The sequence below is a fragment of the Burkholderia sp. IO2 genome (assembly GCF_029522185.1).
Classification (GTDB): domain Bacteria; phylum Pseudomonadota; class Gammaproteobacteria; order Burkholderiales; family Burkholderiaceae; genus Burkholderia; species Burkholderia cenocepacia.
Genome location: NZ_JAKWFH010000043.1, coordinates 1 through 57,671 on the forward strand (window position 1 = coordinate 1; position 57,671 = coordinate 57,671).

General features: G+C 68.5%; 48 protein-coding genes and 1 tRNA gene (1 of these 49 running past the window's edge). 25 read left to right on the top strand and 24 right to left on the bottom strand.

Annotation, left to right across the window (positions count from 1 at the left end):
• From MMB92_RS24810 to MMB92_RS24825, 4 genes are all read left to right on the top strand, one after another.
• Positions 1–245, top strand: a 245-nt coding sequence (locus tag MMB92_RS24810; RefSeq protein WP_277563006.1) for a hypothetical protein, incomplete at its 5' end; no start/stop codon positions are given.
• A 250-nt stretch (positions 246–495) separates the two neighbouring features.
• On the top strand, positions 496–2,046 hold the full coding sequence (locus tag MMB92_RS24815; RefSeq protein WP_059722665.1) for an NCS1 family nucleobase:cation symporter-1: 1,551 nt from the start codon (positions 496–498) through the stop codon (positions 2,044–2,046).
• Between the two features lie 23 nt (positions 2,047–2,069).
• On the top strand, positions 2,070–2,798 hold the full coding sequence (locus MMB92_RS24820) for an aspartate/glutamate racemase family protein (RefSeq protein WP_006488622.1): 729 nt from the start codon (positions 2,070–2,072) through the stop codon (positions 2,796–2,798).
• 61 nt (positions 2,799–2,859) lie between these two features.
• Positions 2,860–4,044, top strand: a complete 1,185-nt coding sequence (locus tag MMB92_RS24825; protein WP_058902938.1) for a LysR substrate-binding domain-containing protein — start codon at positions 2,860–2,862, stop codon at positions 4,042–4,044.
• 229 nt (positions 4,045–4,273) lie between these two features.
• Here the strand turns inward: MMB92_RS24825 and MMB92_RS24830 are convergent, their stop codons facing one another.
• Positions 4,274–5,848, bottom strand: coding sequence for an MFS transporter (locus tag MMB92_RS24830; RefSeq protein WP_058902937.1), 1,575 nt, complete (start codon positions 5,846–5,848; stop codon positions 4,274–4,276).
• A 100-nt stretch (positions 5,849–5,948) separates the two neighbouring features.
• On the opposite strand from MMB92_RS24830, the gene MMB92_RS24835 reads away from it, so the two are divergent.
• Positions 5,949–6,827 (top strand): LysR family transcriptional regulator, encoded by an 879-nt coding sequence (locus MMB92_RS24835; protein WP_006495905.1) that lies wholly within the window; start codon positions 5,949–5,951, stop codon positions 6,825–6,827.
• A 165-nt stretch (positions 6,828–6,992) separates the two neighbouring features.
• Positions 6,993–7,979, top strand: coding sequence for an ABC transporter substrate-binding protein (locus MMB92_RS24840; RefSeq protein WP_058902935.1), 987 nt, complete (start codon positions 6,993–6,995; stop codon positions 7,977–7,979).
• A gap of 22 nt (positions 7,980–8,001) precedes the next feature.
• Here the strand turns inward: MMB92_RS24840 and MMB92_RS24845 are convergent, their stop codons facing one another.
• Positions 8,002–8,376: a phage protein NinX family protein gene (locus MMB92_RS24845; RefSeq protein ID WP_277563007.1), complete on the bottom strand. Its 375-nt coding sequence runs from the start codon at positions 8,374–8,376 to the stop codon at positions 8,002–8,004.
• A 307-nt stretch (positions 8,377–8,683) separates the two neighbouring features.
• On the opposite strand from MMB92_RS24845, the gene MMB92_RS24850 reads away from it, so the two are divergent.
• The 8 genes from MMB92_RS24850 (at position 8,684) to MMB92_RS24885 (ending at position 16,999) form a co-directional block, all read left to right on the top strand.
• Positions 8,684–9,781, top strand: a complete 1,098-nt coding sequence (locus MMB92_RS24850; protein ID WP_043205128.1) for a glycosyltransferase family 2 protein — start codon at positions 8,684–8,686, stop codon at positions 9,779–9,781.
• 6 nt (positions 9,782–9,787) lie between these two features.
• Positions 9,788–11,035 (top strand): glycosyltransferase family 87 protein, encoded by a 1,248-nt coding sequence (locus MMB92_RS24855; protein WP_277563008.1) that lies wholly within the window; start codon positions 9,788–9,790, stop codon positions 11,033–11,035.
• A gap of 104 nt (positions 11,036–11,139) precedes the next feature.
• Entirely contained in the window at positions 11,140–12,207 is a 1,068-nt protein-coding gene (locus MMB92_RS24860; RefSeq protein WP_006486187.1) for an ABC transporter substrate-binding protein, read from the top strand.
• Positions 12,208–12,221: 14 nt separating this feature from the next.
• Positions 12,222–13,064, top strand: coding sequence for an ABC transporter permease (locus MMB92_RS24865; protein ID WP_277563009.1), 843 nt, complete (start codon positions 12,222–12,224; stop codon positions 13,062–13,064).
• 35 nt (positions 13,065–13,099) lie between these two features.
• Positions 13,100–13,915 carry an ABC transporter permease gene (locus MMB92_RS24870; RefSeq protein ID WP_277563010.1) on the top strand — a complete coding sequence of 272 codons (816 nt, stop codon included), beginning with the start codon at positions 13,100–13,102 and terminating at the stop codon, positions 13,913–13,915.
• A 39-nt stretch (positions 13,916–13,954) separates the two neighbouring features.
• Complete coding sequence (locus MMB92_RS24875; RefSeq protein WP_058902931.1) at positions 13,955–14,800, top strand: ABC transporter ATP-binding protein; 846 nt, start codon at positions 13,955–13,957, stop codon at positions 14,798–14,800.
• A 149-nt stretch (positions 14,801–14,949) separates the two neighbouring features.
• On the top strand, positions 14,950–15,903 hold the full coding sequence (locus MMB92_RS24880) for a TauD/TfdA family dioxygenase (RefSeq protein WP_277563011.1): 954 nt from the start codon (positions 14,950–14,952) through the stop codon (positions 15,901–15,903).
• Positions 15,904–16,051: 148 nt separating this feature from the next.
• Positions 16,052–16,999, top strand: coding sequence for a TauD/TfdA family dioxygenase (locus MMB92_RS24885; protein WP_277563012.1), 948 nt, complete (start codon positions 16,052–16,054; stop codon positions 16,997–16,999).
• Between the two features lie 45 nt (positions 17,000–17,044).
• Here MMB92_RS24885 and MMB92_RS24890 read toward each other — a convergent pair whose 3' ends face one another.
• The gene (locus MMB92_RS24890) at positions 17,045–18,706 is read right to left on the bottom strand and encodes an ABC transporter substrate-binding protein (RefSeq protein ID WP_277563013.1); all 1,662 of its coding nucleotides are present in this window, start codon (positions 18,704–18,706) and stop codon (positions 17,045–17,047) included.
• Positions 18,707–19,084: 378 nt separating this feature from the next.
• On the opposite strand from MMB92_RS24890, the gene MMB92_RS24895 reads away from it, so the two are divergent.
• The gene (locus MMB92_RS24895; RefSeq protein ID WP_006486183.1) at positions 19,085–19,492 is read left to right on the top strand and encodes a DUF427 domain-containing protein; all 408 of its coding nucleotides are present in this window, start codon (positions 19,085–19,087) and stop codon (positions 19,490–19,492) included.
• A 213-nt stretch (positions 19,493–19,705) separates the two neighbouring features.
• Positions 19,706–20,698, top strand: a complete 993-nt coding sequence (locus MMB92_RS24900; protein ID WP_006495915.1) for a sulfonate ABC transporter substrate-binding protein — start codon at positions 19,706–19,708, stop codon at positions 20,696–20,698.
• Positions 20,699–20,702: 4 nt separating this feature from the next.
• Here the strand turns inward: MMB92_RS24900 and MMB92_RS24905 are convergent, their stop codons facing one another.
• Positions 20,703–21,287, bottom strand: a complete 585-nt coding sequence (locus MMB92_RS24905; protein ID WP_264835717.1) for a putative glycolipid-binding domain-containing protein — start codon at positions 21,285–21,287, stop codon at positions 20,703–20,705.
• 198 nt (positions 21,288–21,485) lie between these two features.
• Here MMB92_RS24905 and MMB92_RS24910 point away from each other — a divergent pair, with 198 nt between their 5' ends.
• Positions 21,486–22,394, top strand: a complete 909-nt coding sequence (locus MMB92_RS24910; RefSeq protein WP_058902924.1) for a LysR family transcriptional regulator — start codon at positions 21,486–21,488, stop codon at positions 22,392–22,394.
• Between the two features lie 19 nt (positions 22,395–22,413).
• Here the strand turns inward: MMB92_RS24910 and potE are convergent, their stop codons facing one another.
• On the bottom strand, positions 22,414–23,799 hold the full coding sequence (gene potE, locus MMB92_RS24915) for a putrescine-ornithine antiporter (RefSeq protein WP_006488914.1): 1,386 nt from the start codon (positions 23,797–23,799) through the stop codon (positions 22,414–22,416).
• A gap of 61 nt (positions 23,800–23,860) precedes the next feature.
• The gene (locus MMB92_RS24920) at positions 23,861–26,161 is read right to left on the bottom strand and encodes an Orn/Lys/Arg decarboxylase N-terminal domain-containing protein (RefSeq protein ID WP_277563014.1); all 2,301 of its coding nucleotides are present in this window, start codon (positions 26,159–26,161) and stop codon (positions 23,861–23,863) included.
• Between the two features lie 505 nt (positions 26,162–26,666).
• Here MMB92_RS24920 and MMB92_RS24925 point away from each other — a divergent pair.
• Positions 26,667–28,847: an ornithine decarboxylase gene (locus tag MMB92_RS24925; protein ID WP_006488848.1), complete on the top strand. Its 2,181-nt coding sequence runs from the start codon at positions 26,667–26,669 to the stop codon at positions 28,845–28,847.
• Positions 28,848–29,068: 221 nt separating this feature from the next.
• Complete coding sequence (locus MMB92_RS24930; protein ID WP_062885437.1) at positions 29,069–30,232, top strand: MFS transporter; 1,164 nt, start codon at positions 29,069–29,071, stop codon at positions 30,230–30,232.
• Between the two features lie 35 nt (positions 30,233–30,267).
• Here the strand turns inward: MMB92_RS24930 and MMB92_RS24935 are convergent, their stop codons facing one another.
• The 8 genes from MMB92_RS24935 to MMB92_RS24970 all read right to left on the bottom strand — a co-directional run bounded on the left by MMB92_RS24935 (position 30,268) and on the right by MMB92_RS24970 (position 39,585).
• Complete coding sequence (locus tag MMB92_RS24935; RefSeq protein ID WP_277563015.1) at positions 30,268–31,425, bottom strand: iron-containing alcohol dehydrogenase; 1,158 nt, start codon at positions 31,423–31,425, stop codon at positions 30,268–30,270.
• Entirely contained in the window at positions 31,422–31,757 is a 336-nt protein-coding gene (locus tag MMB92_RS24940; RefSeq protein ID WP_034202541.1) for a putative quinol monooxygenase, read from the bottom strand. Before MMB92_RS24940 ends, MMB92_RS24935 begins: the two co-directional genes overlap by 4 nt.
• A gap of 28 nt (positions 31,758–31,785) precedes the next feature.
• Positions 31,786–32,361 carry a glycerol-3-phosphate responsive antiterminator gene (locus MMB92_RS24945; RefSeq protein ID WP_006488888.1) on the bottom strand — a complete coding sequence of 192 codons (576 nt, stop codon included), beginning with the start codon at positions 32,359–32,361 and terminating at the stop codon, positions 31,786–31,788.
• A 5-nt stretch (positions 32,362–32,366) separates the two neighbouring features.
• Positions 32,367–33,929, bottom strand: a complete 1,563-nt coding sequence (locus MMB92_RS24950) for an FAD-binding oxidoreductase (RefSeq protein ID WP_212092987.1) — start codon at positions 33,927–33,929, stop codon at positions 32,367–32,369.
• Positions 33,926–35,605, bottom strand: a complete 1,680-nt coding sequence (locus MMB92_RS24955) for a glycerol-3-phosphate dehydrogenase/oxidase (protein WP_006492899.1) — start codon at positions 35,603–35,605, stop codon at positions 33,926–33,928. Before MMB92_RS24955 ends, MMB92_RS24950 begins: the two co-directional genes overlap by 4 nt.
• Positions 35,606–35,623: 18 nt before the next feature.
• Entirely contained in the window at positions 35,624–37,165 is a 1,542-nt protein-coding gene (locus MMB92_RS24960) for an FGGY family carbohydrate kinase (RefSeq protein WP_034202543.1), read from the bottom strand.
• Positions 37,162–38,625: an MFS transporter gene (locus tag MMB92_RS24965; protein ID WP_034202544.1), complete on the bottom strand. Its 1,464-nt coding sequence runs from the start codon at positions 38,623–38,625 to the stop codon at positions 37,162–37,164. The genes MMB92_RS24960 and MMB92_RS24965 overlap by 4 nt, the downstream gene beginning before the upstream one ends.
• Before the next feature lie 240 nt (positions 38,626–38,865).
• Complete coding sequence (locus tag MMB92_RS24970) at positions 38,866–39,585, bottom strand: SDR family oxidoreductase (protein ID WP_059722640.1); 720 nt, start codon at positions 39,583–39,585, stop codon at positions 38,866–38,868.
• A 132-nt stretch (positions 39,586–39,717) separates the two neighbouring features.
• Between MMB92_RS24970 and MMB92_RS24975 the strand changes: the two genes are divergently transcribed.
• The 3 genes from MMB92_RS24975 to MMB92_RS24985 all read left to right on the top strand — a co-directional run bounded on the left by MMB92_RS24975 (position 39,718) and on the right by MMB92_RS24985 (position 42,755).
• Positions 39,718–40,695 (top strand): LysR substrate-binding domain-containing protein, encoded by a 978-nt coding sequence (locus tag MMB92_RS24975; RefSeq protein WP_277563016.1) that lies wholly within the window; start codon positions 39,718–39,720, stop codon positions 40,693–40,695.
• Between the two features lie 114 nt (positions 40,696–40,809).
• On the top strand, positions 40,810–42,198 hold the full coding sequence (locus MMB92_RS24980; RefSeq protein WP_034178302.1) for a nucleobase:cation symporter-2 family protein: 1,389 nt from the start codon (positions 40,810–40,812) through the stop codon (positions 42,196–42,198).
• 131 nt (positions 42,199–42,329) lie between these two features.
• The gene (locus tag MMB92_RS24985; protein WP_062885433.1) at positions 42,330–42,755 is read left to right on the top strand and encodes an NUDIX hydrolase; all 426 of its coding nucleotides are present in this window, start codon (positions 42,330–42,332) and stop codon (positions 42,753–42,755) included.
• Between the two features lie 77 nt (positions 42,756–42,832).
• On the opposite strand, the gene MMB92_RS24990 is transcribed toward MMB92_RS24985, so the two are convergent.
• The 8 genes from MMB92_RS24990 to fdnG form a co-directional block, all read right to left on the bottom strand.
• On the bottom strand, positions 42,833–43,045 hold the full coding sequence (locus MMB92_RS24990) for a hypothetical protein (RefSeq protein WP_006488812.1): 213 nt from the start codon (positions 43,043–43,045) through the stop codon (positions 42,833–42,835).
• A 207-nt stretch (positions 43,046–43,252) separates the two neighbouring features.
• Positions 43,253–43,348 (bottom strand) — tRNA-Sec (locus tag MMB92_RS24995).
• A gap of 41 nt (positions 43,349–43,389) precedes the next feature.
• On the bottom strand, positions 43,390–45,315 hold the full coding sequence (selB, locus tag MMB92_RS25000) for a selenocysteine-specific translation elongation factor (RefSeq protein ID WP_048986921.1): 1,926 nt from the start codon (positions 45,313–45,315) through the stop codon (positions 43,390–43,392).
• Positions 45,312–46,751, bottom strand: a complete 1,440-nt coding sequence (gene selA, locus MMB92_RS25005) for an L-seryl-tRNA(Sec) selenium transferase (protein ID WP_006495931.1) — start codon at positions 46,749–46,751, stop codon at positions 45,312–45,314. The genes selB and selA overlap by 4 nt, the downstream gene beginning before the upstream one ends.
• A gap of 73 nt (positions 46,752–46,824) precedes the next feature.
• Positions 46,825–47,760 carry a formate dehydrogenase accessory protein FdhE gene (gene fdhE / locus MMB92_RS25010; protein ID WP_006492897.1) on the bottom strand — a complete coding sequence of 312 codons (936 nt, stop codon included), beginning with the start codon at positions 47,758–47,760 and terminating at the stop codon, positions 46,825–46,827.
• A 109-nt stretch (positions 47,761–47,869) separates the two neighbouring features.
• Positions 47,870–48,496 carry a formate dehydrogenase subunit gamma gene (locus MMB92_RS25015; protein WP_027805740.1) on the bottom strand — a complete coding sequence of 209 codons (627 nt, stop codon included), beginning with the start codon at positions 48,494–48,496 and terminating at the stop codon, positions 47,870–47,872.
• Positions 48,493–49,407, bottom strand: coding sequence for a formate dehydrogenase subunit beta (gene fdxH / locus MMB92_RS25020; RefSeq protein WP_006488883.1), 915 nt, complete (start codon positions 49,405–49,407; stop codon positions 48,493–48,495). Before fdxH ends, MMB92_RS25015 begins: the two co-directional genes overlap by 4 nt.
• Before the next feature lie 10 nt (positions 49,408–49,417).
• Positions 49,418–52,489, bottom strand: a complete 3,072-nt coding sequence (fdnG, locus tag MMB92_RS25025; protein WP_077208670.1) for a formate dehydrogenase-N subunit alpha — start codon at positions 52,487–52,489, stop codon at positions 49,418–49,420.
• Positions 52,490–52,632: 143 nt separating this feature from the next.
• Between fdnG and MMB92_RS25030 the strand changes: the two genes are divergently transcribed.
• The 3 genes from MMB92_RS25030 to MMB92_RS25040 all read left to right on the top strand — a co-directional run bounded on the left by MMB92_RS25030 (position 52,633) and on the right by MMB92_RS25040 (position 56,025).
• Complete coding sequence (locus tag MMB92_RS25030) at positions 52,633–53,586, top strand: YihY/virulence factor BrkB family protein (RefSeq protein WP_058902914.1); 954 nt, start codon at positions 52,633–52,635, stop codon at positions 53,584–53,586.
• A gap of 416 nt (positions 53,587–54,002) precedes the next feature.
• Entirely contained in the window at positions 54,003–55,160 is a 1,158-nt protein-coding gene (locus MMB92_RS25035; RefSeq protein WP_060268261.1) for a porin, read from the top strand.
• Between the two features lie 391 nt (positions 55,161–55,551).
• Positions 55,552–56,025, top strand: a complete 474-nt coding sequence (locus MMB92_RS25040) for a VOC family protein (RefSeq protein ID WP_006488901.1) — start codon at positions 55,552–55,554, stop codon at positions 56,023–56,025.
• 148 nt (positions 56,026–56,173) lie between these two features.
• On the opposite strand, the gene MMB92_RS25045 is transcribed toward MMB92_RS25040, so the two are convergent.
• Positions 56,174–56,965 carry an AadA family aminoglycoside 3''-O-nucleotidyltransferase gene (locus tag MMB92_RS25045; protein WP_125332082.1) on the bottom strand — a complete coding sequence of 264 codons (792 nt, stop codon included), beginning with the start codon at positions 56,963–56,965 and terminating at the stop codon, positions 56,174–56,176.
• A gap of 268 nt (positions 56,966–57,233) precedes the next feature.
• On the bottom strand, positions 57,234–57,671 hold the 3' portion of the coding sequence (locus MMB92_RS25050; protein WP_006492882.1) for an HU family DNA-binding protein. The gene runs 12 nt beyond the window's last position; 438 of the gene's 450 nt are visible here — the last part of the coding sequence; the start codon falls outside the window, past its right edge; it ends in the stop codon at positions 57,234–57,236.

Genomic DNA, 57,671 nt, shown 5'->3' on the forward strand with positions numbered 1-57,671 from the left:
GTCAGCCGCCGCTCGCGCCGGCCGGCGCGGAGGCCGCGCCCGGCATGCTCGCGCCGGCGTCGCCGGGGGTGCCGGCCGCCCCGCTGCTCGGCGTGCCCAATGGCGCGGTGGACGGCGCGACCGACATGCCGCTGGCTGCGCCCGAGTCGGAACTGGTCGCGCCGTTGTCGCCCTTCTTCTGGCAGCCTGCGCCTGCCGCGAGGCCCGCGATCAGGATGCCGGCGAAGACGGCTCGCGATACGTGACGAAGTGAATATCGCTGCATGACACCTCCGCTGATGTCGATGTGGATGGAACCCGCTGACTCGCAATTTGCGTGCCGTTCCCCGCCGCCGCGGCCGCCCGCGTTCCATTCGTTTTCCAAATGACGCCCAGCCGAATATTTAATTTCCCATCGTCCGGCCCGCCGCCCATACTCGCGAACAAATCCGAGACATAACGTCCACGGCGGCCGACCGCGCTGCGTACCCACGCAGCCGGTGTCGCGCCCCGCACATGGAAGGAGACAACGGCGTGCAACTGGAAGCCATCCACCGCACGGGCCTCGGGCTCGGCGCGGACGACGCATCGCATCGAACCGACACGGCCGCGCGCGATCCCGCGCTGAGCCCGCGGCTGCACAACCCCGATCTCGCGCCGACCCGGGCCGAGGGCCGGACATGGGGCCGCTACAGCATCTTTGCGCTGTGGACCAACGACGTGCACAACATCGCGAACTACTCGTTCGCGATCGGGCTGTTCGCGCTCGGCCTGTCGGGCTGGCAGATGCTCGCGTCGCTCGCGATCGGCGCGGTGCTCGTGTACTGCTTCATGAACCTGACCGGCTACATGGGCCAGAAGACCGGCGTGCCGTTCCCGGTGATCAGCCGGATGAGCTTCGGCATCTACGGCGCGCTGCTGCCCGCGATGATCCGCGCGGTGATCGCGATCGCATGGTTCGGCATCCAGACCTATCTCGCATCCGTCGTGCTGCGCGTGCTGCTCACCGCGATCTGGCCGGGCCTCGCCGCGTTCGACCAGAATGCGATCTTCGGGCTGTCGACGCTCGGCTGGATCACGTTCGTCGCGATCTGGCTGGTGCAGATCGGTATCCTCACGTACGGGATGGAAATGGTCCGCAAGTACGAGGGGCTCGCCGGCCCGGTGATCCTCGTCACGACGCTGTCGCTCGCCGCGTGGATGTTCAGCCGCACCGGCGGCCAGCTCGCGATGTCGATCGGCAAGCCGATGACCGGCCTGAAAATGTGGACGGAAATCTTCGCGGGCGGCTCGCTGTGGCTCGCGATCTACGGCACGCTGGTGCTCAACTTCTGCGACTTCGCCCGTTCGTCGCCGAGCGCGAAGACGGTGCGCGTCGGCAACTTCTGGGGCCTGCCGGTCAACATCCTCGTGTTCGCGACGATCAGCTTCGTGCTCGCCGGCGCGCAGTTCAAGCTGAACGGCCACATCATCCACAGCCCGACGGAAATCATCGCGACGGTGCCGAACAAGCTGTTCCTCGTGCTCGGCTGCCTCGCCTTCCTGATCGTGACGGTGGCCGTGAACATCATGGCGAACTTCGTCGCGCCGGCCTTCGTGCTGACGAGCCTCGCGCCGCACCGCCTGTCGTTCCGCCGTGCGGGCCTGATCAGCGCGACGATCGCCGTGCTGATCCTGCCGTGGAACCTGTACAACAGCCCGATCGTGATCGTCTATTTCCTGTCCGGCCTCGGTGCGCTGCTCGGCCCGCTGTACGGAATCATCACGGTCGACTACTGGCTGGTGCGCAAGCAGCGCGTGAACGTGCCCGATCTCTACACCGAAGCGCCGACCGGCACCTACTTCTACACGCGCGGCGTGAACCGCAAGGCGCTCGCGGCGCTCGTACCGTCCGCGCTGATCTCGATCACGCTCGCCGTCGTACCGGCCTTCAGCGCGATGACGCCGTTCTCGTGGCTGCTCGGCGCCGCGATCGCGGGCAGCGTGTACTGGCTGCTGGCCGATCGCACACGGCACTACGAAGAACGTTCGGGCGAGCACATCGCGGTCGCCTGCGCGCAACACTGATACACACGCATACGGAGTCAGCAATGAGGATCCTGGTAGTCAACGTCAACACGACCGAGTCGATCACCGATGCGATCGCCGCGCAGGCGCAGGCCGCCGCGTCGCCCGGCACGGAGATCGTCGGGCTGACGCCGCGCTTCGGCGCGGAATCGATCGAAGGCAACTTCGAGAGCTACCTCGCGGCGATCGCCGTGATGGATCGCGTGTTGAGCTACGACGAGCCGTACGACGCGGTGATCCAGGCCGGCTACGGCGAGCACGGCCGCGAAGGGCTGCAGGAACTGCTGACGGTGCCCGTCGTCGACATCACCGAAGCGGCCGCGAGCGTCGCGATGCTGCTCGGCCATCGCTACTCGGTCGTCACGACGCTCGACCGCACGGTGCCGCTGATCGAGGATCGCCTGAAGCTCGCCGGGCTCGATGCGCGCTGCGCGTCGGTGCGCGCGAGCGGCCTCGCGGTGCTCGAACTCGAGGCGCACCCGGCTCGCGCGATCGAATCGATCGTCGGCCAGGCGCAACGCGCGGTGAAGGACGATCACGCGGAAGTGATCTGCCTCGGCTGCGGCGGGATGGCCGGCCTCGACCGGCAGATCGAGGAATGCACGGGCGTGCCGGTGGTCGATGGCGTGTCGGCCGCGGTCGCGCTCGCCGAGTCGCTGGTGCGCCTGAAGCTGAAGACGTCGAAGGTCCGCACGTATGCGCCGCCGCGCCCGAAGCGGATCGTCGGCTGGCCCGGAACCTTCGCAAAATGACGGGCCCCCGGCCGGTGGCCGCATCGTGCGGCCGCCTCGTATCGCCGGGAGGCGGATCGGCATGCCGGACCTGCTAGACCCCACCGCGCTGCGCCGCGGCGCATCCGACGCCACGGGCGCGCTCGACGTGCTCGATGCACGGCTGATGCGCATCCTGCTCGTGCTGCTGACCGAGCGCACCGTGTCGCGCGCGGCCGTGCGCCTGAACATGTCGCAGCCGGCGACGAGCGCCGCGCTCAAGCGCCTGCGCACGCTGCTCGGCGATCCGCTGCTGGTGCGCAGCCGCTACGGGATGGTGCCGACCGAGTTCGGCGCGCGCTTGATCGAGCCGCTGCGCAACGCGCTGCGCGTGATCGACTTCATCCGCATCCAGCAGCCGACGTTCGACGCGCGCACGTCGGTGCGCACCTACCGGATCGGCTGCCCCGACTACCTGAACGTGCTGTTCGTGCCGAAACTCGTCGCGCTGTTTCGCGAGCGCGCGCCGAACGCGCAACTGGTGTTTCATCCGCTCGGCGACGGGTTCGACGACGAACGCGCGCTGGCGGACGGCGAACTCGACGTCGTGATCGACAACCGGCCCGCACGCCAGTCGCGCTTCCGGCAGGACGACCTGTTCGACGACCGCGTCGTGTGCCTGATGCGCGCGACGCATCCGCTCGCGCGATGCGGCGCGATGACGGCCGCCGGATTCGCGGCGGCGCCGCAGCTGTGCCCGACGCCGTCGTGGCTCGAACCGTCGGGCGCGATCGACCGGCAGCTCGAACGCGTGGGCCTGCAGCGGCGCATCGTCGTCACGCTGCCGCACTTCGAACTGGCCGCGCACGCACTGGTGCGCGCCGACCTGATCCTCACCACCACGTACCGGCTCGCGCGGCACTACGCGAAGCTGCTGCCGCTCGCCGCGGTCGCGCTGCCGGCCGAGCCGCCGGATATCGTGTACCGGATGACGTGGAACGAATCGGGGCCGTGCGCGGAAGGCGTTCGCTGGCTGCGCGGGCTGATCGCCGAGGCGACGCGCGCATGGCTCGACGCCGAGGCGAGGCTGCCGGCGGTCGCGGCGGTCGCCGCCGTATCCGCTTCCGGGCCCGATGCGGACACCGCGAAAACCGCGCCGGCCGCCGCCGAGCCGCCCGAACCCACCCGGCGCACGCGCCGCAGACCGGCCCCGCATTGTCATGCGTCGCATCCGGCGCGCGTCGCGCACGCGGCACGCATCCACCGCACCGCGACGAAGTCGCACTGACCGGCACCGCACCCGGGCCGGCATGATCCGCTCGGCCGCCGCATGTCAGACCGGTCCTGTTCACCCGCGCCGTGCCGAATCGTCGGGATGACGCGTCGAACCCGTGTCGGTGGACGTCGCATCGCGAACGCCGGTGGCCACTCGATCGAATCACCGGCAGCGACACGATCGCCCCGAACGTCGACAAACAGCAGGATCGTGCGCGACGTTGCGCATGCTTCACATCGTTTCACATCACGCGCCTTCGCATCGGTTGCGTCAGCAACTTGTATGCAACGACGGCCGCAACCAGCGCCAGCACGCCGCTCACCGTGAGCGCATCGGCGAACCCGCTCGCGAACGCGACGGGCGCCGCCCGCGCGAAGGTGCCGGCAGCGGCCGGCGGCACGCGGCCGAGCGCCTGCGCCAGATCGCCGGCCAGCAGGCTCGACATGAACGGCTCATCGGCGAATACGCGCAGGCCAGGCGTCGCGGACAGCAGGCGGTCGAGCCGCGCATGCGTGCTCGCCGCCAGCACCACGCCGAGCACGCCGACGGCCGTGACGATCGCCGAGAAGCGCGTCGTCGTGCTGATGCCCGACGCCATGCCGGTGCGATGCGGCGGCACGCACGCCATGATCGCCTTCTGCGTGTCGCCGTTCATGATGCCCGCGCCGCACCCCGTCACGAACATGCCGAGCGCGACGAGCCGGTAGTCGCCACTGGCCGTCAGCGCCGCGGTCGCGAGGTTGCCGGCGCCGATCAGCGCGAGCCCGCCCGCCAGCACGCCGCCGGACGACACGCGCGCGGCCAGCGCCGCGCCGAGCGACGGACCGGCGATCATCGCGAACGCGAACGGCAGCATCCCGAGCCCCGCGTCGATCGCCGACATCCCGAACGCGTTTTGCAGGTACAGCGGCAGGAACGTCATCATCACCTGCGCGCACGCCGCGTAACCGAACATCGCGAGCACGGCGCCGACGAAGCGCGGCTGGCCAAACAGCGCGAGATCGATCATCGGCCGCGCTTGCCAGCGCTCCGCGCCGACGAACGCCGCCAGCAGCGCGGCCGCGAGCGCGAACCGGCCAAGCGTCGCGCCCGACAGCCAGCCGTGCGACGGCGCACCGATCAGCGCCGCGATCGCGCAGGCGAGCGCCGCGCCGAACAGCAGGCTGCCGGCCGCATCCACGCGCTTCGCATGCGGATCGTTCGATTCGTCGATCGCGACGCGCGCACCGGCCGCCAGCAGCAGGCAGACGGGCAGGTTCAGCAGGAACACCCAGCGCCACCCAATCCATTGCGTGATCGCGCCGCCGACGAGCGGCGCGATGGCCGTCGCGATTCCCATGCACATGCCCCAGATCGCCCACGCACGGGCCCGTTCGCGGCCGTCCGGGAAACGGTTCGCGATCACCGCGAGCGCCGCGGTCAGCAGCAGCGCGGCGCCGCCGCCCTTCACCGCACGCGCGGCGATCAGCCAGCCGGCCGACGGCGCGATGCCGCAGCCGAGCGACGCGACAAGGAACAGCGCGAGCCCCGTGAAGAGCATCCGCTTGCGTCCGAAGCGGTCGGCGAGCCCGCCGGCCGGCAGCAGACACGCGGCGAACGCGGTCATGTACGCGCTCACGACCCATTCGATATCGGCGAAGCTCGCATGAAAGCTGCGCGCGATGCTCGGCAGCGAGACGGCCACCACGTTGGTGTCGAGCACGATCAGCGAGCAGGTCGCGGATGCGACGGCGAGCGTCGCGGCGGCAGGCAGGCGGGTGCCCGTGCGCGGGACGGCAGCCGCGCTCGTGCGCGACGCCGGTGAAGACTGGGACATCCGGCACTCCGGAACAGGATGAGGGAGCCGTATGCTAGGCTTGTCCCGTATTGCCTGTCATTGACACTTCAATGCTGTTTTATTGACGAAAATTGCAACCATGGACCGGCTCGAATTCCGTCACGTGCGGGCGTTCCTGAGCGTCGCGCAACATCTGCATTTCGCGCGCGCGGCGGAGGCGCTCGACATGGCGCCGCCCGCGCTCACGCGGCAGATCCAGGAAGCCGAGCGGGTGCTCGGCGTGCGGCTGTTTCACCGGTCGCGCCGGGCGGTCACGCTGAGCGCCGCCGGCGAGGCCTATCTCGCGGAAGCGCGCGCCGCGGTCGAGCATCTGCAACGCGGCCGCGAACTCGCCGCGCTGGCCGAACGCGGCGAACTCGGCCGGATCGAGATCGGCTATGTGTCGTCGGCCGTGTATTCGGGCACGCTGCAGCGCACCGTCGGCGCATTTCGCACCGCTCACCCGCGCATCGAGCTGAACCTGCGCGAAGTGCCGATGGACGACGTCGCGAACCAGCTCGACGCCGGCCGGCTCGACCTCGCGTACGTGCGCCCGCCGCTCGCGCTGCCCGGCGGCCTGCGGATCGTCACGCTGCAGCGCGACGTGTTCGTCGCGGCCGTGCCCGCCGATTCGCGCTACGCGGCGATGGCCGCCGTGCGCGCGGCGGACCTCGCCGACGCGCGCTTCGCGGTGCCCGAACAAGAATTCGGCACGCTCGAAGTCGCGCGCCGCGGCCGCTTCGCGCCGGTGGTCGCCGCGCGGCCGGGCGGCCTGCTCGCGGTGCTCGCGTGCGTGTCGGTGAACGGCTGGGTCGCGGTGATTCCCGACGCGCTCGCCGGTTGCGTGTCGCTGCCGGGCGTCGTGTACCGGCCGATCGCCGGCAAGCCGATCATGTCGGAACTCGCGCTCGCGCACCGGCGGTTCGAAAAGGCGCCTGCGGTGCGGGCATTCCTGCGCACGATGCCGCCGGCCGCGTAAAGCGCCCGCGCAAGCGTCCCGGGCGTCCGGGTCGACGCCGGCCGCACCGGCGCCCGCCGCGCGAATATGCATTTCACGATTCGATGTTTGTCGGCCGGAAACCGATTCCGTAACCTGCCCGGCAGCCGCGCGGCCCGCGCGCGGATCACCGAGGACACACCGCCGATGCCCCACGCTTCCGCCCCAGCGCGCCGCCGCGCGCTGCAGCGCCTTGCCGCCCTCGCCGCCGCGCCGCTCGCGGGCGGCCTTGCCCTGCCCGCCCGTGCGGCCGGCGCCGATCTGTCGGGCGTCACGCTCGTCCTCGGCGACCAGGCCGGCGGCCTGCGCGCGCTCGCCGAAGCGGCGCGCGTGCTCGACGGCACGCCGTACCGGTTCCGCTGGGCCAACTTCCAGGGCGCCGCGCCGCTGTTCGAAGCGCAGCGCGCGGGCGCGATCGATCTCGCGCCGGCCGGCGACCTGCCGGTCCTGACGGCCGCGCTCGGCGATCCGTCGTTGCGGATCGTCGCGACGCGCGTCGGTTCGCCGGCGTCGCTCGGCATCGTCGTGCAGCCCGACTCGCCGGTTCGCGCCGTGGCCGACCTGAAAGGGCAAACCGTGGTCGTATCATCGGCGCGCGGCAGCATCTCGCAATACCAGCTGTACGGCGCGCTGCGCGAACACGGGCTCGCGCCGCGCGACGTCGACGTGCGCTTCGTGCTGCCGGTCGACGCGTTCGCCGCGTTCGAGGCGAAGCGGATCGGCATCTGGGCCACGTTCGATCCGTACTACGGGCATGCGGTGCGCCGCGGCGCGCGCATCGTCCGCGACGGCAGCGGCATCAATTCGGGGCTCGCGTTCCTGACGTCGCCGGTCGAGACACTCGACGATCGCGGCAAGCGCGCGGCGCTTGCGGACGTGCTCGCGCGGCTCGCCCGCGCGGGCCAATGGGCGCTCGCGCACCCGGCCGACTACGCGAGCGTCTATGCGTCGCTCACGCGCCTGCCGCCCGATGCGGCCACCGACATCGCGCGCCGGGCCGCGCTCGCGCAGCGCAGCCTCAGCGGCGCCGACATCGACGTGTTGCAGCGCGTCGCCGATCGCGCGGCGGCGGACGCGATCCTGCCGCGCCGTGTCGACGTTGCATCGATCGCCATCCGGCAGGTGTCCGCGTGAGCGATGCGGCGCGAGGATGCGCTCAGCGCGGCCGCGCCATATCGAGATCCGGCACGTCGTCGCCGAACGTCGACGCGACGAGCGTGCGCATTGCGGCGATCAGCAGCGTCGGCCCCGACTGGTTGAACGTGCAGCGCTCGCCCGCGGCCGGCACCGCGCGGTGCAGCATGGCACGCCACGCGCCTCGCCCGCCGTCGCGCTCGAACCCGGCAAACGGCAGCCGCTCGACGATCGGGCCGCCGTCCGCCCAGGACGATGACGGCGCGAACGGTGTCGGGACGCCGCCCGGTTCGCGGATCGACGTGCAGCCGGACGCGTCGGCACGCGGCGCCTCGTGGCCTTCCGCGGTCGCGACCCAGTAATCCAGCGCCGCACCTGTCAGATCCTGGACTTGCATGGCCCTCTCCGTCGCCGTCGTTCCAGTCGACATGCTAACCGTTGCGCACGCACGCGCGGTCCGGACGGCGCCTCGGCGCCCCCGGCGAGCCGCTGCATCGCGAAATCCCGCCCCCGAACAAACCCGCGCACGCTGTCACCTGTGTGACATTCCTGCGTAGAATGATCTGACGGCTTGCCGCCCGGCCCGCGGCACGCCATCGAGCCCATCACAAACACAAATGCGCGCCGATCCGGACCCGTTTCCGTACGTTCGGCGACAACAGGACCAGACAATGCGGCGCAGACCGGATCTCACGGGGGGACGTATGTCCAGGCACACCCTGAAGCCGTTGGTATCGCTCGTCGTGCCGTTTCACGACGAAGCAGAAGCGATCGATGCGTTCTTCGCGACCACCGTTCCGATACTGGAAGCGATCGGCACCGCGCGCTTCGAGATCGTTTGCGTGAACGACGGCAGCCGCGACGGCACGCTGGACAAGCTGATCGACATCGCGGTCGCCGATTCGCGCGTGCGCATCGTCGACCTCACGCGGCGCTTCGGCAAGGAGGCCGCGCTGACCGCCGGCATCGACGAAGCGGCCGGCGCCGCCGTGATCCTGATCGACGCCGACCTGCAGGACCCACCCGCGCTCATCCCCGCGATGCTCGAACGCTGGCACGCCGGCGCCGAGGTCGTCGCCGCGAAGCGCACCGACCGCAGGTGCGACCCGCTGATGCAGCGCGTGGCCGCCGCGCTCTATTACCGCGTGCATAACCAGCTGTCCGAAGTCGAGATGCCGGAGAACGTCGGCGATTTCCGGCTGATGGACCGTCAGGTCGTCGACGCGCTGCGCGCGCTGCCCGAGCGCCGACGCTTCATGAAAGGCCTGTTCGCGTGGGTCGGCTACCGGACCGAGATCATCGAATACACGCGCGCCGCACGCAGCGGCGGTCACTCGAAATTCTCCGGGTGGCGACGCTGGAACTTCGCGCTCGAGGGCATCACGAGCTTCAGCACCGTGCCGTTGCGCGTGTGGACCTACATCGGCCTCGCGTTCGCCGTGCTGTCGTTCGTCTACGGCGCGTACATCGTGATGCGCACGCTGCTGTTCGGCAATCCGGTGCACGGCTACGCGTCGCTGATCTCGGTCATGCTGTTCGTCGGCGGCATCCAGTTGATCGGCATCGGCGTGATCGGCGAATACCTGGGCCGCATCTATCACGAATCGAAGCAGCGCCCGGTCTACCTCGTCCGACGCCGCTACCGGGCCGATGCGCAGGCCGGCCTGCAGCCCGCACGGCACGCCGCGGCACCGGACGGCTCGAAGCTGCTGCAGTTTCCGGTCCGGCGCATCGCGACGGCCCGGCGCCGGCAGACGGTCGTGGCTGGCGCGCAGGCGCCGCGCAATCTGTCGGTCAAGTAGCGCCGCATGGATATTTCCGGCTCGTCGATACGGCGCGACGAACGCCCTGTCCGCGTCTGGCTCACCCCCGGACGCATCGTGCTTTACAGCGCGGTCATGCTGGTGATCGGCGTGCTGCTGGGGTCGATCCTGCTCTGGATCGGCTTTCATTCGACCGATTCGGACACGTTCCGCCCCGGCTCGGGGTATATGGTGTTCTGGTCCGCGTCCCATCTGATGCTCCACGGCTCGCCGTGGCAGGCGTACGACGTCCCCGCGTTCTCGCGCGCGCTCGCCGGACTGTTCCCGTCGGCGGGCCGCCATGCGTTCCTGCCATGGCTGTACCCGCCGTCGTATCTGCTCGCGGTAACACCGCTCGCGCTGCTGCCCTACGCGATCAGCTATCCGCTGTTCGTCGTGCTCGGCATCGTGCTGCTCGGCCTCGCGGTGTGGCGCGTGTCGGGGTTCGGCGCCGTACCCGGCGCGACGCGCATCGGCTGGCTCGCGCTGCTCGCCTGCCCGGGCGTGCTCGTCACCGCGATGTACGGGCAGAACGCGATGCTGACCGCGGCGTGTGCGGCGCTCGCCGTGTATTTCGTCGACCGGCGGCCGATGCTGGCCGGCCTCTGTATCGGACTCCTGTCGGTCAAGCCGCAACTGGCCATGCTGTTCCCGTTCGTGCTGATTGCCGCGCGCGCGTGGCGCGCGTTCGCGTGGGCCGCGGCCTGGGCGACCGCCATCACCGCGCTGGGGATCGCGGCGGGCGGCATCGAACCGCTCCGCCTGTTTCTGCAGAATGCCGGTGCGCTGCGTTCGCTGATCATCGAACATGGCGTGCCGTTCTGGTTTGCGTCGCCGACGCCGTTCGCGGCGTTTCGGCTCGCCGGCCTGCCGCCGGCCCTCGCGTTCGCGGGACAAGCCGCCATCGCGGCAATCGCGCTCGCGGCAGCGTGCTGCGTCTGGCGCCGCAGCCGGGACGCGCGGTTGCGCGGTGCGGTACTCGTCGTCGCGACGCTGGCCGCCAATCCGTATGTCTGGCACTACGAACTGTCGTGGCTGTGCGTCCCGATCGCGTGCATGATCGCCATCGGCTCGCAGTACGGCTGGCGGCGCGGCGAGCAATCCATCGTCGCCGTCATGTGGGCGCTGCCGCTGTACGAGTTTCTGAATCCGTGGATGAAGCTGCCGCAGATCGGGCCCGCCGTCATATCGATCGCGCTGCTCGTGCTGCTGCGGCGCGCAGGCTCCCTGCCGCGATCCCCCGCGCGGCGATAAGCATAGTTCAAATCGTTGCTTGTCCGGCCCCGGGGCGTCACCGAGAATGACCCGACGGGCTGCGGCCCGGCCTCGTTCCCCAACGTCCCGGATCCATCGATTCCATGCTTCCACTGCGCCTGCTGCGATCGCTGCTGATCGCGTCCCTCGTTGCATTGCCGGCCGCCGCCGCGCACGCCGACAAGCCCACCACCCTGCGTATCGGCGTTGCCCAGCAAGGCGCCGGCGATCCCCCCACCTTCGGCGGATCGAGCGCCGCCACCGTGCAGTTGCAACAGCTCGTCGAGAAGGAATTCGCCGCCGACGGCATCAAGGTGCAATGGCTGTTCTTCAAGGGCGCGGGCCCGGCCGTCAACGAGGCGATCGCCAACAAGGCGCTCGACTTCGCGTACCAGGGCGACCTGCCCGCCGTGCTCGCGCGCTCGAACGGGATCAAGACGCGCCTGCTGCTCGCCGCGAGCGTGCGCTCGGGCATCAAGATCGCGGTGCCGCCCGACTCGACGATCCGCTCGATCAAGGACCTGAAGGACCGCCGCGTGTCGATCTTCCGCGGCACCAACCTGCAGCTCGTCGCCGACAACGCGCTCGCGAAGAACGGCCTCGGCGAACGTGACCTGCGCGTGATCAACCTCGACGCCGCCAGTTCGCTCGCCGCGCTCGCGTCGAAAGGCATCGACGCGTCGGTGGGCGACTACGCGCTATACAAGCTGCGCGACGCGGGCCTCGCGAAGATCATCTACGAATCGCAGAACGACGGCCCGCAGCTGACGCGCCAGACCCACCTGCTCGTGCTCGACGATTTCGACCGCGCGCATCCGGACATCGTGCAGCGCGTCGTCACCGCGTTCGTGAAGGGTGCGCAATGGTCGTCCGACGAGGCGAACCGCGATGCGCTGTTCAAGCTGTGGGCAAAAAGCGGCGTGCCGTATTCGTCGTGGCAGGACGACTACGCGAACCAGCGCCTGAAGGACCGCCTGTCCCCGCTGATCGACCCGTTCGTCATCGCGCGCTACAAGGCCGTCGCGCAGGATGCGCTGAACCTGAAGCTGATCCGCCAGCCGGTCGACGTCGACGGCTGGTTCGAGCCGAAATATCTCGACAATGCCTTGCGCACGCTGAAGCTCGAACACTACTGGCAACGTTACGACGCGGCCGGCAAGCCCCTCTCCTGACCCGGACCGCCCCGATGAGCGACACCGCGTTTCCCGTCCCGTCGTCCGAATCGCCCGCGCTCGCCGTGCCGCCGCGCCGCGCGGCGGCGCTGCGACGACTCGCGTGGCAGCTCGCACCGTGGGCGCTGCCCGCGCTGCTGTTCGCGCTGTGGAGCGTCGGTAGCGCGCGCGGCTGGATCGCGCCGCAGATCCTGCCGCCGCCCGAACGCGTGGTCGACACGCTGGCCGACCTCGCATCGAGCGGCGATCTCGTGCGCCACACGCTGATCAGCCTGCAGCGCGTGCTCGTCGGCTTCGCGGCCGGCACGCTGCTCGGCGTGTCGCTCGGCGTCGCGCTCGGACTGTCGCGCACGCTGGAAGCCTATGTGCTGCCGAGCTTCAACGCGCTCGTGCAGATTCCGGTGCTCGGCTGGCTGCCGTTCCTGCTGCTGCTCGTCGGCGTCGGCGAACCGCTGAAATACCTGCTGATCGCGCATGCAGCGCTCGTCCCCGTCACGCTGAGCACGTTGCAGGGGTTTCGCCAGACGCCGCCCGCGCTCGACGAAGTCGCGCGCGGGTTCGGCTACACGCGCCGGCAACGCGTCCTCCACGTCGTGCTGCCGGCCGCGATTCCGACGCTCGCGACCGGCGTGCGGCTCGCGTTCACGAAATCGTGGCTCGCGCTCGTCGTGGTCGAACTCGTCGCGTCGTCCGAAGGGCTCGGCTACCTGATCGTGTACGGGCGGCAACTGTTCCAGCTCGATCTCGTGATGGCGGCCGTGGTCGTGGTCGGCGCGGTCGGCCTGCTGATCAACCGGGCGCTCGACGCACTCGAAGCGCGCCTGCGCCGCGGCGTGCCGTCCGCGTTTCGCGGTTGAACCGGTCCGCCCGACCAATCGAAGGAGAGTCGCCCGTGCCCCACGCCGCCACGCCGTCAACGACACCGCCCGCCACGCCCGCCCGCCGCCTGCATGCACCCGACTGGCGCGGCTTCGTCCTGCCGCTCGCCGCATTGGCGTGCTGGTGGGCCGTCGCTTCCGCCCATCTCGTGAAAAGCGGCCTGCTCGTCGGTCCCGCCGACGTGCTGCACACCGCGTGGGCGCAGGCCACGAGCGGCGCGCTCGGCCGTGCATTGTCGGCATCGCTCGCGCGTGAAGCATGCGGGTTCGCGATCGGCGCGACGGGCGGGCTGTTGCTCGGCGCCGTGCTCGGGCTGTCGCGCATCGCCGCGCGAATGGTCGGCCCGAGCTTCGACACGTTCAAGCAGATCTCGCTGTTCGCGTGGATTCCGCTGATTTCGGTGTGGTTCGGGCTCGGCGACGTCGCGAAGGTCGTGTTCCTGTCGCTCGCCGCGCTGCTGCCCGTCGCCGCCCATACCTGCGACGGCATTCACGCAGTGCCGCGCGCGTATGTCGATGTCGCTCGCGCACTGCGCTACTCGCGGCTCCAGCTGATCCGCCACGTGATCCTGCCGGCCGCGCTGCCGTCGATCTTCACCGGCCTGTATCTCGGCCTGATCTATTCGTGGCTCGCGACGCTCGGCGCCGAGTACCTGCTCGTCGCCGGCAGCGGGATCGGCAACACGCTGATCGACGGCAGCGAGCAGTTCCGGATGGATCTCGTGCTGTTCGGGATCATCGTCGTCGGCGTGACCGGCTGGGCGCTGAACGCGACCGCGCGCGCAATCGAACGCAAGGTGCTGGCCCGGCGCGGCGACCTGCCCCGTTGAGCGTCCTTTTTCTTCCTGTCGCCTCTTCCCCGGACCGCCATGACGACCCTCGCCTCCGATTCGCTCGACATCCTCCATGTCAGCAAGCACTACACGCAGCGCGGCACGACGCTCGCCGTGCTCGACGACGTGTCGCTGCACGTGCGTGCCGGCGAATTCGTCACGATCGTCGGCGCCAGCGGCTGCGGCAAGTCGACGCTGCTGCGGCTCGTCGCCGGACTCGATACCGATTACACGGGCGAAATCCGTGCCGGCGACGAACGCGTGCGCGACACGTCGCTGCAGCGCGGCATCGTGTTCCAGGATCACCGGCTGTTCCCGTGGCTGACCGTCGAACAGAACATCGGCGCCGCACTGCGCAACGCACCGCTGGACCCGGCCGCGAAACGGCGCGCGGTCGCGGAGCACATCGCGCTCGTCGGGCTGAACGGCTTCGAGCACGCGTTTCCGAACCAGTTGTCGGGCGGGATGGCGCAGCGCGTCGCGATCGCGCGCGGCCTCGTGAACCGGCCGCGCGTGCTGCTGCTCGACGAGCCGTTCGGCGCGCTCGACGCGCAGACGCGCGCGAAGATGCAGAACGAACTGCTGCGCATCTGGGAACAGGAACGCATCACGATGATGCTGGTCACGCACGACGTTGACGAAGCGGTCTATCTCGGCGACCGCGTCGTCACGATGGCGCCGCGTCCGGGCCGCATCGCGCGCATCGTCGACGTCGCGCTGCCGCGCCCGCGCCGGCGCGATTCATTGGAATTCGCGCGCTTGCGCGACACCGTGCTCGCCGATTTCGACGACGGCGAGCCGCCGGGCGACGACGCGTCGGGCGGCACCCGCATCGACGCGGCGCGCCCGCACCGGATCGGCGAATGGCGGCTCGCGTGGTAGCGACGCGACGCGCGCGCCTTGTTCAGCAGGACGACACATATCGTTCATCGCAGCGCGCACGCTAAGGTTGTGACGATTCATCGGTTCCGGTTCCGCGCGGTCCCTGCTTGAATGGAGATTCGACCGACCCCGACTCCAGGAGACTCCCGATGTCCGAAGTCCAGCACGCCGCTCCGTCGTTTTCGCCCGCTTCGCATGCCGCACCGCGCCCGGCCGCCGTCCCGCTCCAGCTTCGCCAGGTCGCCGGCCGGATCGGCGCCGAAATCGCCGACGTGCGGCTGTCGGCCACGCTCGACGATGCGACGTTCGACGCGATCCAGGCCGCGCTGCTGCGCCACAAGGTGCTGTTCTTCCGTGGCCAGCACCATCTCGACGACACCGCGCAGGAAGCATTCGCCCGCCGCTTCGGCGACACGGTCGCGCACCCGACCGTGCCGTCCGTCGACGGCAGCGCGGCCCTGCTCGAACTCGATTCCGCGCACGGCGCACGCGCCAATTCGTGGCACACCGACGTGACCTTCGTCGACGCGTACCCGAAGATCTCGATCCTGCGCGCGGTCGTGATTCCGCCATTCGGCGGCGATACCGTCTGGGCCAACACGGCCGCCGCGTACGCGCATCTGCCCGACCCGCTGCGTGCGCTCGCCGACACGCTGTGGGCGCTGCATACGAACGCGTACGACTATGCGTCGACGCACGTGCATGCCGACGATGCGCAACTGAAGCGCTACCGCGAAGTGTTCACGTCGACCGTCTACGAAACCGAGCACCCGATCGTGCGCGTGCATCCGGAAACCGGCGAGCGCACGCTCGTGCTCGGCCACTTCGTGCAGCGGCTCAAGGGGCTGTCGGCGCAGGATTCCGCGCATCTGCTGCAGGTGTTCCACGAGCACGTGACGCGCCTCGAAAACACCGTGCGCTGGAACTGGCGGGAAGGCGACGTCGCGATCTGGGACAACCGCGCAACCCAGCACTACGCGATCAACGACTACGGCGATGCGCGCCGCGTCGTGCGCCGCGCGACCGTTCACGGCGACGTGCCGGTCGGCATCGACGGCCGCCGGAGCGTCCTGCTGAAGGGGCCGGGCGCCACGCTGCAATAACGTCCACGTCCCGCGGCGGCGCCCTTTCCCGCGCCGCCGCGCCATTTCACTGGAGGACACCCGCGATGAACCGCACACCACCTGACCGACGCCTGCACCCGCAACGATGTCGTCCGTCTCTCCCGTTCACAACCGCCAGGAGCGTCGCATGAGCGCCCTACTCGAACCCGCCGCCCAGCCGGTCGACGTGATCCCGCTGTCCGCCCATATCGGCGCGGAAATCCGCGGCGTCGACCTCACGCAACCGTTGACCACGCCGCAGATCGCGGCGATCCGCACCGCGCTGCTGAAATGGCGCGTCGTCTTCTTCCGCGAACAATTCCTCACGCACGAGCAGCATGTCGCGTTCTCCGCGCAATTCGGCGAACCGACGGTCGGCCACCCGGTGTTCGGGCACGTCGACGGCCATCCGGCCGTCTATTCGATCGCGAAGCATCGCAAGGCGACGCGTTTCGAAGGCGAACCGGTGCGCCGGCCCTGGACCGGCTGGCACACCGACGTGACGGCCGCCGTGAACCCGCCGTGGGCGTCGATCCTGCGCGGCGTGACGATCCCGCCGTACGGCGGCGACACGCACTGGACCAACCTCGTGCGCGCGTACGAAACGCTGTCCGCGCCGCTGCGCGGCTTCGTCGATACCCTGCGCGGCATCCATCGCTTCACGCCGCCGCCCGGCGCGCGCGCGACCGGCGCATTCGACGACGCCGTCGAGCGCCGCCCGCTCGTGACCGAGCATCCGCTCGTGCGCGTGCATCCGGAAACCGGCGAACGCGCGCTGTACGTGAGCCCGAGCTTCCTGAAATCGATCGTCGGGCTGACGCCGCGCGAGAGCCAGGCGCTGCTCGAACTGCTGTGGGAACACGTGACGCGGCCGGAATTCACGATCCGCTTCAAATGGGAGCCGCGCGGCATCGCGTTCTGGGACAACCGTGCGACCGCCCATCTCGCGCCCGTCGACATCTTCGATCTCGACTTCGATCGCCAGCTGTATCGCACGACGCTCATCGGCGACGTGCCGGTCGGCCCCGACGGCCGGCCGTCGGTCGCACTCGAAGGCACGCCGGTCGAGGCCGCGGCCGCCGTCGCACTCAACTGACGCGGCGAACGCCGGCGCGCACGAACGCGCCGGCCCCCACTTCCGTCAATCGAGCCACACGCCGTCGAACCGGTGCCCGCCGAGCGGCGAGAACGTCAGTCCGTGTACGCGCTTGGAGATCGGCAGCGACACGATCGACGTCGCGATCGGCGTGAACGGCACCTGGTCCTTGAACACCACTTGCGCCTGCTCGTACAGCGCCGTGCGTTTCGCGACATCCGCGTTCGAACGCGCCGCCGTCACGAGCTGCTCGAAGTCCTTGTTGCACCACTTCGCGAGATTGCTGCCGTGCACCGCGTCGCAGCCGAGCAGCGTGCCGAGCCAGTTGTCGGGGTCGCCGTTGTCGCCCGACCAGCCGTACAGGATCGCGTCGTGCTGACCGTCGTGCTTCGCGCGGCGGTTGTACTCGCCCCATTCGTAGCTGACGATCTTCGCGCGCACGCCGATCTTCGCCCAGTCCTGCTGGATCAGTTGCGCCATCAGTTGCGCATTCGGGTTGTACGGGCGCTGCACGGGCATCGCCCACAGCGTCAGGTCGAAGCCGTTCGGAAAGCCGGCCTGCGCGAGCAGCGCCTTCGCGGCGGCCGGATCGCGCGGCGCATCCTTCAGGCGCGGGTTGTACGACCATTGCGCGGGTGGCATCGGGTTCGTCGCGACCGTCGCGTCGCCGTTGAACACGGTCTTGATGATCGCCGTCTTGTCGATCGCGATGTCGAGCGCGCGCCGCACGTCGACGCGATCGAGCGGCGGATGCTGCGTGTTGTACGCGACGAACCCGACGTTGAAGCCCGTCCCCGAAAACAGCGTCAGCCTCGGGTCGCGCCGCACCGTCTCGAGATCGGCCGGCCGCGGAAACACCGACACCTGGCATTCGCCGGCCACGAGCTTCTGCAAGCGCGCGGCCGGATCGGGCGTGATCGCGAACACGAGGCGCGCGAGCTTCACGTCGTCTGGTTTCCAGTAGTCGGGATTCGCGTCGTAGCGGATCAGCGCATCCTTCTGGTACGTGCGCAGCAGGAACGGCCCCGTGCCGACCGGGAACTGGTTGATGTCGGACTCGCGATGGCGCGCGGCGAGCTGCCCCGCATATTCGGCCGACAGCACCGACGCGAACGCCATCGCGAGATTGCGCACGAACACGACGTCGGGCGACTTCAGCACGAAGCGCACCGTATAGTCGTCGACCTTCTCGATGCGCTCGATGTTGCGGTCGAAGCCGAGATCGCTGAAATACGGGAAGCTGACCGGATAGGCCTTGCGGAACGGATCGTCCGGGTCGAGCATCCGGCGGAACGTGAACACGACGTCGTCGGCCTGGAACGGTCGCGTCGGCGTGAACCACGCGGTGGTCTGGAACTTCACGCCGCGCCGCAGATGAAACGTGATCGTGCGCTGGTCGGGCGACACGTCCCAGCTCGTCGCCAGCGACGGCACGAGATCGAGCGTGCCGCGCTTGAACTGCACGAGCCCGTTGTAGATCGTGTACGTGCTCGCATCGAAATCGGTGCTCGTCGTGTGCTGGCCGGGATCGAAGCCGGCCGGGCTGCCTTCGGAGCAGTACACGAGCGTCTTGCCGGCGGGTGCGGCGAGCGCCTGCGTCGCGGCGCCGGCCAGCAGCAACGACGCGGCGACGCCGCGAAGCACGGCGCCGGCATGCGGTACGCCGCGCGTACGGCGCGCGGCTGACGAAACGAAAGGATTCTTCATGATGGCGGTTGGAAGCAAGGGCTGTCATGCGAATGACGACCGCCGATCTTCGCGCGCCTCCCGCCGATCGCTTACCAATTAATTCCGCGTTGCTTATCGTCGCCGATGCATCCCGCTGCCGCTGCATCGAAAAGTCCATGCGAGCGGCGCATCCATGCCGAACACGGCCGCGGGCCGCCCGGGCACGCGCATCGAAACCGTCGAAACCGTCGCGACCATTCGCGCGCCACCGCATGGCCTTCCGGCCCCCTGCAGGTTCTCCGGAATGGGTGCATCGTATCGGTTGGCCGACGCCGACACCCGCGCGCGGGAATCCGCCCCGCGCGCACGTGCCGGCACGGCGCGTCCGTGCGCGCCGCCCTTTCTGGAGGAACCACGATGCCGCTCAGCCCCGATACGCCCTCTCGTCCGGTGAAATCGCCGGGCCCCGATCATCCGATCCTGATCGAACCGCACTCGTCCCGCGTGATCGTGAAGGTGGCCGACAAGGTCGTCGCCGATACGCGCCACGCGCTGGTGCTGCGCGAGGCCAGCTATCCGGCGGTGCTGTACATTCCGCGCGAGGATGCCGACATGTCGCTGCTGCAACGTACCGACCACGCGACGTACTGCCCGTACAAGGGCGATTGCGCGTACTACTCGATCCCCGCCGGCGGCGAACGCTCGATCAATGCCGTGTGGACGTACGAGCATCCGAATCCGGCCGTCGAATCGATTCGCGGGCACCTCGCGTTCTACCCGGATCGCGTCGATTCGATCGAGGAACGTCTGCTCGTCAGCGAGTGAAAACGGTCGCGCCCGGCTCCACCGCGGGCCGGTATCGTGCGCCCGCTGATTTGCATATCAGCATTCGTTGGTTGGCCGCGGGCCCGCGCGGCCGTATCGTCCTGAATCCGGCGCGGGCCGGCCCGTTGCGTGCGTCGCCCGCATCCGGCCCGGTCCTGCGCCGGCCGCGCCGCCCCCGCGCGCGGTCCGTGAACCCGCACGCAGGACATTCCGATGAACGACACCCCGCACGCAGACCTTGAAACGAACCCGGCGAACCCGCGCCGCCGCCAGTGGCTGCACGGCGCGGCCGCCGGGCTGGCCGGGCTCGCGCTCGGCCCGCTCGCGGCCGTGCCCGCGCGGGCCGAGGCCAACGGCACGCGGCTGCGCATCGGCTTCCAGAAATACGGCAACTTCGTCGTGCTCAAGGCACGCGGCACGCTCGAGAAGCGTCTCGCGAACCAGGGCGTCACCGTGCAATGGCTCGAATTCCCGGCCGGCCCGCAACTGCTCGAAGGGCTGAACGCCGGCGCGATCGACGTCGGCACGGTCGGCGAAACCCCGCCGATCTTCGCGCAGGCCGCCGGCGTCGATTTCGTCTACATCGGCAACGAGCCGCCCGCGCCGCAGGGCGAGGCGATCGTCGTGCTGCCCGATTCGCCGATCCGCACCGTCGCGCAACTGCGCGGCAAGAAGGTCGCGTTCAACAAGGGCTCGAACGTCCACTACCTGCTGGTGAAGGCGCTCGAGCATGCGGGCCTCGCGTACGCCGACATCCAGCCGATCTACCTGACGCCGGCCGACGCGCGCGCCGCGTTCGTGCAGCGCAGCGTCGATGCGTGGGTGATCTGGGATCCGTATCTGGCCGCCGCCGAACGGCAGCTCGGCGCGCGCGTGGTCGCGAACGGCGACGCTCTCGTGCGCAACACGCAGTACTACCTCGCGGCGCGCAAGTACGCGGCCGCGCATCCGCAGGTGCTGCGCGCGCTGCTAGACGAAGTCGACGCGGTCGATCGCTGGGCGCGCGATCACGTGCCCGAGGTGGCCGCGCAACTGTCGCCGCTCGTCGGCCTCGACGCACCGACGCTCGAAGTCGCGCTCAAGCGCGCCGGCTACGGCGTGCAGCCGATCACGGACGCGACGGTCGCGTACCAGCAGAACATCGCCGACGCGTTCAGCACGCTGAAGCTGATCCCGGGCAAGCTATCGGTGGCAAGCGCACGCTGACGCGTCACGATGCAGGCGTCGCGCCGATGCGCCGCCATTCGTCGTAGTCGGTGACGAGGCCCGCGTCGTCGGTTCCGATATCGGCCGCATACGTGCCGCTCTCGTAGCGATACACGTGCGGCGCCGTGCGCGCATAGCGCTGCTCGCCGCGTACGATGTCGAAACCGGGGAAACGCAGCCACGCGGTGCGAATCTCGGCCGACTCGCCGACGGCGAGCGCCAGCCGCCGGATCGGCAGCGTATTGGTCGACGGACTGAAGCCGAGATCGATGTCGGTTGCGCCCGCAAGCATCGGCGCCTCGACGCCGTCGATCGTCCACTGCCCGGCATCGCAAGCGATGTCCCATTGCCGTGGCGGCGCCGTGCCGGTCCACCGCGTCACGCGCGCCGAACGGGTGAGCCAGTCGGCGCCGCATGTGATCGCGTAGTCGATCCGGAACGGCGTGCCGTCGAGCGCGCCCGTCACCGCCCCCGACAGCGCGATGCCCGTTTGCGACTCGTCGAGCCGGCACCATTCGGCCGCCTGCCACGTCTGCACGATCTGCCATGCGACGCAGTGCGTGCGTCGGGCGTCATTCCGTTGCGTCATGTCGGGCCTCCTGTCGTGTCGCGCGGAAGAAGGCCGATTTTCGCTCACCGTGCGAATGAACGCACGCGGCTTCGGCGGTGCCACGGGCGCACCGGCCGATAGTCAGTATCGGCCCGACACACTCCGTCGCCCCTTCGCCGCTTTGGTACCATCCGTCGATCGGTAAAAATCGAACCGGAAGACACGAGGCGCGACTTCATGGATTTGTTGGCGACGATGCGCATCTACGTGAGGGTCGTGGAGCGCGGCACGATGTCCGGCGCGGCGCGGGATCTCGACATGGGCCAACCGGCCGTCAGCGAGCGCATCGAGAAGCTCGAAAAGCACCTCGGCACGCGACTGCTGATGCGCAGTGCCCGCACCCTCGCGTGCACGGAGGAAGGCCGAATTTTCTACGAACGCAGCAAGGCGCTGCTCGAAGCGGCCGAACTGGCCGTTGCGTCGGTATCGAAGACGGAGCATGCGCTCGACGGCACGATCCGGCTCGCGGCGCCGCAATGTTTCGGCGAGGTCGTGCTGCCGGGCGTGCTGATGCAGATCCGCACCGCGTACCCGAAGCTGCACATCGACCTCGTGCTGAACGACGATATCGTCGATCCGGTCACCGAGGGCGTCGACATTTCGATCCGGGTCGGCCAGCTCGGCGACGGCGGGTTCGTCGCGTACGCGCTCGGCGCGGTGGGCCGCGTGCTCGTCGCCGCGCCGTCGTATCTCCGCCAGCACGGCCCGATCGACACGAAGGCCGATCTCGCGAACCATCCGTTCATCCGCGTGAAAGGCGTGTTCGCGAACGAACAGGTACCGCTGCAGCGCGACGGCGGCGCAGTCGAATACGCGCGCATCCGCACCGTCATGACCGCCAGCCACTGGCGTCCGATGTTCGATACGATCACGGCGGGCGGCGGCATCGGCGTGGTCCAGCACCCGGCTTGCACCGATGCGCTCGAGCATGGCCGGCTCGTCCGCCTCCTGCCGTATTACGACGTTCCCGACTTCGCGCTCAATGTGCTGGTGCACGCGCAGCGCCCGCTGCCGCCACGCGTGCGCGCCGTCGTCGACCTGCTGAAGAAGGAAGTTCCGCTGCTGCTGACGAAGCATCGCCGGTAGTCGCCGCCCTGCGCCGCCATCACGCCTGCAGCGACTTCCCCGGCTCCTTCACGTGCGCATCGACTTCCATCTGGTAGAAACGCGCGCTGACGAAGCCGAACAGCGTCCAGCCGAGGAACACGCACAGGCCGCCGAGCATCAGCGCCTGCTCGCCCGAGCTGAACAGCGCATAGAAGCTGTACGCGGTCGCGACCATCGCGACCACGTTCGTCACGAGCGCCTTGCCCGGCGGTACCTTCGCGACCTTCTGGATCGTGATCAACGCGGCCATCGACATCACGTAAGGCACGAGGTTCGTGACGACCGCGAGATCGACGATCTTCTGGAACTGGCTGCTCAGCTCCGGGCTGATCGTCATCAGCGCGAGCGCGACCTGTGCGACCAGCAGGATCACCATGCCCACGATCGGCGTGCCCGTGCGCGTGGCACGTGCGAACACCGGCAGGAAGTAGCCGACGTCCGCCGAGCTCTTGAACACCTGCGCGACCGTAAACTGCCAGCCGAGCAGCGAGCCGATGCACGCGATCACCATCAGCGCGGTGACGATCGTGCCGACGGTCGGCGTGAACATCGTCGCGAATGCGATGCCGAACGGCGCGTTCGACTTCGCGAGGATCGCGTTGGGCACGATCCCCGCGATCACGTTGGTCGACACGATGTAGAAGATCGCCGACGCGATCGTGCCGCCGAGCACGGCGATCGGCACGTTGCGCTCCGGATTCTCCACGGCGTCCGAGTTCGCGCACGCCGATTCGAGCCCGAGGAACGCCCACAGCGTCACCGCGATCGAGCTGCCGACGGCCGCCCCGAACGGCATGTCGTGCGGATTCCACGCGGCGCCCCAGGTCGCGCCGCTGAACCAGAACCAACCGATCAGCGACACGACGACCACCGGAATGATCACGCCCCACACCGTCACCGCGCCGATCCGGCCGGTGATGCGCGAGCCGCCGAAATTCGCGACCGTCGTCAGCACGAGCAGGAAGATCGTCCACAGGCCCGTCTGCAGCGGCGACAGCGTCGCGTCGAACAGCACGGTGCCGTAGCCGACCGCCGTGACGCCGATCGCGACGTTGGCGATCACGAGCGACAGCCCGTACGTATAGTTCGCCATGTAGTTGCCGGCCTTGCCGAACGCGTACTCCGCGTAGCCGCCCATCCCGCCCGGCTTGCGGCTCAGCATCCCGCAGCGCGCGAACGCATAGGCCAGCGCGAGCGAGCCGCCGGCCGTGACGATCCACGACAGCAGCGAGATCGTGCCGACCTGCGCGAGCTTCGACGGCAGCAGGATGATGCCGGAGCCCATCATGTTGACCGCCGTGAGAATGGTGAGCTGCCAGACGTTCATCCGGTGTTTTTGCGCGGCCGCCGGGGCCGCGCCGGACACGCGTGCTGCATTTTCCATGGTGTCGATCCTTCGATGTGAGGCCGCCGCGCGGCCGGTCGCTCGTTCGCCCGGTCGGGCGTCAGGCCGTCAGGCAGTACACGCGGTACGTACCGTCCTCGACCTCCACGCCATGCGTGTCGTGCGCGAACCCCGGGAACCGCCGGTCGTACGCTTCGAGCGCCTTCAGGTAGCCGAGCACCGGACCGCCAGCCGGCCCCGCGTTCTCGCCCGGCATCAGGAGCGGAATGCCCGGCGGATACGGCACGACGCCGGTGGCCACGGTACGCCCGGCCAGCTCGTCGAGCGTCACCTGCTCGATGCGACCCTGCACGAGATGCTCGTACGCGCGCACCGGGCTCATCTCCGGCTTCGGCAGGATCGAGAACGCCTCCGACATCAGCCGCGTCGTGCCGAGCTGCTCCATCGCCGCGAACATCGTGTCGGCCAGGTCCTTCAGCCCCATGCCCGCATAGCGCGAGCCATGCTCCTTCGCGAGCGACGGAATCGCCAGGTCGAGCGGCAGGTTCGCGTCGTAGTCGCGCTTGAAATCGCACAGCGCGCTGACGAGCGAACCCCACTTGCCCTTCGTGATGCCGATCGAGAACAGGAACAGGATCGTGAAATCGGTCGTCTTCTCGACCACGATGCCGCGCGCATCGAGATACGCGGTGACGACGCTCGCCGGGATGCCGACCGGCATCAGGCCGCCGGCCGGCGCGACGCCCGGCGTGACGATCGACACCTTGATCGGGTCGAGCATGCAATAGCCGTCCTCGATGTTGCCGAAGCCATGCCATTGCGCGCCCGGGCGCAGCACCCAGCACGCCGGATCGCTCGCGAGCAGTTCGGGCGGCGCATCGTGGAACGGCAGCGTGCGGCCCGTGCGCGCCTCGAGCACGGTGTCGGGCTGCCAGCATTCGAAGAACCAGTCGCCCTTCGCGCCGAATTCGCCGTTCATCCGCGCGATCATCTGCCGGAACGCGACGGCCTCTTCGATCGACTCGCGCGTCAGTGCGGCGCCGCCGGGGCCGTCCATCATCGCGGCCGCGACGTCGTTCGACGCGATGATCGCGTAGTTCGGCGACGTCGACGCATGCATCATGAACGTTTCGTTGAACTGGCCATGCGGAATCGGGCTGCGGCCGTCGCGCACGTGGATGTAGGACGCCTGCGACAGCGCGGTCAGCAGCTTGTGCGTCGACTGCGTCGCGAACACCGTGGGCCGGTCCGCATGATGGTCGCGCGGGTCGCCGTGCATCGCATGGCGGTCGCGATAGATCGGATTGAAACGCGCGTAGCCGTACCACGCCTCGTCGAAGTGCAGCCGGTCGACGCTCGCGCCGAGCAGCTCCTCGACGCGCGTCACGTTGTAGCAGAGGCCGTCGTACGTCGAGTTCGTGACGATCGCGTGCTTCGGCTGGCGATCGGCCAGCCCGGCCGCGAGCGGGTTCGATGCGATCGCCTCGCGGATCGCCGTCTGCGTGAGGCGCTCCGAAGCGATCGGTCCGATGATCCCGTAGCGGTTGCGCGTCGGCACGAGGTACGTCGGGATCGCGCCCGACATCGTCATCGCGTGTTCGGCCGACTTGTGGCAATTGCGGTCGCACAGCGCGATCTGGTCGCGGCTCACGCTCGCCATCAGGATGATGCGGTTCGACGTCGACGAGCCGTTCGTCACGTGATACGTGCGATGCGCGCCGAATACGCGCGCCGCGTAGCGTTCGCTTTCGCCGATCGGGCCAGAGTGGTCGAGCAGCGAGCCGAGCTCGCCCACCGAGATCGACAGGTCCGAGCGGAACAGCGATTCGCCGAAATATTCGAAGAACGCGCGGCCGACCGGCGATTTCAGGAAGCCGGTGCCGCCCGTGTGGCCGGGCGTATGCCACGAGTATTCGTAGACGCGCGAGAACTTCGCGAGCGCGCCGAACATCGGCGGCAGGACGGTCGAGCGATAGCGTTCGATCGCAGCGTGAATGCGCCCGCCGATGAAGTCGGCCGTATCCTCGAGCAGCCACACGAAATCGTCGACCTTGCCCATCACCGCGGCCGGTACCGACGACGCGACGCTGCGGTCGGCCAGCAGGAAGATCGGCACGCTGCCGTTGCGATGCCGGATCGCGTCGACCACGGCCTCGGACGGCCCGGGGCCGTCCACGCCGAGATCCCAGTCGAGCAGCACGCACTGGATCGACGGATCGGAGCGGAGCAGCACGATGGCATCGTCGGCGGACGTCGCCGTCAGCACGTCGATACCGCGTTGCGCGAGCTCCGCGCTCAGCGTGCGGACCGCACGCCCGGTCGCGGTTTCCTGCGCGATCTCGTCGTCGACCAGTAGCGCACGCATGCCGAGACGGCGGATGCCGCCGACAGAAGTATTCATGATGTTGCCCTCGCTGTTGCGTTGCTTCGATTGGTATTGTTCGTCTCACGAGCACGCGGACAGCAGGCCACGGGCAGCGGCATGAGACGCTCGCCATTCCGGCTTGATTCGCCGTCCAATTCGGAGCCGACTATGCCATGGATGCCTTTCGATGAAAAGCTGACGATTCGGTGAAGCCATCGACGCGTTTCAAATCGGATTTCATCATTGGATCATTTTTATGTGCGCCGCAGCACGCCAATTTCCGATTATTTGATCATGCTCATGCCGCAATGGCATTTCGAGCCGGTCCGATTGAGTTCGTATGTTTTTGTTGCTACGATCGGCTGCGCCGGGCACGGCCCGATCGCGGCTGTGCCGCGCCGCACAAGGGCCCTGATGCAGTGCGCAATCGGCATTCGGCATTCGCGGGACCGTTTTCAATCGGCTGTAGCGCGTATCGGTTCGCGATTGCGTCCTGGCGCGAATACGGCTCCCGTTTCAGGTCATTTACCGGAGAGTTCGCGTGAGCCTGTTGAAAATCGCAGTCGAGCCGGCGCTGATCGGCGCCTTCCTCACCACGCACGAACAGGTCGACGTATTCCAGACCGATTTCACGAATATCGCGGCAATCGTCGTCGGAATCGATTCCGCGGAAAAGGTACTGAAAACCGTCGAAAGAACCGGTTTCGCGATTCCGTTCTTCGTCGCGGTCGAGCCCGACCAGGAAGTGCCGCCGTCGGTCCTGCCGAGCGCGAGCGGCGTGATCCAGCTTCGGCACGGCGGCCGCCATTACTACGGCCGGCAGATTTCCGCCGCCGCCGACATCTACAGCGAGAACCTGCTGCCGCCGTTCTTCAAGGTCATGCGCGAATACGTGCAGCGCGGCTACGTCGAATTCGACTGCCCGGGCCACCAGGGCGGCCAGTTCTTCTCGAATCATCCGCTCGGCCGGATGTTCTTCGATTTCTTCGGCGAAACGCTGTTTCGCGCGGACCTCTGCAACGCGGACGTGCGGCTCGGCGACCTGCTGATCCACGAAGGGCCCGCGCTGGAAGCGCAGCGCAACGCCGCGCGCATCTACAACGCGGACAAGACATACTTCGTGCTGAACGGCACGTCGACGTCGAACAAGGTCGTCACGAGCGCGCTGCTCGCGCCCGACGATCTCGTGCTGTTCGATCGCAACAACCACAAGTCGGTGCACCTCGGCGCGCTCGTGCTGTCCGGCGCGCGGCCGGTCTACCTCGAGACCGCGCGCAACGCGTGGGGCCTCATCGGCGGCGTCGACAGCGCGGCGCTCGGCGAGGCGCGCATTCGCGACGCGATCCGCGACGTCGCGCCCGAGCGCGCCGACCTGCCGCGCCCGTTCCGGCTCGCGGTGATCCAGCTCGGCACCTACGACGGCACGATCTACAACGCGCGCGAAATCGTCGATCGGATCGGCCATCTGTGCGACTACATCCTGTTCGATTCGGCGTGGGTCGGCTACGAACAGTTCATCCCGATGATGCAGGACTGCTCGCCGCTGATGCTGACGCTCGGCCCCGACGATCCCGGCATCTTCGTCACGCAATCGGTGCACAAGCAGCAGGCCGGCTTCTCGCAGACGTCGCAGATCCACAAGAAGGACAGCCACATCGAGGGCCAGAAGCGCTTCTGCGATCACCGGCGCTTCAACAACGCGTACATGATCCACGCGTCGACGAGCCCGTTCTACCCGATGTTCGCGGCGCTCGACGTCAACGCGCAGATGCACGCGGGCCCGGCCGGCAAGCGCCTGTGGCGCGACTGCGTCGCGCACGGCGTCGACGCGCGCAAGCTGCTGCTGAAAACCTGCCGCCAGATCCGCCCGTTCGTTCCGCAGCAGGTCGACGGCCGCCCGTGGGCCGACCATCCGACCGAGCAGATCGTCGACGACCTGCGCTTCTTCCGCTTCCATCCGGCCGACACGTGGCACGGCTTCGATGGCTATGCGGACGACCAGTATTTCGTCGATCCGTGCAAGCTGCTGCTGACGACGCCCGGCATCGATCGCGACACGCACGAATACGCGGCGTTCGGCGCGCCGGCGCCGATTCTCGCGCGCTATCTGCGCGAGCACGGCGTCGTGCCCGAGAAGGCCGACCTGTACACCATCCTGTTCCTGCTCACGCCATCGGAGAGTTTCGGCAAGCTGCAGCATCTGGTCGCGCACCTCGCGCAGTTCGAGCGCCATCTCGACCAGGACACGCCGCTGCGCGAAGCGATTCCGTCGCTGTGCGAAGCGTATCCGGAGCTGTACGGCACGATGCGCCTGCGGCAGCTGTGCCAGCGCATGCACGACTTCTACCGCAGCCACGACATGAAGCATCTGCAGAAACAGATGTTCCGGCGCGCGCAGTTCCCGAAGCAGGCGATGCTGCCGCAGGCCGCGAATGCCGAGTTGATCCGCAACAACGTCGAACTCGTGACGCTCGACCGCATCGAAGGCCGGATCGCGACCGAAGGCGCGCTGCCCTACCCGCCGGGCATCTTCTGCGTGGTGCCGGGCGAAGTGTGGGGCGGCCCGGCGCTCGACTACTTCCGCGCGCTCGAAGCCGGGATCAACGCACTGCCGGGCTTCGAGCCGGAAATCCAGGGCGTGTACCTGCAGACGAAGCCGGACGGCACCAAGCAGGCATCGGCGTACGTGGTCGCGGCCGGCGCGGACGCGTCGCGCATGTAGGTCCGGCGGGCGGCTGCACGCCGCCCGCCGTCTGTTCCGGAGACGACCGCCCGGCGCCGCGACGGCCGCGCACCGGCACTTGCGCATGGTCCGACCGTGCGGTACCGTCCTCCTTTCCGGGATAACCGAAGCCTCGCCTCGAAACCCATCCGTCGATTCGATCCGATGCGGCCCCGCCCCTGCCCGGCGCCGTCGCATCGCGCGTACAGGAGGGGTTTGCGTTGGACGTTCGCGTGTATCTGCTGGCCGCCGCCGTGTTCCTGGCCGGCGTTGCCGAAAACATCTGCGTCGGCATCCTGCCGGCGATCTCCGCCGGCCTTCACGTGTCGATCGCCGCTGCCGGACAGCTCACCACGATATTCTCCGCCGTGTTCGCGCTCGCCGCGCTCGTGGCCGCGTCGTTCGTCGCACGGGTCGAACGGCGCACCGCGCTGCTCGCGGCGCTCGGCGCGTTCGCGGCCGCGAACCTGGGCGCCGCCGCGAGCCCCGGCTATGCGAGCCTGTTTGCCGCGCGCGTGCTGATGGCCGCGAGCTGCGCGACGCTGATCCTCGTCGCGACGCGCTTCGCGGCCGAACTCGCGCCGGCGTCGCAACGCGGCCGCGCGATCGGCATCGTGTTCATGGGGATCAGCGCGTCGCTCGTGCTCGGCGTGCCGATCGGGATGCGCATCACCGAATGGGCCGGCTGGCGCGCGGTGTTCGTGTCGATCGCGATGCCGGCGCTGCCGCTCGGAATCTGGCTCGCCCGCCGGCTGCCGCGCATGGCGCCTGCCGCGGCCCGCGCCTCCGGCGTGCCGTCGTATCGCGCCGTGCTGGCGCGGCCGCGGCTGCTCGCCGCGCAATGCGTATCGATCGCGATGATCGGCGGGCATTTCACGCTGTTCGCGTATCTCACGCCATATCTGCAGGCCGTGCTGTCGCCCGGCGCGGCCGCGCTCGAAGGGCTGTACGTCGCGTTCGGGATGGCCGGCGTGACCGGCGCGTGGCTCGGCGGGCTCTTCTCGGATCGGCTCGGCGCTTCGCGCGCGCTGTGCGCATGTCCGGCCGTGTTTCTCGTCGCGATGGCCGTGCTGCCGGCGGCCGGTGCGTCGCCGCTCGCATTCGTGCCGGCAATGATGCTGTGGGGCGGCATCAGCTGGTCGATCTCGCCGATCGTGCAGAACTATCTGATCCACACCGCGCCGTCGCTGGCCGACGCGAGCGTCGGCATCAACGTGTCGGCGATGCATGCGGGCGTCGCGCTCGGGTCGGCGTTCGGCGGCGTACTGGTCGGGCGCAATGCACTGCTCGTTACACCGTGGGCCGGCTGCGTGCTGGTGGCCGTCGCGCTGGCATGCGCGTGGGTCGCGGCACGGCCCGCGCGGCAGGTCGTGCGCGCGTCGTGAATCGTGCCGGGCGATGTGCTGCACCGCCCGCCGTCTCACCACGCCTGCCGGTAAATCTCCAGCGCGTCTGCCTCGGCCACCTCGCGAGGATTGTTCACGAGCAGGCGCGTCTGCAGCATCGCGTCCGACGCCATCCTCGGCAGATCGGCCTCGCCGATGCCGACTTCGCGCAGCGTGCGCGGAATGCCCGTCGCGACGATCAGCCGGTCGATCTCGGCGATCAGCGCATGCGTTTTCGCCTCGTCGCTGCCGGTGGCCGACGGCGCGACGATGGCTGCCAGTTCCGCATACAGCGGCGCGGCGGCCGGCGCATTGAAGCGCAGCACGTGCGGCAGCACCAGCGCGTTCGACAGCCCGTGCGGCACGTGGAAGATCCCGCCGACCGGATAGGCCAGCGCGTGCACGGCCGCGACCGGCGCATTCGCGAACGCCTGCCCCGCGAACATCGCGCCGACCAGCATCGCTTCGCGCGCGTGCCGGTTCCGGCCGTCGTCGCACGCGGCAAGCAGGTTGCGCGACAGCAGCGTCAGCGCGTGCGTGGCCAGCATGTCGGAGACCGGATTCTTCAGCCGTGCGGACGTATACGCCTCGATCGCATGCACCATCGCGTCGATGCCGGTGGCGGCCGTCGCCGCGCGCGGCAGGCCGAGCGTGAGTTCCGCGTCGAGGATCGCGACGTCCGCGAACAGATGCGGCGACACGACGCCCATCTTGCGCGCCTCGCCGACCGTGACGATCGACACCGCCGTGACCTCGGAGCCGGTGCCGGCCGTGGTCGGCATCTGCACGAGCGGCAGCCGCGCGCTCGCGACCTTGTCGACGCCGTACATGTCGGTCAGTGCCTGCTGCCCCGGCGCGAGCACCGCGATCAGCTTCGCGACGTCCATCGACGAGCCGCCGCCCAGGCCGAGCACGATCTCGGCATCGGCCGCGACGGCCCGCTCGGTCGCGTCCAGCACCACGTGCTCGGGCGGATCGGCGATCACGTCGTCGATCACGGTGACCTGCCAGCCGTGCGCGGCGAGGCTCTCCAGCGCGGACGCGAGCACGCCGCTGCGATGCAGGAACGCATCGGTGACGACGCACAGCCGCGCGAGCGCCGGAAAGCGTTCGCGCAACAGCGCGCCGAGCCGGCGCGCGGCGCCGAATTCGACGATCTGCGTCGGCACGGTACGGAATTGAAACGGATTCATCGGGTGCCTCCCGGTGGCGTCGCCGTGCCGGTGTCCGGCTGCACCATGTAGCGCGACACGTCGCGGCGATCGAGCAACGGCATGATCGCCCCGATTCCGATCCGCTGAAAATGCGGCGTTTCCCGATGCGCGTCGAGGCCGTCCGCATCGCGGTAGCGCTCGAGGATCACGATGTGGTCGGGATGCTCCGGCGACCGGAAATACGCGTAGTCGAGGTTCTTGGGCTCGGCGCGCGTGGCCGGCGCGAGTTCCGCGAGCAGTTCGACCACGCGGTCGCCGTTGCCGGGTTTTGCGAAGTAATGCGCGATCACCTGCAGATACGGTTCGTTCATGCTGGGCTCCAGGTTCGACACAAGCCCGTCACGCCGACGGGTCGAAATTCCACCACGCGCTGTCGCTCGTCGATACCGCGACCGCGCCGTGCCGCCGCGCGCTGCGCACGTCGTCCGCGTTGCCGACGAAACCGGACGCGACGATCGGCGGCAGCGCCTGCCGGTCGGCTTCGCTCAGGTGCGCGAGCATCGGCGCCGGCATCAGCTGCACCAGGTTCGGATCGCTCTGCTCGATCGCCTTCACGCTGCGCGGCCACGTCGAACGGTCGGTCACGAACACCTTCTGCATCGTGATCAGCCCCGCGCGGTTCGCGCGCTGGATCGTCGCGACGCGCGTCGACACGACGCTCGCGACACCGATATCGGCCAGATACTCGACGCCGCCCTTGTCCTGGGACAGCCCGTCGCAACTGTCGATGTTGACGATCACGAACTTGCCGGCCCGGGCGAGCGCCGCGACCACCGCCTGCAAGCGCCGCAGGTCGACGTTCGCGACGATGCCGACCTCGGCCGCGCTGTCGACGAAGCTGTCGGCCTGCTCGACGCCGTACAGCGTGGCGATGACGGGATGACGGGCGAGACGCGCGCCCAGCGACTTGTCCATGACGTTTACCGGTCGACGTGCGGGCCGGTCTCGTCGCCGAGACCAAGCTTGCCGGGGTTGAGAATATGCTTCGGGTCGAGCGCGCGCTTCACCGCCCGCAGCACCGGAAACGCGGTGCCCAGCGAATCGCGCATGTACGGCGCACGCAACAGCCCGACACCGTGGTGATGGCTCAACGCCGCATTGTATTGGATCAGCACCGCGTTCGCCGCGTCCCACGCCGCGCGATACCACGCGGCCCGCTCGGCCACCGCGACGTCGCCGCGCAGCGAGAAATACAGGCACGCGCCGTCCGCGTACGCATGCGACTGGTGCGCGGACCCGGCCAGCGTGCCCGGCACCGCCTGCAACGCGGCCACCACGTCGCGATAGATCGCCGCGAGGTCGCGCCAGCGGCCGCACATTTCCAGCGTGTCGGCGACGAAGCCCGGGCTGCGCTTGAAGCCTTCCGCGCTCTTGCCGGTCAGGTAGCGGGTGTCGAGCCACTTCTCGAAGATCGCGTCGCCATCGAGCTTGTGCCCGCTCGCGTCGCCGACGCGCGCGCCGATCGCCATCACCGCATCGACCATCTCCGGCGCGCCCTCGTCGGCGATCAGCAACACGTTCGTGTCGGGCAGGCCGAACTGCACGCCGCTCTCGAGCGCGTCGTAGAGCCGAAGCGCCGCCGGATTCGCGCCGCGCTGCAGGATCTCGCGGCACGCGTCGAGGCCGGCCGCGAACGTGTCGAAGCCGTACGCGAGCGCACGGCCGTAGTCCGGCAGCCGATGCAGCTTCAGGCGCGCACGCACGATGATGCCGAGCGTGCCTTCGCTGCCGATGAACAACTGCTGCAGGTCCGGGCCCACCGCCGCGCGCGAATACCCGCCCAGCGTGACGAGGCTGCCGTCCGCGAGCACCACGTCCATGCCGAACACCATGTCCTCGATCTTGCCGTAGCGCGTCGACAGTTGCCCCGCGCCGCGGCACGCGATCCAGCCGCCCACGGTGCTGATCCCGAACGACGACGGCCAGTGCCCCATCGTCAGCCCGTGCTCGCGCTGCAGCGTGGCCTCGAACACGTCGCCGAACATGCCGGCTTCGACGTCGACGATCTGGCTCTCGGCGTCGACGCCGACCAGCCGGTTCAACCCGCACACGTCGAGCACGATGCCGCCGCGCACCGGCAGCGCCGCACCCGTCACGTTGCTGCGGCCGGCCGACGCCGTGACCGGCAGCGTCGCCGCGTGTGCGATGCGCATCACGGCCTGCACCTGCTCGACCGTCGACACGCGCACGACGACCGCGTGCGGCGTCGCGGGCCGGCCGCCCGTCTCCGCGACCATCGACGCGGCCCACCAGTCGCGCGTCCACGCGACGACGTCGGCCGGCTGCACGAGCACCTCGTCGGCCACCGCGCGCAGCGCGTCGACCTGCTGCGGCGATACCGTGACCGGCGCCCGCTGCATGCCGGCCTCGACAGGCGCGCCGCCTGTCGCGGGCAGGTTCAGTGCGTAGGGCGGCGGCGTATGCGCGCCGACGACGTAGTTGCCGCGGTTGTAGCCGCGCTTGATGGCTTCCTTGCTGATCATCCGTTTTCTCCGATGAGGATGGCTTTTTCGAGTGCGACGGCGGCGACGTAGTCGCGCACCTGGCTGGCGACGGCCGCGTCGGACAAGCCGAGCTCCGCCTGAAGGATGGCGCCGACGCGCGGCGCGGCGCGTGCCGACGCGTCGCGCGCCATCAGCCGCGCGCGGGTGCGGCGCGACAGCACGTCGTCGACGCTGCGCGCGAATTCGTGGCGTACCGCATAGAGCACTTCCGCTTCGCTGTACGGCAGCCCTTCGACGATCGGCGCGAGCAGCGACGGCGTCGCATCGGCGAGGTCGCCGACGAAGCGCGCCTCGGTGCCGTAGCGTTCGCCGAGATGCGCGGCGAGCCCGCCCGATGCGACGATCGCCTGCGGGTCGTAGCCGGCCGCGCCGAGCAGGTACGCCGATTTCGTGCGGCAGCGCGTGCGGCGGCCGAGCAGCTTGCCGACCGTATCGATGGTCTGCTCGGCCATGTGCCGCGACGTCGTCAGCTTGCCGCCGACGATCGTCACGAGGCCGTCCGGCGCGACATGGATCTCGTGATTGCGTTTCATCTCGATCGTCTTGCCGCCGGGCGGCCCGACGAGCGGCCGGCATCCGGCGATGCTGCCGACCACGTCGTCCGCGCTCAGGTCGACTTTCAACGCGGAGCGCGCGCCTTCCAGCAGGAAATCGAGTTCCTGCCGCGTGCAGTGCACGTCGTCGAGATCGCCGTCGTAGTCCTCGTCGGTCGTGCCGAGATACGACACGTTGCCCCAGCGCGTGATCGTCGCGCGGCGGTTGCGGCCCGGCACGGGGATCGTCACCGTGCAGTCGTTGCGGATCTTCAGCCACGGAATCGCGACGTGCACGCCCTTCGCAGGCCGCACTTGCAATCCAGATGCGTCGCCCTTGCGTGCCCCGGTCCAGTCGCGCAGCCACACGCCGGTCGCCATCACCACCACGCGTGCCCGCACGCGCCGCTCGCGGCCGTCGGCGTGCACGATCGCGCCGTCGACCTTGCCGTGGCCGTCGCGCGTCAGTTCCACCACGCGTGCATGATTCGCCACCGCCGCGCCATGAAACGCGGCCGTGCGCACGAGGTTCAGCGTCAGGCGCGCATCGTCGACGCGCGCGTCGAAGTACAGGAAGCCGCCCGTCAGGTAGGTTTCGTTGAAGGTCGGGCAATGCGACAACACCTCGGCCTTGGTCAGCTTCTGGTGCAGGATGCCCTCGCGCCAGCCGCCGGCGATGTCGTAGGTCCACAGCAGGCTTTCGAAGGCTTTCGCGAGACGCCGGTCGAACACGCCCTCGCGCTCCATCACCGGGAACAGGAACGGCAGCCGCTGCACGAGATGGCGCGCGTTGCGCCGCAACCGCTGCCGCTCGAGCAGCGAATGGCGCACGAGCCCGAGATTGCCCTGCTCGATGTAGCGCAGTCCGCCGTGCACCATCTTCGACGATTTCGACGACGTGCCCGACGCGAAATCGCTCTTCTCGACGAGCGCGACGCGCAGCCCGCGCAGGCTCGCGTCGAACGCCGCGTAAGCGCCCGTCACGCCGCCGCCGACGATCAGTACGTCGAACGTATCCGTCTCGAGTCGCGCCAGATGCTCGTCGCGGTTCACGCGTAGCGGCTCCGTGGCCGTCATGCCGGCCCGGTCCGTGCGGGGTTTTCTGGATGGCAAAAACATCATGCTGGTCGTTCTCCGTGCTTACGCATGAGCAAAATCGGCCGCGTGCGCGAGCTCGGACGCGATCCGCGCATGCCAGGCCGCGCGCCGCCGCTGCCGGCTGTCCGCATCGATCGACGGTTCGAAGACGGCGTCGGTGACGAGCGTCGCACGGGCCGCCTCGAGCGATTCCCACAGCAACCCCGACGCGCCCGCGAGAAACGCCGCGCCGCGCAGGCTCGCGCGATCGCCGTCGCGCATCCGGCGCACCGGCACGCCGCTCACGTCGGCCTGGATCTGCAGCAGCGTGTCGCTGCCCGCGAGGCCGCCGCCGACGATCAGCTCGGACACGCCGGCCCGCGCGACCGCCTCGTTCGCCTCCATGCACGACGCGACCGAATGCGCGATGCCTTCGAGTACCGCATGCGCGACCTCGGCCTGGGTCGTCGCGATCGAGATGCCGGACAGCAGCGCACGCGCGTTCGGCTCCATCCTCGGCACGCGCAGGCCGGTGAGCGCCGGCACGAAGGTCACGCCGCGCGCCGACCGCACGCTGCCCGCCAGCGCGCTGATCTGCGCGGGGTCGTCGAACCAGCGCAACTTTTCGCAGACCCAGCGCAACGCCGAGCCGGTCGTCGCGACGAAGGTTTCGAGCGAGTAATGCGACACGCCGCCGTGCCGCCGCGCGGTCATCGCCAGCGTGCCGTCGTGTGCGTGGCCGGGTTGCGCATGCGATCCGGCGTCGGGGCGCGCCGTCCCCGTCAGCAGGTCGACGAAGCTGCCGGTGCCGTGCACGCACATTGCCTGGCCGCGCTCGACGCAGCCGAGGCCGACCGCGCCCGCGAACTGGTCGCCCGCGCACGCGAGGATCGGCACGTCGATGCCGAGCACGTCCGCGCGCGTGTGGCCGAACGCGTCGGCGTCCTCGCGCAGCGCCGGCAGCAGTTCGCGCGGAAAGCCGAGTGCGTCGAGCCACGGGTCGAAATAGCGATGCTCGCCGAGCAGGTATGCGCTGGCGGACGTCGCGTTGGTCGGCGTCGTGATGCACGCGCGTGCCTCGGACAGATGCCACAGCAGCCACGTGTCGATCGTGCCGAACGCGAGACGGCCGGCGCGATGCGCATCGGCCACCGCCCGCGACGTACGCAACTGGTGCACGGCCCACAGATACGGCGAGCGCACCCCCGCCGGCCGGCCGACCTGCGGCACCAGCACGCGGTCCCAGTCGGCCGCGAGACGGTCGAGCTCGGCCGCATGGCGCGTGTCCTGCCAGACCATCGCGGGCACGAGCGCGCGCCCGGTCCGCGTGTCCCACAGCACGGCGGTCGCACGCTGCGTCGCGAGCGCCAGCGCGACGATGCGCACGTGCTGTTGATGCGCCTGCGCGAGCGTCGCACGGCAGACGGCGAGCGTCTTGTCGAGGATCGCGTTCGCGTCCTGTTCGACGACGCCGGGCTGCGGGCTCTCGACCGACAGCGGCAGGTATTCCAGGCACGACACGTGGCCGCTCGCGTCGACGAGCGCGGCGCGCGTGCCGGACGTGCCTTCGTCGATCGCGAGAATGGCGTTTCGGGATTCGGTCATCGCTGCGTTTTCTCGATGGCGGGTTTCAGGAAGGCCGACGTGGCGCGCGCGTCGTCGCCGAAGTGCGGCGCGTCGGGTTCGTTGTCGGGATTGACGGTGGTGCGGGTCGGATCCCAGCGGATCGCGAAACAGATCGCGCTGGCCACGCACGGCACGATCGCGAGGATCAGGAACGTGTGTTCGAGGCCGTAGCGCGCACGAAACAGCGGAAAGACCAGCAGGCCAAGCGCGGCGCCGATCGAGCCGAGCGCCCCGACGATGCCGTTCGCACCCGCGCGCAATTCGCCGCGAAACGACAGCGACGACAGGCTCTTGCCGTTCGCGCCGGGGCCGGCCGAGTGGAACAGGATGAACAGCGACGGCACGACCACCGACAGCCACAGCGGCATGCGCGCATGAAACAACCCGAGCGCAACCAGCATCACGCAGACCGCCGCGAAGCCGAACGCCGACGCGCGACGCAGCCCGACACGGCGGCCGACCGCCGACGACGAGAAGCCGCCGACGATCCCGAACAGGTTGAACACGAGCGCGCCGAGCGTCGCGTAGACGAAGTCCTTGCCGAACAGCGCCGCGCTGATCAGCGGCAGGTACCAGCCGATCGCGAAGTATTCGATCGACTGGCCGATCTGCACGGTCGCGGCCAGGATCGTGCGCGGCAGGTAGACGCCGCGAAAGATCAGCAGCACGTTCGCGAGGCCGCGCGTGGCCGGATTGACGACGGGAGTACGTTCATGCGCGGGCGCGGCGACGAATGGCTGCCCGTAGATGCGCGTCATCGCGCGCGCCGCCTCGTCGAGCCGCTCCTTGCGGGCGAGCCAGATCGGGCTTTCGACGAGGAATGCGCATTGCAGCGCGAGGATCGCGACGCCGAACACGGCGGTCGCCGCCACCGAGTAGCGCCAGATCGAATCGCCGACCTGCCAAGCATGAAACAGCAGCGCGAGCAGCAGGTTCAGGCACACGGCCGTGTACCACATGCCCTGCCAGGTATTGAGTCGGCTCTTCAGGTGGCCCGGCGTGAATTCCGCGAGCATCGCCATCGCGATCGCGAAGTCGATGCCGTACGCCATCCCGACGAAGAAGCGGCCCGCGAGAATCGTATTGAAATCGGGCGCGAACACCACCAGCAACGCGCCGATCACCGACAGCAGCTTCGCGGCGATCAGCGGCCGCACGCGGCCCCAGCGGTCGGCCATCCAGCCGCCGATCGGGTTGAACGCGATCGCGACCCACGACGCGAACGACGTCATCCATGCGACCTGTGCGGCCGACAGATGCAATTCGTGCGTCATCGGCCCGAGGCCGGCGCTCAATGCCGAGTTGGAAAATGCGTCGAGAAACAGCCCGCCGAGCGACAGCCACCAGACGAGTCCCGCCCTGCCCGCGATACCGGGGCGCGTGTCGAGAAAGGAGATGACGTCTTCAATGCCATGAAGCTTGACCGCGATCGTTTGCACAATCGGCCTCCGTATATTTGTTCTGTAAGAGGCTCGACATTGCAGATGCGATCGACGCATGGAGAGACCATCTTACAGATAGTCTCTTATCTAGATCTGCCTGCGCAATTTACGGCGGGCAACGCGCTGGTGTCAAGCGCGGTCGGTTGTGCGATGCAGCGACGCGCACGTCGGCGCTCCCCGCAATCGTTGCGTACGCAACGTCATCTCCCGGCTGGCCGCGCGCGGTCAGCCACCTGTTCACCACGGCACCGTGCGCCCCAGATAGTCGAGGTATTCGAGCCCGGGCCGCGCCCGCTTCGCGAGCAGCACGTCGACGAGGCTCGGCACGCTTTCGTCGATGGTCAGGCGTGCGTCGGGCCCGCCGAGTTCGGTGCGGACCCAGCCGGGCGCCATCAGCGCCATCGCGCGGCGCGTATCGGCCTGACGCGCCGCGAAGCTGCGCATGAACTGGTTCAGCGCGGCCTTGCTGCCGCGATAGACCTCGCGCATGCCGCTGACGTTGTTCGCGACGCTGCCCTGCCCCGACGACATCGCGCCGATCAGCCCGTCGTCGGTCACCAGATCCTGCAGCGTCTCGATCGCGCGCATCGGCGCCAGCGCATTCGTGATCATCACGCGTACGAATTCGTCGGTCGTCACTTCACCGATCGTTTCGTTCGGATCGTTGGTCGTGCCCGCGTTCACGAACAGCATGTCGAAGCGCCGGCCCGCCAGACGCTCGCGCAGCGCGGCCAGTTGCGCGGGCGCGCAGATGTCGAGCGTGCCGATCTCGAGCCGGCCGTCGAACCGCTCGGCCAGCTCGTGCAGCTGCGTGCGCCCCGATCCTGCGCGCACGGTCCCCGTCACGTTCCAGCCCTTGTTCAGGAAGGCCTCCGCCATCGCGAGCCCGAGGCCGCGCGACGCCGCGACGAGGAGGATCGCGGGCGCGTTGCGTCGATTCGATTCAGTCGATTGCATGGTTTTCGCGTTTACCGTGTTCGTCATGCACCCACTATAGGCGGGCGCCACGACAGGCGCCAGACGCACCGAATGCAATCCATCGTTGCATCGAACGCCATGTCACGCCTCGCAGTGGCGTATCCTGTCCACATGGAAAACATCGACCTGAACCTCGTCACCGCGCTCGACGCGCTGCTGTCAGAGAGCAGCGTGACCGGCGCCGCGCGCCGGCTGGGCCTGAGCACGTCCGCGATGAGCCGCACGCTCACGCGGCTGCGCGCCGCCACCGGCGATCAACTGCTCGTGCGCGCCGGGCGCAGGCTCGTGCCGACCCCGCACGCAACCGCGTTGCGCGACCGCGTGCATGCCGTCGCGAGCGACGCGCGCGCCGTGCTGCGGCCGGCGACGGCCGACGTCGACCTCGCGACGCTCACGGCCACGTTCACGATCCGGGCGGCCGCGTCGTTCATGGAAATGCTGGCCGGCCCGGTCGTGGCCGCGCTGGCCGACGTCGCGCCGCACGTGCGTATCCGCTTCGTCCCGAAGCTCGACAGCGATCCGCAAGCGCTGCGCGACGGCACCGTCGACCTGCAAATCGGCAAGCGCGGCGACGACGCGCCCGAGCTGCACACGCGGATGCTCTTTCACGACTGGCACGTCGCGGTGGCGCGCGTCGGGCATCCGCTGTTCGCGTCGGCCCGGATCACGCCCGCGCGCTATGCAGCCTGCCGTCACGTCATCGCGGCCCAGTTCGGCGATTTCGACGGACCGGCCGACGACTCGACCGGCCAGGCCGGCCCGGACCCCGCCGTGCACGTCGTCGTGCCGGGCTATCCGGACGCGATGCGTGTCGCGGCCAGTACCGACCTGGTCGCGCTGGTGCCGCGCTCGAGCCTCGGCAATGCGTGCTCGCCGGGGCTCACCGACGCGCTCGGGCTGCGCAGTTTCGAGATCCCGGTCCGCTTGCCGGCGATCCTGGTGTCCGCGCTGTGGCATCCGCGCATGCACGGCGACCCCGTGCATCGCCGCCTGCGCGATGCGGTCATCGCCGTCTGCCAGCGCGCGTATCCGGATTCGCGCCCGCCACGCACGACGACGCGCGGCAAAGCAACGCGCGCAGCGGGCTGACGTCGCGCGGCTCACGCCAGCCGGCCGCCGTCGACTATTGCGGCACGGCCGGGCGGCGCCGGCGGGCCCTTCGGCTAAAATGCCGCACTTTCCACCTTGTCCGGCCCGCTCGCCATGCAACCCGCCTCCTCCGCCCAATCCGCCTCCCATGGCGCCGACGCCGCAGAATCGGCCCGCGACCTCGTCTACGGCCCGAACGACCGGCCGGCGCCGATGGTCGCCTTCGTCGCCGCGCTGCAGCACCTGCTGGCGATCATCGTGCCGATCGTCACGCCGGGCCTGCTGATCTGCCAGGCGCTCGGCGTGTCCAGCCGCGATACGACCCTGATCGTGTCGATGTCGCTGGTCATTTCCGGCATCGCCACCTTCGTCCAGTGCAAGCGCTTCGGCCCGCTGGGCGCCGGCCTGCTGATCGTCCAGGGCACCAGCTTCAACTTCGTCGGCCCGCTGATCGCCGGCGGCAGCCTGATGGTCAAGCAAGGCACGCCGGTCGAGACCGTGATGGCCGCGATCTTCGGCGTCGTGATCGCGGGGTCGTTCGTCGAGATGGGCGTGTCGCGCATCCTGCCGTTCGTGAAACGCCTGATCACGCCGCTCGTCACCGGCATCGTCGTGCTGCTGATCGGCCTCACGCTGATCAAGGTCGGCCTCATCAGCATGGGCGGCGGCTACGGCGCGATGGCCAAGGGCACGTTCGCGAGCGCGGAGAACCTCACGCTGTCGGGCCTCGTGCTCGGCACGATCATCCTGCTGAACCGCGTGCCGGTCGTCTGGGTGCGCAGCACCGCGCTCGTCATCGCGCTTGCGATCGGCTACCTCGCGGCCGCGTTCCTCGGCCGCCTCGATTTCACCGGCATGCACCAGGCCGCGCTGTTCCAGGTCCCGACGCCGCTGCACTTCGGCATCGGCTTCTCGTGGGCGCTGTTCGTGCCGATGCTGATCATCTATCTCGTCACGTCGCTCGAAGCGATCGGCGACGTGACGGCCACCAGCAAGATCTCGAACGAGCCGGTCGAAGGGCCGGTGTGGATGCAGCGCATCAAGGGCGGCGTGCTCGTCAACGGCGCGAACTCGCTGCTGGCCGGCGTGTTCAATACGTTCCCGAGCTCGGTATTCGCGCAGAACAACGGCGTGATCCAGATCACCGGCGTCGCGAGCCGCTACGTCGGCATCTGGATCGCGGGCATGCTGGTGGTGCTCGGCCTGTTCCCGGTCGTCGCCGGCGTGCTGCAGGCGGTGCCGGAGCCGGTGCTCGGCGGTGCGGCGATGGTGATGTTCGGTGCGGTGGCCGCGTCGGGCATCAACATCCTCGCGGGCGTCCACCTCGACCGCCGTGCGCTGCTGATCATCGCGGTGTCGCTCGCGCTCGGCCTCGGCGTGTCGCAGGTGCCGGACATTCTGAACAGCCTGCCGCATGCACTGAAGAACGTACTGGAATCGGGCGTGGCGACGGGCGGCATCTGCGCGCTCGTGATGAACTGGTTCCTGCCGGAAAAGAAGTAAAGGCAAACGCGGCACGAACCGCATGACGGCGCGGCACGCATGACGGGCCGCGTCGTTCGACCGTCGTCCGCGAACGTCAAATCGGGTCAGGCTGCCTTGGCCGATCGATCCGCGCTGGTTAGAATGGCTCCATGCCCCAAACGCGAGCGCCCACCCCCTCCGCCAAAACGAGCGCCGTCCCGATCAAGGAACGCGCGACCGTCGTCTGCTACCGCGACGAGCAAGTCCTGCTCGTCGCGCGTGCGTCGTCGCGCTGGGCGCTACCGGGCGGCACGATCAAGCGTGGGGAGACGCCGCTCGAAGCCGCGCATCGCGAGTTGTGCGAAGAAACCGGTGTGACCGGCCAGCATCTCGTGTACTCGATGCAGTTCACCGGGCTCGCAAAAATCCATCACGTGTTCTTCGCGGAAGTCGGCCCGGACCAGACGCCGCAAGCGAACAACGAGATCGAGAAATGCAAGTGGTTTCCGATCGACGGTGTCGATGCGCTGCGCGCAAGCATCCCGACGAAACGGATCGTCGAACTCGTCTACAACCACGAAATCCGTAAAGCGTAGACATCGGCGCGGCGAACGCATGCACGCGCAGCCGGCGAACTCGAGTCAATTTTCGTGGATCAGCGGCACGCGTGCGCTCAATGCGAGCGCTTTCTTCGCAGTTCGTGCGTGGAATAGACGACGAGGAAAACGCCTAGCATCGCGACGCCGGACGCCATGAAGTCGTTCGCGCTTCCCGAGCCGTGCAAGGATTGCGGGAAGATGCCGAGACTCAACCCTGCCGCCGCGAGAAACAATCCTGCAGCCACACCCCAGATCGGTCCGGCGGTCTTTTCGATTTTATTTTTCATACAGCACCCGTCTACAGTCATGACCTGAACGGTATCGGCAAAAACGCGCGCGTCTACCTTCAGTCATTTCACTATAGCCGGGAAATAATTCCCGCACTTCTAGTGCTTTTCCCGATCAAGTTTGCGCGGTCGCGGCCGTTGCGCGATGCGGGCGCTCGACGCGGGCGCGCGCAGTCCGAAGCATGCCGAGTCGGGAGAAAAACGAGGTGGCGGAAGGCAGCAGGAGTCGAACCTACCCAGGAGCGTCTGACGCCCCTAACCGGGTTTGAAGCCCGGCCGTACCACCGGATACGAATGCCTTCCGTGGGGAAAAGAATCAAAAGAGCGAGAAGAACGACGAGCGCCTACGCCTGAATACCCACCCAACCGCTGTCAGGCCGCAGGTAGTGAAGATCGCGGTGGAAGCGAGTATACCCAACCCGATCGAAGAACTCGAGAATCTGGATCGCGCGCTTGCGACCGAGCCCCGTCGCGTCGCGGAACGTCGCGGCATCGAGCCCGCCGCCGCGCGACGGCGCGAGATGCGCGACCAGTTCCGCCAGCTCGCGTGCGACGTCCGCGTGGTAGAACAGGTCGCGCACGACCTGGTGCACGTCGCCGCGCCGCGCGAGCTTGCGCAGCAGCGTGCGCACCGCGTCCTCGGCCACGCCCGTATCGCGAGCCAGGTCGCGCACCCACGGCGGATCGAAGCGCCCCGCGTGGATCAGCGGCAGCAGTTGCTGCGCCAGCGCTTCCTCGCGCGGCTCGAGGCTCACCGAATGCGACGGCAGATGCAGCCACGGCCCGCTGCGCACGACCTCGCCGCCCGCCACCAGCGCCTCGACGAGCGCGCGCCACAGCGCATCGCCGACGAGCGGCGCCGCCATCCGCCGCAGGCGTGCGGCGTCGAGCCCCTGCTCGTCGGGCATGCGCTCGTGGTACGCGCGCAGCGTATCGACCGCCCGTGCCTGCAACGCACGCCAGTGCGCCCGCGAAATCACCGCGCCTTCATTCGACGCGGCATCGCGCTGCCCGATAGCCAGCGCGTCGTCCGGCAACCCCAGCGCATCGGGTGCGAATCCCGTCAGATGCGTGAGCGTCGCGCGTGGCATGCCGAGCGGCGCCTGCGCCAGCAGTGCATCGAGGCGCCCTTCGTCGAGCCACGCGGCGAGCGCATCGAGCCACGCACGGCGCGCCGGCGTGCGGCGCTTGCGCGCCGGCCCGAACGGATCGAGCACGCGACCGCCGCCGACGGTGCGCGTTGCTTGCGGATTGCGAACGATGAAGCGGTCGCCCGGCAGCGCGAACACCGGTTCGTCGAACACCAGTTGCACGCGCATCCGCTGGCCGGCCGCGAGCGTGTCGCCGTCGAGCAGCGCGACGTGAGCCACGCGATGCAGCGTGCCGAGATGCACATGCAGCGGCGCCCAGTGCGTCAACGTCAGCCCCGCGTCCGCGAGCAACGTCAGTTCGACATCGAGGCGCGGCGACGTCGCGACGAGCCGCGCATCGGCGACGGTATCGCCCCGCTCGACGTCGGCCTTGTCGACGCCGGCCAGATTCAGCGCGCAACGCTCGCCCGCGCGGCCGGCCTCGACCGGCCGGTTCTGCGCATGGATGCTGCGCACGCGGGCCGCGCCGCCGGTGCGCACGATCGCGAGCGTGTCGCCGGTCGCGACACGGCCCGCGAACGCGGTACCCGTCACGACGGTGCCCTGCCCGGCGAGCGTAAACACACGATCGACCGCGAGCCGGAACAGGCCGTCATCGCGACGCGCGCGCCACGCGATCGCCGCGTCGGCCAGGTGCCGCTTCAGCGCGGCGACGCCCGGATCGTCGGCCACCGTCGCGCGCGTTTCGAAGATCGGCACGCCGGCCAGCGTCGAATCGTGCAGCCACGCGGCGATCTCGTCGCGCACCTCGGCGACCCGCGCGGCATCGACGCGATCACATTTCGTCAGCGCGACGGCACCATGCGTGACGCCGAGCAATTGCAGGATCGCGAGATGCTCGCGCGTCTGCGGCATCACGCCGTCGTCCGCGGCAATCACGAGCAACGCGAAGTCGATGCCGCACGCACCGGCCGCCATCGTATGAATCAGCTTCTCGTGGCCCGGCACGTCGATCAGGCCGAGCACGTCTCCATTGTCGAGCGGCGTATACGCATAACCCAGCTCGATCGAGATGCCGCGCGCCTTCTCTTCCTTCAGCCGATCGGTGTCGACGCCCGTCAGCGCACGCACGAGCGTGGTCTTGCCGTGGTCGATGTGTCCCGCGGTCCCGACGATCATGCGGCGGGCCCCGCGAGCGGCACGCATTGCGCGACGAACGCCGCTTCGTCGGCCGCTTCGACGCAGCGCAGGTCGAGCCGCAGCGCGTTGTCGGCCACGCGGCCGATCACCGGGCGCGGCCATTCGCGCAGGCGTTTCTCGAGCTGCGCGAGCGCGCGGCCGCTGCGCTTGCCGTCCGCCGAGCGCACGACGAGCCCGGCGCTCGGCAACTGGTCGACCGGTAGCGCGCCGCTGCCGATCTGGCTGAACATCGGCTCGACCGTCACGTCGAAACCGCTGCCGAGCGCGGCCTGGAACGCCGGACGCACGCGTTCGGCGGCCTCGGCGATCTCGCGCTGCGGGCGCGTCAGCAGGCGCAGCGTCGTGAGCCGGTCGCGCAGGAATTCGGGCGACTGATACAGCCGCAGCACGGGTTCGAGCGCCGCGAGCGTCAGCTTGCCGACGCGCAGCGCGCGCTTGAGCGGATGCTTCTTGATCTTCGCGACGAGTGCGCGGTCGCCGACGATCAGGCCGGCCTGCGGCCCGCCGAGCAGCTTGTCGCCGCTGAACGTGACAACGTTTGCGCCGGCGGCGACGGTTTCCTGCACGGTCGTCTCGTGCGGCAGGCCCCATTGCGACAAGTCGGCGAGCGTGCCGCTGCCGAGATCGACGGCGACCGGCACCCCGCGCTCGCGTGCGAGCGGCGCGAGTTCAGCGAGCGTCGTCTCCTTCGTAAAGCCGCTGATCGCGTAGTTGCTGCAGTGCACCTTCATCAGCAGCGCCGTGCGCGGGCCGATCGCGGCCGCGTAGTCGTGCAGGTGCGTGCGGTTGGTCGTGCCGACCTCGTGCAGCTTCGCGCCGGCACGGCTCATGATGTCGGGGATCCGGAACGCCCCGCCGATCTCGACCAGCTCGCCGCGCGACACGACCACTTCCCGCTTCGTCGCGAGCGCCGACAGCGTCAGCAGCACGGCCGCCGCATTGTTGTTGACGACGGTCGCGGCCTCCGCACCCGTCAGTTCGCACAGCAGATCGTCGATCAGGTCGTCGCGATCGCCGCGGCGGCCGGTCGCGAGGTCGAACTCGAGGTTGACGGGCCGCGTGAGCGCGTCGACCACCGCGCGCACCGCGTCGTCGGGCAGCAACGCGCGCCCGAGGTTCGTGTGCAGCACGGTGCCGGTCAGGTTGAACACGGTGCGCACGGCGCCCGCGCTCTGCGCGGCCAGCGTGCGCGCGACGGCCGCTGCGATGCGCGGCTCGTCCAGTGGCTCGGCCGCCGCGGGATCGTGCTGCGCGGCCGTGCGCCAGCGTTCCAGTTCGGCGCGCACCGCGTTCAGCACACGCGTGCGGCCATAGTCGTCGATCAGCGGTTGCAACGGTGTCGACGACAGCACGCGCTCGACGGACGGCACACGCGCCAGCACGGCATTCAGTTCATTCACACCCGGTTCGGTCACGTCGTCGTGGCTCCAGTCTCATGCTTCGCAGTCGGCCGGGCCGGCGCTCGCGCCCCGCCCCGGCCCCGTGCCGTCAGTCCGCTTCGCGCGACACGTCCGGCCACAGCAGCGGGTTCGGCGAACTGCGCTGGTAGCCGGCCTCGTTCATCAGCAGGTCGAGCGTGAGACTCGCGAGATCGTCGGCCAGCGGCTCGAACTCGTAGTCCTTCTCCTGATAGCCGATCTTGCGATAGGTCTTGCACTCGTCGCACGATTCGGCCTTGATCGCTTCGCTGCCGCCTTCGATCCCGTGATACGCGATGCCTTTCGTCGAATCGCAGTGCGAGCACTTGGTACGCACCATGTGCCACTCGGTCGTGCACAGCCCGCACTGGAGGAAACGGTAGCCCTGATACTGGCCGCCGACCCGCACGACGCTCGCGACCGGATGCGTGCCGCACACCGGGCACAGCCCCGGCTGGTCGAGATACGGGACATCGGTCGGCGTCACGCGGCTCGCGAGGTCCGTCCACGCGACCTGCAGCGCGGCCATCAGGAACGGCGCGGTGGCCGGGTCGACCTCGGCGAAGCGCAGCGCGAGGATCGCGTCGGCCTGTGCGTCAAGCTCGGCGGGCGCCATCAGGCGCAGCCGGTCGAGCAGCTTCGCGAGTTGCGGATTGACGAGCCCCGCGCTTTCGACGCGGTCGAGCAATTCATACAGCACGGCGCGCCAGCGCGCATCGCGCTCGCCGTCGAGCGCCGGCACGAGCGGCATCGAATGTTCCTGTGCGCGTGCGATCGCTTCCTTCGACGGCAGCGGCAGCTCCAGCGCTTGCAGCGTCGCGTGCTGCGCGTCGGCGACGGTGGCCATCAGCCGCAGGTAGCCGCTGATCGGGTTCAGGTCGGCAAGCTTGCGCAGCCGCGCGGCGCGCGCCGCGAACGCGGTCGCGCGCTCCGGCAGGCGAAAGCGCGGAATGGCCGAATGATCGAGTGCCGAGATCTCGGTCGGTTCGAGAATGCGTTGTGTCACGAAAATTTCTTCCAAAAAACAAGCGCCGACGAATCGGCGCTCTTCAGGCGATTCCGGCGGTTGGCGGAGCGGTACGCCGCAATCGGCGTACCGCTTCCGCTCCGGTGCGTTATTTCACGCTTTCACGGAACCACTTCGGGTGATGCTTGCGGGCCCAGCCCAGCGTGACGGTGCCGCGCACCATCGCGCCGATCGAACCCTTCACCCACAACGCCGCGTAAATGTGCACGATGATGCTCGCGATCAGCACGAAGGCCGCCACGGCATGCACGACAGCGGCCGCGCGGATCACCCCGATCGGGAAGTAGAACGAGAAATAGCGCCGCCAGATCACGATTCCCGACAGCAGGAGCAGCAACAGGCACGCCACCAGCGTGAAGAATAGCAGCTTCTGTCCGGCGTTATAGCGCCCGACCGGCGGCAGCTTGTCTTCCTGGTTGGTCAGCACGTCGCCGATCTGCTTCAGCCATTGGCGATCGTCCGCATCGAGCGCATTGTGGTGCCAGAACCGCACCACGAGAATCGCGAACGACACGAACATCACGAGACCGACGAACGGATGCAGGATCCGCGTCCACTGGCCGCCGCCGAACAGCGCGGTCAGCCAGAACATCGACGGATGGAACAGCGCGAGCCCGGACAGCGCGAGCAGCACGAACGTGATCGCGGTGATCCAGTGGTTCGTGCGCTCGTTCGGCGTGTAGCGGACGATCAGGTTGGGGTCGTCGTGGTTCATTTCGCGTCCTCCTTGATGCGTCGTGCCTCGTCGCGGGCAGCGGCTTCTTCCTCGTCGGTGACCTCGTTCGGACCGACCCGCGTGTAGTGGAAGAACCCGGCCAGCGCGGTCAGCGCGAGGCCGGCGACCGCGAGTGGCTTCGCGATACCCTTCCACAGCTTCACCATCGGGCTGATCGACGGATTGTCGGGCAGACCGTGATACAGCGACGGTTTGTCCGCGTGGTGCAGCACGTACATCACGTGCGTGCCGCCGACGCCCTGCGGGTCGTACAGCCCCGCATGCTCGAAGCCGCGCTCCTTCAGGTCCTCGATCCGCTCGGCCGCGTGCTGCTTCATGTCCTCCTTGGTGCCGAACACGATCGCGCCCGTCGGGCAGGTCTTCACGCAGGCCGGTTCCTGGCCGACCGCGACGCGGTCGGAACAGAGCGTGCACTTGTATGCGCGATGATCCTTCTTCGAGATCCGCGGCACGTTGAACGGGCAACCGGTCACGCAGTAGCCGCAACCGATGCAGTTCTCCTCGTGGAAGTCGACGATCCCGTTGTTGTACTGCACGATCGCGCCCGGCGACGGGCATGCCTTCAGGCAGCCCGGATCCTCGCAGTGCATGCAGCCGTCCTTGCGGATCAGCCACTCGAGGTCGCCCGCCGGGTTCTCGTATTCGGAGAACCGCATGACCGTCCACGAATGCTCGGTCAGGTCGGCCGGGTTGTCGTACACGCCGACGTTGGTGCCGACTTCGTCGCGCAGGTCGTTCCACTCCATGCATGCCGTCTGGCATGCCTTGCAGCCAATGCACTTCGATACGTCGATCAGCTTCGCGACGCTCCCGGTCACCGGTTCGCGCACCGTGGGCGGTGGCGTCGTGGTGGCCGAGACGCGCTTGATATCCAGCGATTGCAATGCCATCTCTTCCCCCTTACGCCTTTTCGACCTTCACCAGGAACGACTTGAATTCCGGTGTATAGGAGTTGCCGTCACCCACGGACGGAGTCAGGGTATTGGCGAGATAGCCGGGCTTCGTCAGGCCCTTGAAGCCCCAGTGCAACGGGACGCCGACCGTCTGGACCTTCTTGCCGTCGACCGTCAGCGGCTTGATCCGCTTCGTGACGAGCGCGACCGCGATGATGTAGCCGCGCTTGGACGACACCTTCACGCGCTCGCCATGCGCGACGCCGACTTCCTTCGCGAGGTCTTCGCCGATCTCGACGAATTGCTCGGGCTGGATGATCGAGTTCAGCCGTGCATGCTTGGTCCAGTAGTGGAAGTGCTCGGTCAGCCGGTACGTGGTCGCCACGTGCGGGAATTCCGCCACCTTGCCGAACGACGCACGGTCGTCCGGGAACACGCGGGCGGCCGGGTTGTTCAGCGCCTGCGGGTTGTTCGGGTGCAGCGGGTTCGCGGCGAGCGGCGTCTCGAACGGCTCGTAATGCTCGGGGAACGGACCTTCGTTCATCCCCGCGCGGGCGAAGAAGCGCGCGACGCCTTCCGGATTCATGATGAACGGCCCCATCCCGTTTTCGGGCGGTTCGTCCGCCTTGAAGTCCGGGATGTCGGCGCCCTTCCACGCGCTGCCGTTCCAGCCGATCAGCTTGCGGGTCGGGTCGAACGGCTTGCCGGCGACGTCGCACGACGCGCGGTTGTACAGGATCCGCCGGTTCGCCGGCCATGCCCACGCCCAGTTCAACGTCTGGCCGATACCGGTCGGGTCGGAGTTGTCGCGCCGCCCCATCTGGTTGCCGGCCTGGGTCCACGCGCCGCAGAAGATCCAGCAGCCGCTCGCGGTCGTGCCGTCGTCCTTCAGTTGCGCGAACGCGGCAAGCTGCTCGCCCTTCTTCACGAGCGTCTTCGCCGGATCCTTCGGATCGGGCAGATCGGCGAGCGCTTTCCCGTTGAACTCCATCGCCAGTTCCTCGGGCGTCGGGCTTTCCGGGTTCGCGTACGGCCAGGTCAGGTTCACGATCGGGTCCGGATACTTGCCGCCGTCCTTCTGGTACAGCTTGCGCATGCGCAGGAACAGCCCCGACATGATCTCGAGGTCGCTCCTCGCTTCGCCCGGCGGCTCCGCGCCCTTCCAGTGCCACTGCAGCACGCGGCTCGAACTCACGAGCGAGCCGTTTTCCTCCGCGAAGCAGGTGGTCGGCAGGCGGAACACCTCGGTCTGGATCTTGGACGGATCGACGTCGTTGTAGTCGCCGTGAGGCTTCCAGAACTCGGACGTCTCGGTCGCGAGCGGATCCATGATCACGAGCCACTTCAGCTTCGCGAGGCCGGCCGCCGTCTTCACCTTCGACGGCGCCGCCGCGAGCGGGTTGAAGCCCTGGCAGATGTAGCCGTTCATCTTGCCGGCATTCATCAGCTCGATCGCCTGCAGCAGGTCGTACTGCTTGTCCAGCTTCGGCAGGTAGTCGTACGCCCAGTTGTTCTCGGCGGTGGCCGCGTCGCCCCACCACGACTTCATGAAGCTGACGTGGAAGGCCTTGTAGTTCTTCCAGTAGCTCAACTGGTTCGGCCGCAGCGGCTGCTGCACGCGCTTCTTGATGTACGCGTCGAAGTCCTGCTCCGCCTGCATCGGCAGCGTCATGTAGCCCGGCAGCAGGTTCGACATCAGCCCGAGGTCGGTCAGCCCCTGGATGTTCGAGTGGCCGCGCAGCGCGTTCATCCCGCCGCCGGCGATGCCGATGTTGCCGAGCAGCAGCTGCACCATCGCGCCGGTGCGGATGATCTGCGCGCCGATCGAGTGGTGGGTCCAGCCGAGCGCGTACAGCACCGTGCCGGCGCGGCCGGGTACGGCCGTGCTCGCGAGCATCTCGCACACCTTCAGGAATTTGTCCTTCGGCGTGCCGCAGACCTGCTGGACCATGTCCGCCGTATAGCGCGCGTAGTGCTGCTTCAGCAGGTTGTATACACAACGCGGATGCTGCAGCGTCGGATCGACCTTCGCGAAACCGTCGTCGCCGCGCTCGTAGTCCCAGCTCGATTTGTCCGGGTACGCGTGCTTCTGCGCGTCGTAGCCGGAATAAATGCCGTCGTTGAACGCGAAATCCTCGCGCACGATGAACGAGAAGTCCGTGTAGTTCTTCACGTACTCATGCTGGATCTTGTCGTTCGTCAGCAGATAGTTGATGACGCCGCCCAGGAAGACGATGTCGGTGCCGGTGCGGATCGGCGCGTAGTAATCGGCCACCGAGGCCGTACGCGTGAAGCGCGGGTCGACGACGATCAGCCGCGCCTTGCGGTGCGCCTTCGCCTCCGTCACCCACTTGAAACCGCACGGATGGGCCTCGGCTGCATTGCCGCCCATCACGAGAATCACGTCCGCGTTCTTGATGTCGACCCAATGGTTCGTCATCGCTCCACGGCCAAACGTCGGGGCAAGACCTGCCACCGTCGGGCCATGTCAGACACGCGCCTGATTGTCGAATGCAAGCATCCCGAGACTGCGGATGGTCTTGTGCGTCAGGTAGCCGACCTCGTTGCTGCCCGCCGACGCGGCCAGCATGCCGGTCGTGAGCCAGCGGTTGACCTTCGCGCCGTCTTCGGCCGTCTCGACGAAGTTCGCGTCGCGGTCGGCCTTCATCAGCTTCGCGATGCGGTCGAGCGCGTCGTTCCACGAGATGGGTTCCCACTTGTCCGAGCCGGGCGCACGATACTCGGGGTGCGTCAGGCGGTTCGGGCTGTGGATGAAGTCGATCAGGCTCGCGCCCTTCGGGCACAGCGTGCCGCGATTGACGGGGTGGTCGGGATCGCCTTCGATGTGGATGATGCTCGGCTGCGCATTCTTCGCGCCGTCTCCGAGGCTGTACATCAGGATGCCGCAACCCACTGAACAGTAAGGACAGGTGTTGCGCGTTTCGACGGTGCGCGCCAGTTTGTACTGTCGGACTTCGGCCAGCGCTTCGGACGGAGAAAAGCCCATCAGGGCAAGACTCGATCCGGCAAGCGACGTGGCCGTCACCTTCAGGAACTGGCGCCGGGACATTTGTAGCATGGCGGTCTCGGCGTTATTGTGGGGTGGGGTGAAACTGAAAGGAATTATAGACAGTTCAGGCAACTATGATCGAATCCTCGGATCAATACCGATATGTCCGATTAACCTGCGATGATCCGCGTTCCGCGCGCAACCGAACCGTCATGAAACGACAGATCACTTCAGAAGCCACCCGTCTCGCCCAGCAGCAGGCCAACTGGGCCCTCACCGCGTTCAAGCGCTTCTCGTCCGACCGCTGCTCCGCGATGGCCGCGGGCATCGCGTTTTTCTCCGCGTTCTCGCTCGCGCCGACCCTCGTGATGGTGATCGCGGTGGCCGGCTGGTTCTACGGCGACGACGCCGCGCGCGGCCAGGTGTTCGAGCAGGCGCATCAGCTAATCGGCGACGACGCGGCGGCCAGCATCCAGACGATCGTGCAGAACGCGCACCGCGCGGGCGAACGCGGCGGCATCGCCACGCTGATCTCGTTCGCCGCGCTCGCGATCGGCGCGTCGGCCACGTTCGCGTCGCTCAGCGCGGCGCTCAGCGTGATCTGGCCGGCCACCGAAAGCCGCTGGTCGAGCATGCTCGGGCTGGTGCGCGTGCGGCTGATCTCGTTCGGGCTCGTGCTCGGCGTCGCGTTCCTGCTGATCGTGTCGCTCGTGCTCGACACCGCGATCACCTTCATCGGCACCTGGCTGCTGGGCAATTCGCCGTACGTGGTCGTCACGAACGTCGTGCAGTTCTTCGTCGGCATCGCGGTGCTCGCGGCCGCGTTCGCGTCGTTGATGAAGTTCCTGCCCGACGCGCGCGTCGCGTGGCGCGACGCCGCGATCGGCGGCATCGTGTCCGCGATCCTGTTTTCCGGCGGCAAGAAGCTGTTCGCGCTGTATCTCGCGCATGCGGGCACCGCGAGCGCGTTCGGCGCGGCCGGGTCGTTCGCGGTCCTGCTGATGTGGCTGTACTTCTCCGCGATCGTGCTGCTGCTCGGCGCGGAATTCGCGGCCGCCCGCGGCGACGCGCATCGGCCGACCGCGAATCCGGCGCCGGCCGCGGCCGCTCAAGCGACTCGAGCCGCTCGGCCCGATCCCGCCGCGAATCGCCCGCGCGACGACTGATTCAGCCCGCCGAAGACGGCCGCGCATCGATCCCGCCCGTACCCGGCACACCCTCCCGCTCGCTTGCAACCCCGTGGTTCGCCGCGCATTCGCGCGGCGTCGACGCTTGCCTGACACGTCGGCGTGCATGCACCTGCAACCGCAAACGTTTGCACACCCTCATTTCCTTGCTGCAACGGGCCGAAACAGGGGGTCTGCCGCCATGCGCATCAGCGATTGAAACAATCGCACCGCAGCAATTGTCAACTATTTCATAAACAGGAACAGTGTCTGATGTGCTTGATATATATGGATTTTTTCCTGCTGTTACCTTTTCGAGACACTTTATTTTTTAAGCTTTCTTGCGTGTATGGCACTGAGCTATTCTCCAATCCGCAACAAATAACGATGAATCACTTGCGTGGAGAAACTCAACGATGAAGAAACTTGCTCTCTCGACCCTCTCGCTCGCCCTGCTGGGCGCCGCCGGCGCTGCTCAGGCTCAGTCGAGCGTGACGCTGTACGGTGTGATCGACACGTCGATCACCTATGTCCACGGTAACGATGGTCAAGGTAACAATTCGTGGTCGATGGGTAGCGGCAACCTGCAAGGCAGCCGCTTCGGCCTGAAGGGTGCAGAAGACCTCGGTGGCGGCCTGAAGGCGATCTTCCAGTTGGAAAACGGCTTCAACTCGGCATCGGGCGCACTGGGCCAAGGCCAGCGCATGTTCGGCCGCCAGGCTTTCGTCGGCCTGCAAAGCGACCAGTACGGTACGCTGACGCTGGGTCGCCAATACGACCCGCTCGTCGACCTGGTTCAGGGCGTGACGGCTGACAACTACTTCGGCAGCGTGTTCGCCACGCCGGGCGACGTCGACAACAACGACAACAGCCTGCGCGTCAGCAACGCGATCAAGTACACGTCGCCGGTCTGGGCAGGTCTGCAGTTCGAAGCGATGTACGCACTCGGCGGCGTCGCCGGCGCAACCGGCAAGGGTCAGACGTGGGCGGCAGCTGCAGCCTACAACAACGGCCCGCTCGGCCTGGCTGCGGGTTACTTCCACGCCAACAACTCGGCGCCGCTGAACGCCGCTGGCCAGCGCACCGGCTGGGCCGGCACGTCGGACGCGATCTTCGACGGCTCGGGTAGCTTCATCAACAACGCATACACGTCGGCATCGTCGATCGGTATCGCGCAAGTCGCTGGCCAGTACGCATTCGGCCCGGTCACGTTCGGCCTCGGCTACAGCAACGCGCAGTACAAGGCTGATGCGAACTCGGGCTTCGGCGCGAACCAGAAGTACAACACGGGTCGCGCATTCGTCACGTACCAGGCATCGGCACCGCTGCTGCTGGGCGTGGGCTACATCTACACGAAGGGTAGCGGCCAGACCGACGCCAAGTACCATCAGGTTTCGCTCGGCGCGGACTACTCGCTGTCGAAGCGTACGGACATCTACCTGGTTGGCGCGTATCAGCACGCAAGCGGCCACAACGCCGACGGCAGCGATGCGCAAGCGTCGGTCGGCTCGTACGGCATCGCCGGCAAGAGCTCGCAGGAAATCGTCGCACTCGGCCTGCGTCACAAGTTCTAAAAACGAAGTATCCGGTGTGCATGGCGTCTCCGACGCCTTGTCGCCGACCTGGAAAGCCAGCCCCGGTTTCGGCCGCGGCTGGCTTTTTTTCGTCCGCCTCCGGCTCGCGGGCCGGCAGCGTCTGCACGGCCTCCGCGCGACAGCCGGGCCCGACATAGGTCGGCCGGCCGGCAGCGGCGCCTGGCCGCTGCCATGCCCGCGCAACCCGGTTTCCACGGCCCGGAGAGCTCGCCGTTTCCGCCAAGGACGACTAACATCCGCACTGCCGGCACCGCCCGGCCCGACCGATGCGGGATTGGTTCGCGCCGCGTGTCGATTTCGGCGGGCGTCGTCCGTCGTATCGATGGCGGCACGTGGTTTGCCCCGGACCCATACAGACAGGAGATTCGTCATGACGATTCAGAAGATCACGCCTTTTCTCTGGTATTCGACGGAAGCCGAAGAAGCAGCGGCCTTCTATGCCGGCATCTTTCCGGATTCGCGGATCGTGCGCGTCACGGCGGTGCCCGGCACCGACGGCACGCGGATGGTCGAATTCGAGCTGTTCGGGCAGCCGTTCTTCGCGATGAGCCACCCGCGCACGGAGACGTTCAACCACGCGATCTCGCTGCTCGTCAGCTGCGCGGACCAGGCCGAACTCGATCGCTACTGGAGCGCGCTGCTCGACAACGGCGGCACGGCCGACGGCTGCGGCTGGCTGCGGGATCGTTATGGCGTGTCGTGGCAGATCGTTCCGGAAGCGCTCATTCCGATGATGGCCGACCGCGACACGGTCAAGGCGGGCCGCGTGGCCGCGGCGATGATGCAGATGACCAAGTTCGACGACGCCGCGCTGAAGGCCGCCTTTGCGGGCACCGCGGGCTGACCCGGCGCACCGGGCCGCGCATGCGTGACGCCGCGCCGGGTCGCGTGCACGCGCTCGGCTCGACGGTGCGCGCATGCCGCCGGCTCGCGAGCGTTCGCTATCCGCAGCCGGCCGGCAAACCGGTAGCGTGCATCGTCGGCGCGAACTGCTACGCCGACAGCATCGACTCGATCGCCCGCCGCGCGTAGCCGATGAATTCCGCCAGCGGTTCGCCCGACAGGATCGCCGCGCCTGCGTCACCATCGAGATAGGCCGCACGCGCAGCCGCCAGAACCGGCCGGTGCGCGTCCGGCAGGCGCGCCAGCACCCACGCCGCGGCGACGTCCTTCGGCGCGATTTTGCCGGTCGCGGCGCTATACCAGATGCGCGCGAGCGCGAGCACGATGTTGCACGCGTCGTCGCGCCAGTCGGGTTCCGCGTGCCACTGCGCCGCGGTAGCGAGCAGCGCGGCGACGAAGTCGCGCGCGGGCACCGGCTCGAACAGCACGTCCGCGGGCGGGCCGACCAGCGCGATGCTGTGCTCGCGCGCCTTCGTCAGCAGGATGGCCAGATCGTGATCGACGAGCGGCGGCTCGACGATGCCGGCGTCGAGGTCGCTGCGCAGCCATTCGCCGAACTGCAGCTCGCGTCGCGCCGGATGACGCCACGGCACCACGTCGCCGTGCGCGACGACCGTGACCTCCAGCGCACGCATGCCGCCGCTGCAACCGGGCGGCGCAGAAGCACCGAGCAGGTCCGACATCAGCGCGCGTCGCGCCGCTTCGTCCGGGCGCACCGCCACCGTCACCAGCAAATCGATGTCGCTGCGCGGTTTCAGGCCGCCGTCGAGCGCCGATCCGAACAGGTGGATCGCTTCCAGCGTCGCGCCGAGATGCCGTTCGATCACGACACGTGCGGCGGCGACCTGTGCGGCGATGTCGTGCGGGGTGTCGTCCGTCACGATGACAAATCTCGCGATGCGCTCGCGACGGAACGCGCGGCAACAACGCGGCGCGCGAATGAAACTCGCGGCTCGGCGATGCGGATGCGGATGCGCGACTTGCGATCCGCCGCACATCGTGCGTCGGCCAAACCCGGCATCGCCGGGCGATCCGTTCGCCGCCGCGCGCTTTGCGCGACGCAATAAAAATCCCCGCACGCTTTCGCGTACGGGGATCTCGGGACACTGCAACGGCTGCCGACATGCATTCGGCAGTCGTTGCGCGGCATTACGCTGCCGCGTCCTTCAGCTTCTTCAGCGCACGTGCCTTCACGCGCACGCTGGCCGGCTTCGCCGGGAACCAACGCTCTTCGCCCGTGAACGGATCCTTGCCGAAGCGCTTCTTCTTCGCCGGCACGACTTGTGCCGTGATCTTCAGCAGACCCGGCAGCGTGAACTCGCCTGCGCCCTTCTTGTGAACCGAGCCCAGCACGACGTTCTCGAGTGCGGCGAGCACTGCCTTGACCGCCTTCACTTCGACAGCCGCGCGCTCAGCGATATGCGTTGCGAGCGATGCCTTCGTGAACTTGTCCTTCAGCGGCGTCGGAGCAGCCGGTGCTGCCTTTGCGACAGCCTTCTTGGCCACTACTTTCTTCGCGGGCGCAGCCTTTTTGGCAGCCACTTTCTTGGTCGCCGGTGCGGCAGCCTTCTTGGCCACCTTTTTTGC

Excerpts from the sequence above, each read along its gene's own strand:
- MMB92_RS24840 (WP_058902935.1), top strand. The coding sequence starts at position 6,993 with ATGCCCCACGCTTCCGCCCCAGCGCGCCGCCGCGCGCTGCAGCGCCTT.
- MMB92_RS24905 (WP_264835717.1), bottom strand. The coding sequence starts at position 21,287 with ATGACGCAACGGAATGACGCCCGACGCACGCACTGCGTCGCATGGCAG.
- MMB92_RS24935 (WP_277563015.1), bottom strand. The coding sequence starts at position 31,425 with ATGAATCCGTTTCAATTCCGTACCGTGCCGACGCAGATCGTCGAATTC.
- MMB92_RS24845 (WP_277563007.1), bottom strand. The coding sequence starts at position 8,376 with ATGCAAGTCCAGGATCTGACAGGTGCGGCGCTGGATTACTGGGTCGCG.
- MMB92_RS24825 (WP_058902938.1), top strand. The coding sequence starts at position 2,860 with ATGCCGGACCTGCTAGACCCCACCGCGCTGCGCCGCGGCGCATCCGAC.
- MMB92_RS24975 (WP_277563016.1), top strand. The coding sequence starts at position 39,718 with ATGGAAAACATCGACCTGAACCTCGTCACCGCGCTCGACGCGCTGCTG.
- MMB92_RS24980 (WP_034178302.1), top strand. The coding sequence starts at position 40,810 with ATGCAACCCGCCTCCTCCGCCCAATCCGCCTCCCATGGCGCCGACGCC.
- MMB92_RS25030 (WP_058902914.1), top strand. The coding sequence starts at position 52,633 with ATGAAACGACAGATCACTTCAGAAGCCACCCGTCTCGCCCAGCAGCAG.
- MMB92_RS24835 (WP_006495905.1), top strand. The coding sequence starts at position 5,949 with ATGGACCGGCTCGAATTCCGTCACGTGCGGGCGTTCCTGAGCGTCGCG.
- MMB92_RS24955 (WP_006492899.1), bottom strand. The coding sequence starts at position 35,605 with ATGATGTTTTTGCCATCCAGAAAACCCCGCACGGACCGGGCCGGCATG.
- MMB92_RS24950 (WP_212092987.1), bottom strand. The coding sequence starts at position 33,929 with ATGATCAGCAAGGAAGCCATCAAGCGCGGCTACAACCGCGGCAACTAC.
- MMB92_RS24875 (WP_058902931.1), top strand. The coding sequence starts at position 13,955 with ATGACGACCCTCGCCTCCGATTCGCTCGACATCCTCCATGTCAGCAAG.
- fdxH (WP_006488883.1), bottom strand. The coding sequence starts at position 49,407 with ATGGCATTGCAATCGCTGGATATCAAGCGCGTCTCGGCCACCACGACG.
- MMB92_RS24820 (WP_006488622.1), top strand. The coding sequence starts at position 2,070 with ATGAGGATCCTGGTAGTCAACGTCAACACGACCGAGTCGATCACCGAT.
- MMB92_RS24910 (WP_058902924.1), top strand. The coding sequence starts at position 21,486 with ATGGATTTGTTGGCGACGATGCGCATCTACGTGAGGGTCGTGGAGCGC.
- MMB92_RS24865 (WP_277563009.1), top strand. The coding sequence starts at position 12,222 with ATGAGCGACACCGCGTTTCCCGTCCCGTCGTCCGAATCGCCCGCGCTC.
- MMB92_RS24970 (WP_059722640.1), bottom strand. The coding sequence starts at position 39,585 with ATGCAATCGACTGAATCGAATCGACGCAACGCGCCCGCGATCCTCCTC.
- MMB92_RS24895 (WP_006486183.1), top strand. The coding sequence starts at position 19,085 with ATGCCGCTCAGCCCCGATACGCCCTCTCGTCCGGTGAAATCGCCGGGC.
- MMB92_RS24990 (WP_006488812.1), bottom strand. The coding sequence starts at position 43,045 with ATGAAAAATAAAATCGAAAAGACCGCCGGACCGATCTGGGGTGTGGCT.
- MMB92_RS24855 (WP_277563008.1), top strand. The coding sequence starts at position 9,788 with ATGGATATTTCCGGCTCGTCGATACGGCGCGACGAACGCCCTGTCCGC.
- MMB92_RS24850 (WP_043205128.1), top strand. The coding sequence starts at position 8,684 with ATGTCCAGGCACACCCTGAAGCCGTTGGTATCGCTCGTCGTGCCGTTT.
- MMB92_RS24860 (WP_006486187.1), top strand. The coding sequence starts at position 11,140 with ATGCTTCCACTGCGCCTGCTGCGATCGCTGCTGATCGCGTCCCTCGTT.
- MMB92_RS24960 (WP_034202543.1), bottom strand. The coding sequence starts at position 37,165 with ATGACCGAATCCCGAAACGCCATTCTCGCGATCGACGAAGGCACGTCC.
- MMB92_RS24985 (WP_062885433.1), top strand. The coding sequence starts at position 42,330 with ATGCCCCAAACGCGAGCGCCCACCCCCTCCGCCAAAACGAGCGCCGTC.
- MMB92_RS24890 (WP_277563013.1), bottom strand. The coding sequence starts at position 18,706 with ATGAAGAATCCTTTCGTTTCGTCAGCCGCGCGCCGTACGCGCGGCGTA.
- selB (WP_048986921.1), bottom strand. The coding sequence starts at position 45,315 with ATGATCGTCGGGACCGCGGGACACATCGACCACGGCAAGACCACGCTC.
- MMB92_RS24880 (WP_277563011.1), top strand. The coding sequence starts at position 14,950 with ATGTCCGAAGTCCAGCACGCCGCTCCGTCGTTTTCGCCCGCTTCGCAT.
- potE (WP_006488914.1), bottom strand. The coding sequence starts at position 23,799 with ATGGAAAATGCAGCACGCGTGTCCGGCGCGGCCCCGGCGGCCGCGCAA.
- MMB92_RS24815 (WP_059722665.1), top strand. The coding sequence starts at position 496 with ATGGAAGGAGACAACGGCGTGCAACTGGAAGCCATCCACCGCACGGGC.
- MMB92_RS24830 (WP_058902937.1), bottom strand. The coding sequence starts at position 5,848 with ATGTCCCAGTCTTCACCGGCGTCGCGCACGAGCGCGGCTGCCGTCCCG.
- MMB92_RS24900 (WP_006495915.1), top strand. The coding sequence starts at position 19,706 with ATGAACGACACCCCGCACGCAGACCTTGAAACGAACCCGGCGAACCCG.
- MMB92_RS25015 (WP_027805740.1), bottom strand. The coding sequence starts at position 48,496 with ATGAACCACGACGACCCCAACCTGATCGTCCGCTACACGCCGAACGAG.
- MMB92_RS24885 (WP_277563012.1), top strand. The coding sequence starts at position 16,052 with ATGAGCGCCCTACTCGAACCCGCCGCCCAGCCGGTCGACGTGATCCCG.
- MMB92_RS24940 (WP_034202541.1), bottom strand. The coding sequence starts at position 31,757 with ATGAACGAACCGTATCTGCAGGTGATCGCGCATTACTTCGCAAAACCC.
- MMB92_RS25040 (WP_006488901.1), top strand. The coding sequence starts at position 55,552 with ATGACGATTCAGAAGATCACGCCTTTTCTCTGGTATTCGACGGAAGCC.
- MMB92_RS24945 (WP_006488888.1), bottom strand. The coding sequence starts at position 32,361 with ATGGACAAGTCGCTGGGCGCGCGTCTCGCCCGTCATCCCGTCATCGCC.
- MMB92_RS24920 (WP_277563014.1), bottom strand. The coding sequence starts at position 26,161 with ATGAATACTTCTGTCGGCGGCATCCGCCGTCTCGGCATGCGTGCGCTA.
- MMB92_RS25035 (WP_060268261.1), top strand. The coding sequence starts at position 54,003 with ATGAAGAAACTTGCTCTCTCGACCCTCTCGCTCGCCCTGCTGGGCGCC.